Genomic DNA, 47,534 nt, shown 5'->3' on the forward strand with positions numbered 1-47,534 from the left:
GTGAGGTCCAGGACCGTCAGGGACTCCTCCGCGCCCTCGGGACCCACCGGCACCAGAGCCTTGGGCAGGGTGTCGGTGTAGGGGCGCAGACGGCGTCCGGCGCCGGCCGCCAGCACGAGGCCGATCATGCGGTTTCTCCTTCGTCGTGTACGGCGGGCGCCCCGGCGGACACCCAGAAGCGGATGCTCTCGGCGAGCACCACCAGGGCGACGGCCACGGCGAGGACGGTGAGCGCGACAGTGAACTGCGCACCGGTGAGTACCGCGGCCAGAACGGTGACGAGCAGGGTCCGCCCGTCGTGCCCCCCGATGGAGCGCACCAGCCAGGCCGGGGGCGCTCCGGCGTTGCCGCGGATGCGGTACACCGTGTCGTAGTGATGGTAGGCGACGGCCGCCACCAGGCCGAAAGCCGCCGGAAGGGCCCCGTTCACGTGCGCTTCACCGGCCAGGGCGAGGACGGTTCCGTACTCGGCGGCCCGGAAGAAGGGCGGGACGAGCCAGTCGAGGGCGCCCTTGAGGGGGCGGGCGACGGCGAGGGCCGAGGTGAGGACGTACACGACGGCGCCGGCGACGGGCAGCGGCCCGCCGAAGTCCGTGAGGGCCGAGCAGGCCACGACCACGGCGCCGCCGAGCAGGGCGACGGCGGGCACGGCGAACCCGGGCAGGCCCTTGCCGGCCACGCGCCGCACCACCCCGGCGAGCGGGCCCGGGTCGGCGAGGTCGGCGAGGGCCTGCGCCGCCCGGTCAGTGCGCCGCGCCTTGCGGGTCACCGAGCGCAGCACCCGGCCCGCCGTGGTGTACGCCGCCGCGAAGGCGCAGCCGGCGAGCAGGACGTAGAAGGTGATCCGGGGGGTGGTGACCGCGGTGAGGACCGCGATCATCGCCCAGCGCTCGCCGATCGGCAGCACGATCATCCGGCGCAGCCACACGGTCCAGCCGACGCTGTCGAGCTTGTCGGAGAGGGCGGCGGTGGGGCTGGTGTTGGCGGTGGCGTCGTGGTTGGCCTCGTTGAAGGAGAAGTCGACCACGTGCCGGCAGGTCTGGAGGATCATCGCGCCGAGGGCGAGGGCCCACACGTCGTCGCCGCCGCGGGCCGCCCCGAGGGCGAGGCCGGCGTAGTAGGCGTACTCCTTGGCCCGGTCGAAGGTGGCGTCCAGCCAGGCGCCGAGGGTGGAGTACTTCAGGGCGTAGCGGGCGAGCTGGCCGTCGGTGCAGTCCAGGACGAAGGAGGCGATCAGCAGCACCCCGGCCGCCACGAAGCCGCCCCGGGTGCCGGTCGCCGCACAGCCGGCCGCTATCAGGGCGGTGAGCAGCGAGGCCGTGGTGACCTGGTTGGGGGTCAGGCCGCGACGGGCGCACCAGCGGGCGAGGTAGCGCGAGTAGGGGCTGATGAAGAACGTGGTGAAGAAGCCGTCCCGGGACTTCACGGCCGACTTCAGGCGGACGGCCTCGTCGTCGACGGCGGAGACGGCCTGCCGGGCCTCGTTGCGGGCCTGCGGGTCGGCGGGCACGGCGGCGACCAGGCTGCCCAGCTCGGGCCGGTGCACCGCGCCGCCGTCGGCGTCCAGGGTGCCGGCGACGCGGTCGGCGAGGCTGTCCAGGGCGAGCGCGGGGGCGCCGCCCCCGGCCGCGTGCGCGGTGGCCGTACCGACGGGCGCGGCGGCCTCGCGGGCCACGGCCCGGGCGAGCGCCTGCCGGGCGGCCGGCTGGGCGGTGACGGCACCGGGCACGGCGGCGAGCGGGAAGCGCGGGTCGGTCAGGCCGAGGCGCAGCGCGTGGAGGTGGCCGACGAAACGGGCGTCGACCAGGGCCACCCGCCGGTCGGCCGGCACGGCCGCGAGCAGGGACTCCGTCTCGGCGGCGCCGGCGGCCACGCGCACGTCGAAGCCGAGGGACCGCAGATCGCTCTCCAGTGACGATCCGGGGACCGGCTGACCGGTGACGATGGCGGTCGGCAACCGAAACTCACTCCCTGGGTGCCGGCGCGCGGGCGCCGGTCTCTCGCATCGTGGGGCGCCCTGCCTGCGGCACCCGGGCGGCATGTCGGCAGAGGGTATCGGATGGTCCGGAGCCGGTGTTCACCGGCCGTTCACGGTCCGGCCCACGGGGGCTGCCCCGGCCTTCGCCGCGATCATCATCGGGGATGCGGGGGCCGGCCCACAAACCCGTGGGGCAGACCCGGGCAACCGGGACACCGGGGCGTTCGGCATAGGGTGGACGACCATGACGTGGCTGATCACCGGCGGAGCCGGATACATCGGAGCACATGTGGCCCGGGCCCTGGCGGGTGCCGGGGAGAGCGTCGTGGCGCTGGACGACCTGTCGGCCGCCGTGCCCGCGCGGCTCCCGGCCGAGGTGCCGCTGGTCCAGGGATCGACGCTGGACGGGGCGCTGCTGAAGCGGGTCTTCGCGGAGCACGGCGTGACGGGTGTCGTCCATCTCGCGGCGCGCAAGCAGGTCGCGGAGTCGGTGGCCCAGCCGACCCGCTACTACCGGGAGAACGTGGGAGGGCTGGCCACGCTCCTGGACGCGGTGGCCGAGGCGGGCATCGGCCGGCTGCTGTTCTCGTCGTCGGCGGCGGTGTACGGCAACCCGGACGTGGACCTGATCACCGAGGACACCCCGTGCGTCCCGGTGAACCCGTACGGCGAGACCAAGCTGGCCGGTGAGTGGCTGGTGCGGGCGGCGGGGCGGGCGCACGGGATCTCCACCGTGTGCCTGCGCTATTTCAACGTGGCCGGCGCCGCGGCGCCGGAGCTGGCGGACACGGGCGTCTTCAACATCGTGCCGATGGTCTTCGACCGGCTCACCCGGGGCGAGGCCCCGCGCATCTTCGGCGACGACTACCCGACGCCGGACGGCACCTGCGTCAGGGACTACATCCACGTCGCCGACCTGGCGGACGCGCACCTTGCGGCGGCCCGCAGGCTGGCCGCCGGGGACCTCACCGGTGATCTGACGCTGAACATCGGCCGGGGCGAGGGCGTCTCGGTGCGCGAGCTGATCACGGTCATCGGGGAGGTCAGCGGGGACCGCCGGGCGCCCGTGGTGGAGGAGCGCCGCCCCGGTGACGCCCCGCGCGCGGTGGCCTCGGCGGAGCGGGCCGCCGAGGCACTGGGCTGGCGGGCCCGGCGCGGAGTGCGGGAGACGATCGAGTCGGCGTGGGCGGGCTGGCGGCTGCACCACGGCGGCTGACGCGGCCCCCGGCGCCCTGACCTGCGGAACGTTTCCGCAGGTCACAGCACATGACAACGGTGTTCAGTGCCGCGTTGCCCCATACCCCCTCCCCGTAGTTCACTGGGCCCTCCGGGCAGCCCTACGGAAGGTGGTAGTCATGGGGGCAGGGCACGACCACGGGCACGCGCACTCCCACGCGCCGGCCACGGGTACGGCCACGGCCGCGTACCGGGGCCGGCTGAGGATCGCGCTGGGCATCACGCTCCTGGTGATGGTCGTCGAGATCGCCGGCGGCCTGATCGCGGACTCGCTCGCGCTGATCGCGGACGCGGCGCACATGGCCACCGACGCGGTGGGCCTCGGCATGGCCCTGCTCGCCGTGCACTTCGCGAACCGTCCGGCGAGCACCAACCGCACCTACGGCTACGCCCGCGCCGAGATCCTCGCGGCCCTGGCCAACTGTCTGCTGCTGCTCGGGGTGGGCGGATACGTCCTCTACGAGGCGGTCCAGCGGTTCATGGAGCCCGCGCAGACCCGGGGCGGCCTGATGGTCGTGTTCGGCCTGATCGGCCTGGTGGCGAACTCCGTCTCGCTGGTGCTGCTGATGCGCGGGCAGAAGGAGAGCCTGAACGTGCGCGGCGCCTTCCTGGAGGTGGCCGCGGACGCGCTGGGCTCGGTCGCGGTGCTGATCTCGGCCGCGGTGATCCTGACCACCGGCTGGCAGGCGGCGGACCCGGTCGCCTCGCTGGTCATCGGGCTGATGATCGTGCCGCGGACGCTGAAGCTGCTGCGCGAGACGCTGGACGTGCTGCTGGAGGCGGCTCCCAAGGGCGTCGACATGGCGGACGTGCGGACGCACATCCTGGCCCTCGACGGCGTGGAGGACGTCCACGACCTGCACGCCTGGACGATCACCTCGGGCATGCCGGTGCTGTCGGCGCACGTGGTGGTCAGCTCCGAGGTGCTGAACGCCACCGGGCACGAGAAGATCCTGCACGAACTCCAGGGGTGCCTGGGCGACCACTTCGACGTGGAGCACTGCACCTTCCAGCTGGAGCCGGGCGGGCACGCGGAGCACGAAGCGCGGCTGTGCCACTGACCGCACGCACTGCCGTTCGGCGCACCCCCGGACGGTTCCCCGCGGCCGGCTCCGGGCACGATGATCTACCGGGTCCGGCTCCCGGTGCCGCGCCGCGCGCGGACGTGCGGGACGTGCCGGGAGTGCCGGATTCGTACGGCAGACTTGGGGTGCGAAGACCGAGGCGAAGGATGGGTATGCCGATCACACCTGCCACCGCGACGCAGAGCTCGTCGGAGGGCACCGCAGAGGCGATTTTGCTGGAACTGGTCGACGAGAAGGGTGTGACGATCGGTACGGCGGAGAAGCTCGCCGCCCACCAGCCGCCGGGGCGGCTGCACCGGGCGTTCTCGGTGTTCCTCTTCGACGAGCAGGGCCGGCTGCTGCTCCAGCAGCGGGCGCTCGGCAAGTACCACTCCCCCGGTGTGTGGTCCAACACCTGCTGCGGTCACCCGTACCCGGGCGAGGCGCCGTTCGCGGCGGCGGCCCGGCGCACGTTCGAGGAGCTGGGCGTGTCGCCGTCGCTGCTCGGGGAGGCCGGCACGGTCCGTTACAACCACCCGGACCCCGCCTCCGGCCTGGTGGAGCAGGAGTTCAACCACCTCTTCGTCGGCCTGGTGCAGGCGCCGCTCGGACCGGACCCGGAGGAGGTCGCCGAGGTCGCCTTCGTGACGGCGGCCGAGCTGGCCAAGCGGCACGCCCGGGAGCCGTTCTCGGCCTGGTTCATGACCGTCCTGGACGCCGCCCGCCCGGCGATCAGGGAGCTGACGGGCCCGTCCGCCGGCTGGTGACCGCCACGGCGGTGCGGCGGTCCCGTGGCCGGCAGGGGGCGGCCGGCGGGCGCTACGGCAGGGAGGGGGGCTTCAGCGGGAGCGCGGCCCAGATCACCTTGCCGCCGCTCGCGGTGTGCTCCACGTCGACCACCCCGCCGGCCTCCCGCGCCACCTCGCGGACCAGGAGGAGCCCCCGGCCGCCGGTCCGGCCGTGGTCGGCCTCCAGGGCCGTCGGCCGGTAGGGGTGGTTGTCCTCCACGGACACCCGCACCCACTCGGCTCCGACGGCCACCTCCACGGCCAGCACGGGCGACAGCAGCGCCGCGTGCCGGACCGCGTTGGTGACCAGCTCGGAGACGATCAGCAGCAGCCCGTGCACCAGGTCGTCGGAGACCGGCACCCCCTGGCGCAGCAGCAGGTCCCGCACCGCGTGCCGGGCCTGCGGGACCGAGGCGTCCACCGCGGCCGCGGTGAATCGCCAGACGCCTTCGTACGGCAGTGGATCCGGCGGGCTGTCGCCGCCGCCCCCCGCTGGGCGCGGACCGTCCTCGCGCCCGTGGTTGTCCATCGTCCGGTCGCCACCCTCGCGCTCGATTGTCACCACACGTCGAGTGTTGGTAACGATCCGCTCCGGTCCGGATGCCTGAACAGAAGTCGGCAGGTATCGAACGGTTTTTGACCGACTTCGCATGACCTGGTCGTGGTCCGGACTGTTCCTGCCCCCCATGCGCCGGTTCCCGAACTAGTCGGGTTGTACGAGGCCGACGCTACGATCCCCGCATGGAGCCCCAGCTGTCCCACCAGGTCACCGACTCCGTCGCCACCGTGGTGATCCGCCATCCCGCCAAGCGCAACGCCATGACGACCGCGATGTGGCGGGCCCTCCCCCCGCTGCTGGACGCGCTGGCCCGTGACCCCGGGGTGCGGGCGCTGGTCCTGACCGGTGAGGGCGGGACCTTCTGCGCGGGCGCCGACATCTCCACGCTCCGGGACGCACCGCAGGAGGCACCGGCCCTCGCCGTGGCCGCCGAGGAAGCCCTGGCCGCGTTCCCCAAGCCGACCGTCGCCGCGGTGCGCGGCCACTGCGTGGGCGGTGGGGCACAGCTCGCGGCGGCCTGTGACCTGCGGCTGGCGGAGGAGGGAGCGCTGTTCGGGGTGACGCCGGCGCGGCTCGGTGTCGTCTATCCGGCCTCCTCGACCCGCCGGCTGGTGTCCCTGGTCGGGCCGGCCACGGCCAAGTACCTGCTGTTCACGGCCGAGTTGATCGACACCGGGCGGGCGCTGCGCACCGGCCTGGTGGACGAGGTGCTGCCCGAGGGCGAACTGGACAAGCGGGTCGCGGAGCTGACCCGGGTCCTGGTGTCCCGTTCGCAGCTCACCCAGGCCGCCGCCAAGGAGTTCGCCGCCGGCCGCACCGACCGTGACGCCCACTGGGCCGCCGAGGCGCGCGGCAGCGGCGACGTCGCGGAGGGGGTCGCCGCGTTCCTGGAGCGCCGGCAGCCGCGCTTCACCTGGAGCGTGTCCGCGCCGGGGTGAAGCGGCTCGCGGCACGCCACTTCTCGACGAGGTGCGCGGGCGCCTTCTCCGGCGAACCGGCGTCGTACGGCGGCTGGGGGTCGTACTCGGTCAGCAGCTGGACGGACTGGGCGTGTTCGTCGCCGGCGATGGCGCCGAGGAGGGTCAGGCCCATGTCGATGCCGGACGACACGCCGGCCGCCGTGACGTACTTGCCGTCCACGACCACCCGCTCCCCCGTCGGCTCGGCCCCGAAGCCGCGCAGCAGGTCCAGCGCCAGCCAGTGCGAGGTGGCGCGGCGGCCGCGCAGCAGCCCGGCGGCGGCCAGCAGCAGCGAGCCCGTGCACACCGAGGTGGTCCAGGTGCTGGTGGCGTCCGCCGCGCGCAGCCAGTCCAGCAGGGCGGTGTTCTCCATCTGCTCGCTCTGCCCGGGACCGCCCGGCACGATCACCAGGTCCGGGGACGGCACCTCGGCGAGGGTGCGGTCGGCGGTGAGCGCCAGGTTCCCGGTGTCGGTGCGCACGGGCCCGGTCCGCTCGGCGATGAACACGGTCTCGGAGCCGGGGAGCCGGCCGAGGGTCTCGTAGGGTCCGACGGCGTCGAGGGCGGTGAAGCGGTCGTAGAGCACGATGGCGATCTGCATGGCGTTCCCTTGTCTCGCATGTCCCGTAGGGAGGTCGAGGGGCCGTCAGACGACGGGGGCGGGGCGGAAGCGGCGGCGGTACTCGGCCGGGGAGGCCCCGAGGGTGCGCAGGAAGGCGCGGCGCATCGCCTCCGGTGTGCCGTAGCCGCTGGCGCGGGAGATCCGTTCGATGCCGTCGGTGGTGTCCTCCAGCAGGCGGCGCGCGTGTTCGAGGCGGACCCGGTCGACGTACCGGCCCGGTGTCATGCCGGTCTCCGCCCGGAAGGCGCGGGCGAAGTGGCGCGGGGAGAGGGCGGCGCGGGCGGCCAGCGCCTCGACGCCGAGGTCGCCGTCCGGGTGTTCGGTGATCCACTGCTGGACGTCCCGGAGGGGCTCCCGGCGGGCCGTCTGGACGGCCAGCTGGGCGCTGAACTGGGCCTGGTTGCCCGGTCTGCGCAGGAACACCACGAGATGGCGGGCGACGGTCAGCGCCACCTGCCGGCCCAGGTCCTCCTCCACCAGCGCCAGGGCGAGGTCGATGCCCGCGGTGACCCCGGCGGAGGTGGCCACGTGCCCGTCCCGGACGAAGACCGGGTCGGGGTCGACCCGGACGGCGGGGTGGTCCCGGGCGAGTTCGCCGCAGTACGCCCAGTGCGTCGTGACGCGCCGGCCGTCCAGGAGTCCGGCCCGCGCCAGCGGGATCGCGCCGGTGCAGACGGAGACCAGGCGCCGGGCCCGCGGGCCGTGTGCGCGCAACCACTCCACCAGCCGCGGATCGGGGTCGCGGGTGCCCTCCCCGCCGGGGACCAGCAGGGTGTGCGGACCGGCCGCGTCCGCAAGGGACCCGTCCGGTACGACGGTCAGCCCGCTCGAGGTGCGCACCGGCCCGCCGTCCACGGAGGCCGTGCGGATCCGGTACGAGCCCGGGGTGTGCCTCTCCGCGCCGATGAACACCTCCACGGGGCCGGTGACGTCGAGGCTCTGCACGCCGTCGAAGACGGTGACGAGGACGGTTCGCTGCGTCATGGCCTCGATTCTGGGTGGCCCCGCGCGCGGCAGCAACGACGGAATTCCCACCTTTTCTGCCACGGCGTTCGGGGTGCCGGGCGCCGGCCCGGTTTCCCGCGCCGTCCGCAGGCACCCGGGGGGGACGAGGGCCCGGCGCCTCGCCGGGAACCGCCCTGATCCCCGGTCGCCGGTGTCACCTGCCACAATTGCCGCGCAACCTCAGTGGAGAAGGCGGTACGGGATCGTGACGACACCCGGGTCCCTCGGAGCAGGGTCCATCGAAGGCAGGATCGCCGAGGAGCTAGGCGTACGGGAGCGGCAGGTGAGGGCCGCGGTGGAACTGCTCGACGGCGGTTCGACCGTGCCCTTCATCGCTCGCTACCGCAAGGAAGCGACCGAGATGCTCGACGACGCGCAGCTGCGCACCATCGAGGAGCGGCTGCGCTACCTGCGGGAGCTGGAGGAGCGGCGGACCGCGATCCTCGACTCGGTGCGGGAGCAGGGCAAGCTCACCGAGGAGCTGGAGGCGCGGATCCGGGGCGCCGAGACGAAGGCGCGGCTGGAGGACGTCTACCTGCCCTACAAGCCCAAGCGGCGCACCAAGGCGCAGATCGCGCGTGAGGCGGGCCTGGAGCCGCTCGCGGAGGGGCTGCTGAGCGACCCGGCCGTCGAACCGCTGGCGGCCGCCGCCGCGTTCGTGGACGCCGGCAAGGGCGTCGCCGACCCGCAGGCCGCGCTGGAGGGCGCGCGGGCGATCCTCACGGAGCGGTTCTCCGAGGACGCCGACCTGATCGGCGAGCTGCGCGAACGCATGTGGGTGCGCGGGCGGCTGGCCGCGAAGGTGCGGGAGGGCAAGGAGGAGGCGGGCGCCAAGTTCGCCGACTACTTCGACTTCGCCGAGCCGTTCACCGAGCTGCCCTCGCACCGGATCCTGGCGATGCTGCGCGGGGAGAAGGAGGAGGTCCTGGACCTCGTCCTGGAGCCGGAGGAGGCCACCGAGGGCCCGTCCTCGTACGAGGGGATCATCGCGTCGAGGTTCGGGATCGCCGACCGGGGCCGCCCGGCCGACAAGTGGCTGACGGACACGGTCCGCTGGGCCTGGCGCACCCGCGTCCTGGTCCACCTGGGGATCGACCTGCGCCTGCGGCTGCGGACGGCGGCCGAGGACGAGGCGGTCAACGTGTTCGCGGCAAACCTGCGGGACCTGCTGCTGGCCGCCCCGGCGGGCACCCGTGCGACGCTCGGCCTGGACCCCGGTTTCCGCACGGGCGTGAAGGTCGCCGTGGTCGACGCGACCGGCAAGGTCGTCGCCACGGACGTGATCTACCCGCACGTCCCGGCCAACAAGTGGGACGAGGCGCTCGCCAAGCTCGCGCGGCTGGCCAAGGAGCACGCGGTCGAGCTGGTCGCGATCGGCAACGGCACGGCGTCCCGCGAGACCGACAAGCTCGCCGGTGAACTCATCGCCGGGCACCCGGAGCTGAAGCTCACCAAGGTGATGGTGTCCGAGGCGGGCGCGTCGGTGTACTCCGCGTCGAGCTACGCCTCGCAGGAGCTGCCGGACATGGACGTGTCGCTGCGCGGCGCGGTCTCCATCGCCCGCCGGCTCCAGGACCCGCTGGCCGAGCTGGTGAAGATCGACCCGAAGTCGATCGGTGTCGGCCAGTACCAGCACGACCTGTCCGAGGTGAAGCTGTCCCGGTCGCTGGACGCGGTCGTGGAGGACTGTGTGAACGGCGTCGGCGTGGACGTCAACACCGCGTCCGTGCCGCTGCTGGCACGGGTGTCGGGCATCTCCGCCGGACTCGCCGAGAACATCGTCGCGCACCGCGACCAGAACGGCCCCTTCACGTCCCGTTCCGAGCTGAAGAAGGTGGCGCGGCTCGGCCCCAAGGCGTACGAGCAGTGCGCGGGCTTCCTGCGCATCCGCGGCGGCGCCGACCCGCTGGACTCCTCCAGCGTGCACCCCGAGGCGTACCCGGTGGTGCGCCGCATGGTGAAGACCACGGGCCAGCAGGTGGCGTCCCTCATCGGCAACACGGGCGTGCTGCGCTCGCTGCGGCCGGCCGACTTCGTGGACGACACCTTCGGGCTGCCCACGGTCACGGACATCCTCAAGGAGCTGGAGAAGCCGGGCCGCGACCCGCGTCCCGCGTTCCGGACGGCCACCTTCAAGGAAGGCGTGGAGAAGCTCGCCGACCTGTCCGCCGGGATGGTCCTGGAGGGCGTGGTCACCAACGTGGCCGCCTTCGGCGCGTTCGTGGACGTCGGTGTCCACCAGGACGGTCTGGTGCACGTGTCGGCGATGTCGAAGTCGTTCGTCAAGGACCCGCGCGATGTCGTGAAGCCCGGAGACATCGTCAAGGTGAAGGTCCTGGACGTCGACATCCCGCGCAAGCGGATCGCGCTGACGCTGCGCCTGGACGACGAGGCCGCCCCGCAGGGCCAGGGCGGCGGCCGGCAGCAGCGCGGCGCCGCCCGTCCGCCGCAGCAGCGTCAGGGCGGCGGCGGCCAGCGGCAGGGCCGGGGCGGCGGTGACCGCGGCGGCCGGCAGGCGCCGGCACCGGCCAACGGCGCGATGGCCGACGCGCTGCGCCGCGCGGGCCTGCTGGACCCGAAGAAGCGCTGACGGGCGGGGCCGGGCCGGGCGGGACGCGTCTCGCCCGGCCCCTCGCCACCCGTGAAACCCGGTGGACAGGGATCACCTGATCGTCAGACTCGTCCCATGACCACATCGGATCCCAAGGCCGACCTCCAGGTGTACCTCCAGGACGCCCGGGACACGCTGCTCTGGAAACTCGACGGCCTGCCGGAGTACGACATCAGGCGCCCCCTGACGCCCACCGGCACCAATCTGCTGGGCCTGGTGAAGCATCTGACGGGCGCCGAGGCGCTGTACTTCGGCGCGGCCTTCGGCCGGCCCTTCCCGGGTACGCCCCTGTGGATCACCGGCGACGCCGAGCCGGACGCCGACCTGTGGGCGCGGGCCGACGAGACCCGCGAGGACATCACCGACGGGTACCGGCGGGCGTACGCCCGGGCCGACGAGACCATCGCGGCGCTCCCGCTGGACGCGGTCGGCCGGGTGCCCGGTGCGCCGGCCGGGACGACGCTGCACCGGGTCCTGACGCACATGGTCGCCGAGACCCAGCGGCACGCCGGGCACGCGGACGTCGTGCGCGAGCTGATCGACGGGGACGTGGGGCAGCGCCGTGACGGCCGCAACGTGGCGCCCCGCGACCCGGCACATCTCGGACGGGTCGAGCGGGCGGCGCAAGAGGCCGCGGCGCTCGGGGACCACGGCCTTTCGTTCGGTCCCTAGCGTTCCGTCACCTTGCCGTCGGCGACCTCCAGGCGGCGGGTCACCCGGACCGCGTCCAGCATGCGGCGGTCGTGCGTCACCAGCAGCAGGGTGCCCGGGTAGCCGTCGAGGGCCGACTCCAGCTGCTCGATCGCCGGCAGGTCGAGGTGGTTCGTCGGCTCGTCGAGGACGAGGAGGTTGACGCCCCGGCCCTGGAGCAGGGCGAGCGCGGCGCGGGTGCGTTCGCCCGGGGAGAGGGTCGCGGCCGGGCGCAGCACGTGCGCGGACTTCAGACCGAACTTGGCCAGGAGGGTGCGGACCTCCCCCGGTTCGGTGTCGGGTACGGCGGCGCAGAACGCCTCCAGCAGGGTCTCGGGGCCATGGAACAGCCCCCGGGCCTGGTCGACCTCGCCGACCAGGACCCCGGGGCCGAGGGCCGTGTGCCCGGAGTCGAGCGGGACGCGGCCCAGCAGCGCGCCGAGCAGCGTGGACTTCCCGGATCCGTTGGCCCCCGTCACGGCGATCCGGTCCGCCCAGTCGATCTGCAACGAGACCGGGCCGAAGGTGAAGTCGCCGCGCCGGACCTCGGCGTCCCGCAGCGTCGCCACGACCGCGCCCGAGCGGGGCGCGGACGCGATCTCCATCCGCAGTTCCCACTCCTTGCGCGGCTCCTCCACCACGTCCAGGCGCTCGATCATGCGCTGGGTCTGCCGGGCCTTGGCCGCCTGCTTCTCGCTGGCCTCGCTGCGGAACTTGCGGCCGATCTTGTCGTTGTCGCCGCCGGCCTTGCGGCGGGCGTTCTTCACGCCCTTGTCCATCCAGGCGCGCTGCATCTGGGCACGGTCCTGCAGCGCCGCCTTCTTGTCGGCGTACTCCTCGTAGCCCTCGCGGGCGTGCCGGCGGGCCACCTCGCGCTCCTCCAGGTATCCGGCGTAACCGCCGCCGTAGAGATTGATCCGCCCCTGAGCGAGGTCGAGTTCGAGCACCTTGGTGACCGTGCGGGTGAGGAACTCGCGGTCGTGGCTGACGACGACCGTGCCCGCGCGCAGTCCGGTGACGAACCGCTCCAGACGCTCCAGGCCGTCGAGGTCCAGGTCGTTGGTGGGCTCGTCCAGGAGGAAGACGTCGTAGCGGGACAGCAACAGGGAGGCGAGGCCGGCGCGGGCCGCCTGGCCGCCGGAGAGGGCGGTCATCGGCTGGTCCAGGTCCACCGCCAGGCCGAGGGAGTCGGCGACCTCCTCCGCGCGCTCCTCCAGGTCGGCGCCGCCGAGGCCGAGCCAGCGCTCCAGGGCGGCGGCGTAGGCGTCGTCGGCGCCGGGAGCGCCGTCGACCAGCGCCTGGGTGGCCTCGTCCATCACCCGCTGGGCCTCGGCGACCCCGGTGCGGCGGGCCAGGAACTCCCGGACGGTCTCCCCCGGCCGGCGTTCCGGCTCCTGCGGCAGGTGGCCGACGGTCGCGGCCGGCGGGGACAGCCGCAGTTCGCCCTGCTCGGGCGGGGTGAGTCCGGCGAGCATCCGCAGCAGGGTCGACTTCCCCGCGCCGTTGGCACCGACCAGCCCGATCACGTCGCCGGGCGCGACGACCAGGTCGAGCCCGGCGAACAGGGAGCGGTCGCCATGTCCGGCGGCGAGGTTCTTGGCAACGAGGGTGGCAGTCATCAGGACGCCGATCCTAGTGGCGGCACGCGCCCGTCTCCGCCACGTTCTGCGGCGGTCACCGGCGGCTCGCGTCCCGGGCTGACGCGGCCGGCCGCACAGGATCTATCGTCCTGGCGTGGACAGTGAGCCGAGTGACGAAGTGATCGTGGTCGGGAGCGGGATCGCCGGGCTGACGACGGCCGTGCTGCTGGCCGAGTCCGGTCGGCGGGTGCGGGTGTGGGCGCGGGAGCCGGCCGAGCGGACGACCTCGGCGGTCGCCGGCGGCCTGTGGTGGCCGTACCGCATCGAACCGGAGCCGCTGGTGGGCGCGTGGGCGCTGGAGTCCCTGGCGGTGTACGAGGAGCTGGCGGACCGGCCGCGGGAGACGGGGGTGCGGCTGGTCGACGGGGTGCACCAGGGGGCCCGGCTGGACGAGCTGGGCACGTGGGCGGGCCGGGTGCCGGGGCTGCGGGCGGTGGCCGGAGGGCTGGCGGCGCGGCTGCCGGTGATCGACATGCCGGTGCATCTCGCCTGGCTGCGGCAGCGCCTGGAGAAGGCGGGGGGCACGGTGGAGGTCCGCGAGGTGACCGGCCTGGCCGCCGTGCCCGCCCCGGTGGTGATCAACTGCACGGGCCTCGGGGCCCGCTCCCTGGTGCCGGACCCGGCGGTGCGGCCGGTGCGCGGGCAGCTGGTCGTGGTGGAGAACCCGGGCGTCACCGGCTGGTTCACCTCCGTCGACCACGTCTCGGCCGCGTCCACCTACTTCATCCCGCAGCCGGGCGGGCTGCTCCTGGGCGGCACGGCCGAGGAGGACGAGTGGTCCCTGGAGCCGGAACCGGCCACGGCCGAGGCGATCGTCGCCCGCTGCGCGGCCGTCCGGCCGGAGATCGCCGGCGCGCGCGTCCTCGCGCACCGGGTGGGACTGCGGCCGGCCCGGGAGTCGGTACGGCTGGAGCGCCGGCTCCTCCCGGACGGCCGCGTCCTGGTGCACGACTACGGCCACGGCGGCGCGGGCGTCACGGTGGCGTGGGGCTGCGCGAGGGAGGCGGCCGCCCTGGCCTTCCCGCCCCCCTGAACCGCCGCCCGGTCACCCGCAGCCGAACTCACCGGCCAGCCACCCTCAGGGGCGCGGGGAACTGCGCGACCAGCCCCCGCCACCCCGCAGCCGAACCGGAAGGCCGGCCACCCACGACCGGCGCGCCGCGGTGGGCCGCGATCGCGGAACCGTCAGCCCACCGGAACGTGCCGCACCGTACGCGGTGCCCCGACACCGTCCAGCACCCTCGGCGCGGGCGCCCCCGCGCTGCCTGACGCGGCCCGGGCGAACGCTCCCGCGCCGCCCACCACCGGCACCCTCACCGTCGTACGGGACAGGTCCACGGTGAGCGTCGGCCGGCTGGACGGAGGGTCGATGAGATCCTTGTCCGTACCGGCGATGATCAGCGCCAGCCGGTGCCCCGCGGGGACGACGTGGTCGGTGGCCGCGAGGTCCAGGGTGATGGTGTACGCCCTGCCCGGCGTGAGCGGGACGCCCGGGGCCGGCCAGGCGTAGTGGCCGAGGTCGGCCCAGCCCCGGCTGACCACGGTGTGGTCGACGGCGGCCGTCTTCGCCGCGGTCTCCCTGAAGCAGGCGCTGTCCCCGGCCGTGCTCCCGCCCCAGCAGCTGCGCTCGGTGCGGGTGGTGATGCCCTCGGCGGGGTCGGCGTAGTCGCGGATGGTGTCCGGGCCGACGTCGACCAGCACGGCGGACAGATGGGCGGAGCCGGTGGTCGGGGTCGCGGTGACCGTGACGGTGGAGGAGCCGGACAGGCGCAGGTCCCGGGTGAGGGGCGCCGTGAGGAAGCCGGCCTTCTCCGGTGTGGCCGTGGTGAGGTGCGCGGCCCAGTCGGTCTCGCTCAGCGCCGGGTCGTCCGTGAAGCTCTCGGTGCCGGTGCCCCGGTGCCGGCCGAGGGTGCCGACGCCGGTCCGGCTGCCGGCGGCCGGGTGCAGGACGGCGGCGCGGGTGCCGCGCGGGGGCCAGGCGGCGGAGGTGACCCACTGGTCGGGGTGGCGTTCGATGTCGGCCATCGGCTCGCGGTCGACGCCGTTGTCGTAACCGAGGAGTTCGTGGTCGAACCAGCGGTGCAGGGTGTCGACCCAGGCGCCGCGCCGGTAGTCGAAGGGGTCGACGTGCCCGGTCTGGGAGAGCCAGATCTTGCGCCGCACGCCGTTCCGGGCGAGGGCGTCCCACCACGGGCCGACGTGCTGGGTGCGGACGTTGAGGTCCTGCATGCCGTGCACCAGGAACACGCTGGCGCGCACCTTCGCCGCGTCCTTGACGTAGTCCCGCCCGGTCCACAGCGGGGTCCAGTCGCCGCTGCGCGGGCTGCCGTCGGCGAGCTTCTTGAGCACGGCGGCGCAGTGGGCCTGCGCGTCGTCGCTCTGGACGTAGCCGGCCAGGTCGTCGGGGCCGCCGTCGTAGAGCGGGGCGCCCTGCGCGAAGTAGTAGTCGTACCAGGAGGAGATCGCGCTGATCGGGACGATCGTCCTCAGGCCCTTGACGCCGGTGGCGGCGACGCCGTTGGCGATGGTGCCGTCCCAGCTCTTGCCGATCATGCCGGTCCGGCCGTTGGTCCAGCCGGCCGTCACGCGGGTGCCGCCGGTGCGGCTGGTGTAAGCCCGGGCGCGGCCGTTCAGCCAGTCGACCACGGCCTTCGCGGAGAGGATGTCGGACCGGCCGCCGACGTCGACGCAGCCGTCGGAGCGGTTGGTGCCGGCGAGGTCGACGCCGACGAAGGCGTAGCCGCGGGGCACGAAGTAGTTGTCGTAGAACAGCGGCATCTGGACGACGTGCCCCTGGGCGTCGTACGTCTTGCGCTGGCTCTCGTTGCCGCGTCCGCAGCAGGAGTAGTAGGGGCTGGCGTCCATGATGACGGGCACCTTGCGGCCCTCGCGGGCGGGTTCGGCGGGCCGGACGATGTCGGCGGCGACGCGGTCGGTCCGTCCGTCGCCGTCCTCGTCGAGGCCGGTGTCCACCCACACGGACTCGCGCACGGCGTCGGCGTAGGAGTAGACGGGTCTGCTCTCCCGGGGCGCGGCGGCCCCGGCGGCGGCGACCGGGGTGAGGAAGGCGGCCGTCAGGGCGGTGACGGCGGCGGTGACGAGCGTTCTCCGGATCGTGGAGCGCGTGCGTTTCGGCATGCGCGGACGGTACTGCGGTCAACGCCCGTACAGAAGAAGGCTTTCCGGTGCGCGTGACGGCCGAATGGCGATCGTGTGACAGTAGGGGCCATGGACAGGCCAGTGGCCACAGGGACTGAATAGGCTCCGGACAGATCTCCGAACGGACGCACCGTCCCTACGACTTGGAGCTGACGTGCACCGCAGAATCATCGCACCGGGCGCGCTCGCGGCGGCCTCCCTCCTGCTGGCGATCCCGGCATCGGCCGCGAGTTACTCCCCCGGCGCACCGGGCATCGGCGACCCCTACTACCCGTACTACGGCAACGGCGGCTACGACGTCTCGCACTACGACCTGAGGCTGCAGTACCAGCCGAAGACGGACGAGTTGCAGGGCACGGCGACGATCCTGGCGAAGACCACCCAGGACCTGTCCAGTTTCGACCTGGACTTCCTGCTGGACGTGAGCGAGGTGCGGGTCAACGGCGCCAAGGCGTCCTTCGCGACGTCCGGCCAGCACGAGCTGGTCGTCACCCCGAAGAGCCCGCTGGCCAAGGGCACCGCGATCACGGTGGTGGTCCGCTACAGCGGGGTGCCGTCGACGAAGAGCGCCTACGGCTTCTCCACCTGGCACCGCACGCCGGACGGCGCGGTGGCCGCCGACGAGCCCGAGGCCGCCTGGTGGTGGTTCCCGAGCAACGACCACCCGAGCGACAAGGCCACCTACGACGTGTCGGTGGCGGTGCCGGACGGCACCCAGGCCATCTCCAACGGCACGCTCCAGTCGACCAGTTCGAAGCTGGGCTGGACCCGCTACAACTGGCGGCAGAACAAGCCGCAGGCGACCTATCTGGCCACGCTCGCGCTCGGCAGGTTCGACATCACCACCAGCACCTCCGACGGCGGGGTGCCCGTCGTCAACGCCTACAGCAAGGACCTCGGCGACAACGACGGGGCCGCCCGGGCCAGCGTGGAGCGCACCGGTGAGATCGTGGACTGGCTGAGCGGTTACTTCGGGCCGTATCCGTTCGCTTCGGCCGGCGGCTACGTGCCGAACACCACCACCGGCTACGCGCTGGAGACGCAGACCCGCGTCTACTACAGCCCGCGTCAGTTCGCGAACGGCTCCAACACCTCGGTGGTCGTGCACGAGCTGGCCCACCAGTGGTACGGCGACGATGTGTCGGTCAAGGGCTGGAAGGACATCTGGATCAACGAGGGCTTCGCCCGGTACGCGCAGTGGCTGTGGTCCGAGCACGAGGGCGAGGGCACCACGCAGGAACTCGCCGACTACGTGTACGCCTCGCACCCGGCCGACGACGCCTTCTGGACGGTGAAGCCCGGCGACCCGGGCCCGGACGAGCAGTTCGGCGCCGCCGTGTACGACCGGGGAGCCGTCGCCATCCAGGCGCTGCGCAACGAGATCGGTGACGACGCGTTCTTCGCGATCCTGAAGGGCTGGCCGAAGGAGCACGCCTACGGCAACGCCTCGGTCGCCGACTTCGAGAAGTACGCCGAGCGGGTGTCCGGCAAGCCGCTGGCCGCGCTGTTCGACACCTGGCTGTTCCAGCCGGAGAAGCCGGCGTCGCCGGCGGTCCGGGGCCTGGCGAAGTCGGGTACGGCGGTGGAGCGGCCGAAGTCCTGGAAGAAGATCGAGGCGACGAACGCCGTCCACGGGCACTGACCCGGGCCCGGGGGCCCGGCGTCCCCGGCGCCTCAGCGGCTCGGTTCCGCCGCCCGGCGCAGCAGCTCGTCCCGGCCTATCGCGTCCGCGCGGGTGGCCGGGACGGTGCACGCGTAGGCGCCCGCGACCGCGCCGTACCGGGCGCACCGCTCGGGCGGCTCGCCGCTGAGCCGGCCGTAGAGGAACGCGGCGGCGAAGGCGTCGCCCGCGCCGTTGGAGTCCACGACGGGCGCGGGCGGGGCCGCCGCCGGTACCCGGGTCAGCTCGCCGTCGGCCAGCAGGAGGGCGCCCTTGGCACCGGCGGTGGCGACGACGGTCCCGGCCCGCCCGCGCTCGGCGATGCGCCGCATGGTCCGCTCGGGGTCGGTCAGGGCGGCGGCCGACAGGAAGACGACGTCGGCCGTGAACGCGAACGGCTCGTGGTACGGGTTCTCGCCGTCCCAGTCGTGCAGGTCGGTGGAGAGCGGCACACCCGTCTCCCGCAGGACCGGCAGGGCGTGCGCGCAGGGCTGGGTGATGGTCACGTGCACATGCCGGCTGGCGCCGGCCAGCGCGCGCAGGCGGGCCTCGGGGAAGCGGTCGTCCGGGTGGACACGGCTGGTGTCGTACAGGGACAGCCGACGGCCGTCCGGGCCGACGAGATTGACCGCGCGCTTGGTGCCGGCCGGCTGGGGCAGTGCGGTGAGGGCGATGCCGTGCTCGCGGTGCAGGGCGCGCACGAGGCCGCCCTCGGGGTCGTCGCCGAGCAGGTCGAGGTGGTGGGTGCGCAGCCCCAGTGCGGCCAGTCCGAGCGCGACGAAGTCGCCGGTCTGGCCGGCGCGGGTGCGGATCCCCGAGTCGATCATGTAACTGTCGGCGTACGGCAGGGGCAGCTCGGGGACCGGGATCACCGTGTCCACACCGGCCCCGCCCAGCACCAGCACGTCGGTCGTGTCCGTTCGCCCGGTCATCCCGCGCCCTCCCCCTCCGCGCCTCCCGGCGGCACGGGCGGCGTCCTGCCGGAGCCGAGTGATCTCCGGTGTGACGCCACCGTACGCGATGCCACCGACAGGGGCGCCGGACCGCTACCGCGGCGGCTCGGCCGGCTGCCGGCCGCTGTGGTGCGCCACCCGGCGGCGGACGCCGAACCAGCCTGCGATCAGCATCACGGCGATCACCGGGATGAGCAGCAGGGTCTTGCGGCCGACCTCGGCGTCGTTCCCCATCATGCCGAGGCAGACCAGCAGGAACACCACGGTGGCGATCTCCGTGACCGGGCTGAACTTCAGCTGGAAGTGCGGCCGGGTCACCAGGCCCGCGCGGGCACGGCGGACGAAGACCAGGTGGCAGACCATGATGATCACCCAGGTGCTGATGATGCCGAGCGAGGCGACGTTCAGCACGATCTCGAAGGCCTGGCTGGGGACCAGGTAGTTCAGGCCGACACCGAGGACACAGACCGCGCAGGTCAGCAGGATGCCCCCGTAGGGCACCTGGCTGCGGTTCATGCGGGCGGTGAACTTCGGCGCCGAGCCGGCCGTGGCCATGGAGCGCAGGATGCGGCCGGTGGAGTACAGGCCGGAGTTCAGCGAGGACATGGCGGCGGTCAGCACGACCAGGTTCATCACGTCACCGGCCGCCGGCACGCCGATCTTGGACAGCACGGTCACGAACGGGCTCTCGTCGGCGGAGTACACCGAGCCGGGCAGCAGCAGGGCGAGGAGCACGACCGAGCCGACGTAGAACAGGCCCACGCGCCACATGATCGAGTTCACCGCGCGCGGGACGACCTTCTCCGGCGCGGCGGTCTCGCCGGCGGCCACGCCGACCAGCTCCAGGGCGGCGTACGCGAAGATCACGCCCTGCATCACCAGGACGACCGGCATCAGGCCGTGCGGGAAGACACCGCCGTTGCCGGTGATGACATCGAGGCCCGGTTTGCTGCCGCCCACGTCGTGCTGGGTCGCCAGCAGGAAGATGCCGATCAGCATGAAGCTCACGAGGGTGGCGACCTTGATGATCGCGAACCAGAACTCCATCTCGCCGAAGATCTTCACCGAGATCAGGTTCACGGCGAGGACGACCGCGAGGGCGATCAGCGCCAGCACCCACTGCGGGATGGACGTGAACATGCTCCAGTAGTGCGTGTAGAGCGCGATCGCGGTGATGTCGGCGATGCCGGTGGTCGACCAGTTCAGGAAGTACATCCAGCCGGCGACGTAGGCGCCCTTCTCGCCGAGGAACTCGCGCGCGTACGACACGAAGGAGCCGGAGGACGGCCGGTACAGGACCAGCTCGCCCAGCGCCCGGACGACGAAGAAGGCGAAGACACCGCAGACCAGGTAGGCCAGGGCGAGCGCCGGGCCCGCGTTGTGCAGGCGTCCGCCGGCGCCCAGGAAGAGGCCGGTGCCGATGGCGCCGCCGATGGCGATCATGTTGACGTGGCGGGCCTTGAGGTCCTTGCTGTAACCGGCGTCGCCCGCGTCCGCGGGCGTCGGGGCCACCTCGGGGTGGGTGGTGGCCTGTGCCGGTTCCACGGCTTCCTTGCTCACGGGTGGTTTCCACTTCCTGGTGCGCCCGGACCTCATGGGCCCGGGGTTCGTGCGGGTCTCGGCCCGCACCACCCTCGTGTCGTCGCGGTACAGACCAAGGCAGCAGCTTCCCAGGGAGCGGGTCCTGCATGCGATGGCCCAGGTCACAGAGCGGTTCTTCTCACACGGTCCACACGGCACCGCCCCGGGTTTCACACCCTTGGTGAGACAGCGATACTGCTGCGCATGACGACCGACGGCGGCGAGCCCACCCTGACGATCGACGAGCTGGCCGCGCGGGCGGGCGTCACGGTGCGCACGGTCCGCTTCTACGGCACCAGGGGACTGCTGCCGCCGCCGGTGATCGGCCCGCGCCGGGTGGGCCGCTACGGCCGGGAGCACCTGGCCCGGCTGGAGCTGATCGAGGAGATGCAGCACCAGGGCATGACCCTCGCGGCGATCGAACGGCATCTGCGGCAGCTGCCGGCCGGCCTCGGCCCGCACGATCTGGCGATCCACCGGGCGGTGGTCGCCTCCTGGGCGCCGGACACCGTCGAGACCGTCTCCCGCGCGGAGCTGGAGCGGCGGGCGGGGCGCCGGCTGGCCGAGGAGGACGTGGAACGGCTGGCCGCGATGAGCGTGGTGACGCGGGAGGGGGACTCCTTCCGCGTGGACTGCGGTCTGCTGCGGCTCGCGGCGCGGCTCCTCGACGTACCGCTGTCGCAGGAGACCATCCTGGCCGCCCGGACCGTCCTGACCGGCCACGCGCGCGCGGCGGCGCACGAGCTGTCGGACCTGCTGCGGGACGCCGTCGCCGAGCGCGACGCGCGGGACGTGAAGTCGCTGTCGGCGCATATGCACCCGCTCGTGGTGCAGGCGCTGCTCACCACCTTCCAGCGGTCGCTGAAGGAGGAGCTGCGCCAGTGGCTGGACGCGGCGGCGGACCCGGAGACCCCGCCCGGGGGCACGGCGGCCCCGGGAGCGGGGTCCCGGGGCACGCCGTCCGGCTGAGGCGCGTCAGCGGGCGTCGGTGAACGTCTCCCCGTTCCCGGCCTTGGTCACGAGCAGCGCGGGCGGGGCGAACCGCTCGCCGTACCGCTCGGCCAGCTCGCGCGCGCGGGCGACGAATCCGGGCAGGCCCCCGTCGTAACCGTTGATGTACTGGAGCACCCCGCCGGTCCAGCCGGGGAAGCCGATGCCGAGGACCGAGCCGATGTTGGCGTCGGCGACGGAGGTCAGGACGCCCTCTTCGAGGAGGCGTACGGTGTCGAGCGCCTCGGCGAAGAGCATGCGCTCCTGCATGTCCCGGAACGGGATCTCGTACCCGGGCCTGGTGAAGTGCTCGCGCAGGCCCGGCCAGAGCCCCGCCCGCTTGCCGTCCTCGGTGTAGTCGTAGAAGCCGGCGCCGCCGCTGCGGCCGGTGCGGCCGAACTCGTCGACCATGCGGTCGATGACCGCCTCCGCCGGGTGCGCCGTCCAGGTGCCGCCGGCCTCCTCCACGGCCCGCTTCGTCTCGCTGCGGATCTTGCGCGGGAGGGTGAGGGTCAGCTCGTCCATGAGGGACAGCACCTTGGCCGGGTAGCCGGCCTGGGCGGCGGCCTGCTCCACGGAGGCGGGCTCGACGCCCTCGCCGACCATGGCGACGCCCTCGTTGATGAAGTGGCCGATCACCCGGGAGGTGAAGAAGCCCCGGGAGTCGTTCACGACGATCGGCGTCTTGTTGATCTGCCGGACCAGGTCGAAGGCGCGCGCGAGGGCCTCCTCGCCGGTGCGCTCGCCCTTGATGATCTCGACCAGCGGCATCTTGTCGACCGGCGAGAAGAAGTGCAGTCCGATGAAGTCGGCCTGGCGCTGCACGCCCTCGGCGAGGGTGGTGATGGGCAGCGTGGAGGTGTTGGAGCACAGCAGCGCGTCGGGGGCGACGACGGCCTCGATCTCCTGGAACACCTTGTGCTTGAGGGCGGTGTCCTCGAACACGGCCTCGATGACCGCGTCACAGCCGGCGAGGTCGGCGGCCTCGGCGGTGGGCGTGATCCGGGCGAGCAGCGCGTCCGCCTTCTCCTGGCTGGTACGGCCCCGGGCGACGGCCTTGGCGCACAGCTTCTCGGAGTAGCCCCTGCCCTTGACGGCCGCTTCCAGGGAGACGTCCTTGAGGACGACGTCGATGCCCGCGCGGGCGCACGCGTAGGCGATGCCGGCGCCCATCATGCCGGCGCCGAGGACGGCCACCTTGCGGACCTGGCGGGGCTCGACGCCCTGGGGGCGGTTGGCGCCGGAGTTGACCGCCTGGAGGTCGAAGAAGAAGGCCTGGATCATGTTCTTCGAGGTCTGCCCGGCGGCCAGTTCCACGAAGTAGCGGGCCTCGATGACCTGGGCGGTCTCGAAGTCGACCTGGGAGCCCTCGACGGCGGCGGCGAGGATGTTGCGCGGCGCCGGGTAGGGGGCGCCGCCCGTCTGCTTGCGCAGGCTGGCCGGGAAGGCGGGCAGGTTGGCGGCGAACTTCGGGTTGGCCGGGGTGCCGCCGGGGATCCGGTACCCCGGCTTGTCCCAGGGCTGCTGGGACTCGGGGTTCGCGTCGATGAAGGCCCGGGCCTTGGCGAGCAGTTCCTCGGGGGTGGCGGCGACCTCGTGGACGAGGCCGTTCTCCTGGGCGCGCCGCGCGTTGTACTGCTGTCCCTGGAGGAGCACCTTCAGCAGGGCGTCCGTGATGCCGAGCAGCCGCACGGTGCGCACGACTCCGCCGCCGCCGGGGAGCAGGCCGAGGGTGACCTCGGGACAGCCGATCCTGGTGCCGGGGGTGTCGAGGGCGACCCGGTGGTGGCAGGCGAGGGCCAGTTCGTATCCGCCGCCGAGGGCCGCGCCGTTGATGGCGGCGACGATCGGCTTGCCGAGGGTCTCGATGCGGCGCAGGTTCCGCTTGATGGCGAGGCCGCCGTCGAACAGGTCCCGGGCGGTCTCGGGCGTGACCCGGATGAGGTCGCGCAGGTCGCCGCCCGCGAAGAAGGTCTTCTTCGCGGAGGTGAGGATGATGCCGCGGATGTTCTCCCGCTCCGCCTCCAGGCGGTCGGCGATCACGGCGAGGGAGTCGCGGAACGCCTGGTTCATGGTGTTCGCGGACTGGTTGGGGTCGTCCAGGACGAGGGTGACGACACCGGTGTCGTCCTGCTCCCAGCGGATGGTGGTGCTCTCGGTCATGACAGTCGTCTCCGTAGCAGTCTTCGGGGCGCTTGGTTCCGCGGGGAGTTCAGAGGCGCTCGACGATGGTGGCGATGCCCATGCCGCCGCCGACGCAGAGGGTGGCGAGGCCGTAGCGCTTGTCCTGGCGCTCCAGTTCGTCGATGAGCGAGCCCAGGATCATGGCGCCGGTGGCGCCGAGCGGGTGGCCGAGGGCGATGGCTCCGCCGTTGACGTTGACCTTGTCCAGGGACAGGCCCATGTCCTTCACGAAGCGCAGCACGACGGCGGCGAACGCCTCGTTGATCTCGACCAGGTCGATGTCGTCGATGGTGAGGCCGGCCTTCGCCAGGGCCTTGCGGGTGGCGGGGGCGGGGCCGGTGAGCATGATGGTCGGCTCGGAGCCGGAGACGGCCGCGGCGACGATCCGCGCGCGGGGGGTGAGGCCGTGGCGCTCGCCGGCCTCCCGGGAGCCGATCGCGACGAGTGAGGCGCCGTCCACGATGCCGGAGGAGTTGCCGGCGTGGTGGACGTGGTCGATCTTCTCCACCCAGTGGTACTTCTGCAGGGCGACGGCGTCGAAGCCGCCCAGGTCGCCGATGTCCGCGAAGGACGGCTTCAGCTTGGCGAGCGAGTCGGCGGTGGTGCCGGGGCGCAGGTGCTCGTCGTGGTCGAGGACGACCAGGCCGTTGCGGTCCCTGACGGGGACCACCGACTTGTCGAAGCGGCCCTCCTTCCAGGCGGTGGCGGCGCGCTCCTGGGACAGGGCCGCGTACTCGTCGACGTCCCGGCGGGAGAAGCCCTCGATGGTGGCGATGAGGTCGGCGCCGATGCCCTGCGGCACGAAGTTGACGGCGAGGTTGGTCATCGGGTCGTTGAACCAGGCGCCGCCGTCCGAGGCCATCGGGACCCGGGACATGGACTCGACGCCGCCCGCGAGGACCAGGTCCTCCCAGCCCGCGCGGACCTTCGCGGCGGCCAGGTTGACGGCCTCCAGACCGGAGGCACAGAAGCGGTTCTCCTGCACGCCCGCGACCGTGTCGGGCAGTCCGGCGGCGAGGGCGGCGATGCGGGCGATGTCCGAGCCCTGGTCGCCGACGGGGCCGACGACGCCGAGCACGATGTCGTCGATCGCGGCCGGGTCCAGGCCGGGGAAGCGGGCGCGGATCTCGTGGATGAGGCCGACGACCAGGTCGATGGGCTTCGTGCCGTGCAGGGAGCCGTTCGCCTTGCCGCGGCCGCGCGGGGTGCGGATCGCGTCGTACACGTACGCTTCGGTGCTCACTGGTGTGCCTTTCGGGAGGGTGGGCCGAGCGGGGTGGGCGGGGCCGGCCGGCGTCGGTGACCAGGTCGTCGGGGCCGGCCGTGGGAGCCGGTCGTCAGACCCGGCCGCCGGGGTCGTCGGGGTCGTCGGTCGGGGGTGCCGGTATGCCCCAGTCCCGGGCGACCGCGGCGGTGTCCGCGCCGGGCCGTGCGGGGCCGGTGCGGACGGCGGTGGGGGTCGCGGAGAAGCGGGGGGCGGGGGCGGGCTGGGTGATGCCGCCGTGGTCGGTGAAGGTGCCGCGGGCGGCCAGGTGCGGGTGGGCCGGGGCCTCGCGCAGGCTCAGCACCGGCGCCACGCAGGCGTCGGAGTCCGCGAAGACGGCCGTCCACTCCGCCCGGGTGCGGGACGTGAAGGCGGCGGCGATCCGTTCGCGCAGCTCGCCCCAGCGGGTCCAGTCCTCGCGGGCGTGCGCCAGGTCCTCCAGGCCGAGCAGGCGCAGGAACTCGGCGTAGAACCTGCCCTCCAGGGCGCCCACCGCCATGTACCCGCCGTCGGCGGTCTCGTAGGTGCCGTAGTAGGGGCAGCCGCCGTCCAGGAGGTTGGCGGCGCGGCGGTCCTGCCAGCCGCCGGCGGCGAGCATGCCGTGGATCATCGCCGACAGGTGGGCCGTGCCGTCCACGATGGCCGCGTCGACCACCTGGCCGGTGCCGGTCGCGCGCGCGTGGTGCAGGGCGGCGAGGACGCCGACGACCAGGTAGAGGGAGCCTCCCGCGTAGTCCCCGAGGAGGTTGGCGGGCACCGCCGGGGGTTCGTCCGGGCGGCCGATCATGCCGAGGGTGCCGGTGAGCGCGATGTAGGCGATGTCGTGGCCGGCGCGCTGGGCGAGCGGGCCGTCCTGGCCCCAGCCGGTCATGCGGCCGTACACCAGGCGCGGGTTGCGGGCGTGGCAGTCCTCGGGGCCGATGCCGAGGCGTTCGGCGACGCCGGGGCGGTAGCCCTCGATGAGGACGTCGGCCCGCTCGGCGAGGTCCAGGACGCGCGCGGGGCCGCCCGGTGCCTTCAGGTCGACCACGGTCGAGCGCTTGTTGCGGTTGGTGACGTCGAACGCCGGGTCGATGGCGAGGCCCGGGCCGCCGGGACGGTCCACCCGGACCACGTCGGCGCCCAGGTCGGCCAGCAGCATGGCGGCGAACGGGCCCGGCCCGATGCCGGCCAGTTCGACGACGCGCACGCCGGACAGCGGGCCGTCGCCCGGCCTCGGCGTCCCTGCCGTTGTCATCCGTGCAGCCCCCAGGCGTGTGTGACACAACTGATGTAACACCGGTGATGCTAGGAACGCGTTCCACCGGACACAAGACCTGAACGAGCAAGCGCTTAGCCAAGTGCCCGACCGGCCGACGATCACCCGGGAGAGTGAACGGCGCCCTGCCGGGACCCTGCGGCGACGGGCGCCGCGGACCGTCGCGTGCTCCGCGCGCCCGGCTCCCGCACCCGGGGCCGGGGCGGTTTCTCCCGCTTCTTCACGGCATTCCTGGCTATGGCCACCGCTGCCTCCGGGCTGGTCGTCGGGCTCCGCACTCCTCACGCTAGCCTCGGCCACCGACAGCGGCGCGGGCTGCGCGACGGGCCGCACGGACCAAGGGGTGTCATGAGCAGGATAAGCAGGGCGGACCGGCCGTACGACCTCGTGCTCTTCGGGGCCACGGGCTTCGTCGGCGCGCTCACGGCCCACTACCTCGCCGCGCACGCGCCGGGGGACCTGCGCTGGGCGGTCGCCGGGCGCGACGAGGGGCGGCTGGAGCGGCTGCGCGAGGAGCTGCCCGGTGGCGCGGACGTCGGCATGCTGCGGGCCGACGTGGCCGAACCGGCCACCCTGCGCGCCCTCGCCGGGCACGCGCGCGTGGTCGCCACGACCGTCGGGCCGTACGTCCTGCACGGCGAGGAGCTCGTCGCCGCCTGCGCCGACACCGGCACCGACTACCTGGACCTCACCGGCGAGCCCGAGTTCGTGGACCTGGTGTACGTCCGGCACGACGCACGCGCGCGGGAGACGGGCGCGCGCCTGGTGCACGCCTGCGGTTTCGACTCCGTGCCGCACGATCTGGGCGCGTACTTCACGGTCCGGCAGCTCCCCGAGGGCGTGCCGCTGACCGTGGACGGCTATGTGACCGCCGACGCTGCCTTCTCCGGCGGCACCCTCGCCTCGGCGCTGAACCAGATGGCCCGCGGCCGGCGGATGCTGGCCGCCGCGCGGGAACGGGCCCGGCACGAGCCGCGGCTGCCGGGCCGCCGGGTGACGACGCCGGCGGGCGCGCCGGGGTACGCGGCGCAGGTCGGCGCGTGGGTGCTGCCGCTGCCCACCATCGACCCGCAGATCGTGCGCCGTTCGGCACGGGCGCTGGAACGGTACGGCCCGGACTTCCGCTACCGGCACTACGCGGCGGTGCGGCGCCTGCCGGTCGCCCTCGGCGGGGTCGCGGCCGTCGGCGCGGTGGCGGCCGCCGCCCAGCTCCCGCCCGCCCGGCGCTGGCTGTCGGACCGGCTCAAGCCGGGTGACGGACCGAGCGCCGAGAAGCGGGCGAAGAGCTGGTTCTCGGTGCGGTTCGTCGGCGAGGGCGGTGGCCGGCGCGTGTTCACCGAGGTCGCGGGCGGCGACCCCGGGTACGACGAGACGGCGAAGATGTTCGCCGAGGCGGCCCTGTGCCTGGCGTTCGACGACCTGCCGGCGACGGCGGGCCAGGTCACCACGGCCCAGGCGATGGGCGACGCCCTGACCGAGCGGCTGCGGGCGGCGGGGATCACCTTCCGGGTGGCGGCGGAACGCTAGCGGCGGGCCACGCGTCACCGCCGCCATGAGCCGGGGCGACGGGCGGGCGTGCCGGGGCCAGGCCAAGAAGGCCGGACGGTCGTGGAGTTGGTGCCCGGCCCGCAGGGACAGGAGGCCGCTGCCCCGCGCGACGCCGAGCCCCGGCCCCGGCCGCCGGTCAGCCCTGCGCCGCCTCGCGCAGCGCGCGCCGGCACAGGGCGTCCGCCCGGCGGGTGGTCTCCGGCAACCGGTACCGGGGTCGTGGAGTTGGCGCCCGGCCCGCAGGGGCACGAGGCCGGTGCCCCGCGCGACGCCGAGCCCCGGCCCCGGCCGCCGGTCAGCCCTGCGCCGCCTCGCGCAGCGCGCGCCGGCACAGAGCGTCCGCCCGGCGGGTGGTCTCCGGCAACCGGTACCGGGGGCATGGAGTTGGTGCCCGGCCCGCAGGGTCAGGAGGCCGGTGCCCCGCGCGACGCCGAGCCCCGGCCCCGGCCGCCCGTCAGCCCTGCGCCGCCTCGCGCAGCGCGCGCCGGCACAGGGCGTCCGCCCGGCGGGTGGTCTCCGGCAACCGATACCGGGGTCGTGGAGTTGGCGCCCGGCCCGCAGGGACACGAGGCCGCTGCCCCGCGCGACGCCGAGCCCCGGCCCCGGCCGCCGGTCAGCCCTGCGCCGCCTCGCGCAACGCGCGCCGGCACAGGGCGTCCGCCCGGCGGGTGGTCTCCGGCAACCGGTACCGCGGGGTCAGCGCCAGGGTGTGCGCCACGGCGTTGTCGAGGCCGACCCGGTGGCCGACCGAGACGAACACCGGCTTGACGCCGTCGCGGGTGCGCAGGGCGCGTCCGACCTCCTCGGTCCCAGCGAGCAGCGGTGCCCAGCCGCCCCGGCCCGGCTCCGGGTCGTCGTACGCGAAGGTGAACGGGTTCTTGGCGACCCCGACGGTCGGCAGGTCCGTGAGCACGCCCAGGTGGCTCGCCAGGCCGAAGCGGCGCGGGTGGGCCAGGCCGTAGCCGTCGCAGACGACGAGCCCCGGCGGGCACGGCAGCCGGTCCAGGGCGGCGCGGACGGTGGGGAGCTCACGGAAGGCGAGGAGGCCGGGCACGTAGGGGAAGGAGACCCGGCCGACGGCCGTCGCCTCCGCCACGACCTCCAGCGTGGCGGCGTCCAGCACGACGGCCGCCGCCGCGACCAGGTCCAGATCGTCGTCGTAGGCGACGTCGACCCCCGTGACGCGGCCCGTCCCGGGCGGCGGTCCGGGCTCGTCCAGCACCACCCGCCCGCGCAGCTCGTCCTGTACGGCGCGGGCCTCGTCCTCGCTCGCGGGCCAGCCCGCGGGTACGCCAACGATCGTCATGCCGGGTGACTGTACGGTCCCGCCGCGGGCCGCCGGGCGGGCGGGGTAGGCTCGCGATCATGTTCGTCCTGGAGCTGACCTACACCGCGCCGCTCGAAGCCGTGGACGCCGTTCTGCCGGACCATGTGGCCTGGCTGGAGGAGCAGTACGACAAGGGCCACTTCCTGGCCTCGGGACGCAAGAACCCCCGCGACGGCGGGGTGATCCTGGCCGTCGCGGGGGACCGTGCCCGCATCGACGAGATCATCGCGGGCGACCCGTTCACCGTCGCCGGTGTGTGCGCCTACCGCGTCACGGAGTTCATCGCCACGAAGACGGCCTCGGAGCTGGCGCGCCACCGGCAGACACTGGGCTGACGCCGGCCCGCCGCGCTCCTCGGGCGCCGGGCCGGGCGGGCCGTCAGCCCTTCTTGGTGTCCAGCGCGCGCTGAAGTTCTTCCTTGTTCATGTGCGAACGGCCCTCGATGCCGCGCTGCTTCGCCTCGTTGTACAGCTGGTCACGGGTCGGGCCGTGCGAGCCGACCCGGTTGCCCGACCGCTGACCGCCGCGCTTGCCGGACGACATGTCCTGCGTCGAGCTGCGGCTGGCGGTCTTGGACTCGCCGGAGCGGGCGCGTTCCTTGTTCACCGTCCGCGCGGCGATCTCCTTGGCGCGCCCGGTGCTCTCGCCCCGGTCCTGCGCGCTCTTCTTGATGTGCTCGTACTGACGCTCACGCTTGGGGCTGGAACCGGCTGGCATGATCGCTCCCTTCCTTTGCGACGGGGAACGAGTACCCGCGTTCGGCCGCGTTTACCTCACCGGTCCGGCCGCGCCTCACCGTTCGAGCCGTGCCACCCGTCCCTGTTCGCCCGCCGCCCAGCAGCTCAGGTCGGGCGTGCACGCGACGGTGTCGTAGGAGCCGGTGTCGATCGTGCGCCAGCTGCGGCCGCCGTCGGTGGTCAGATCGGTGCCGGTCGGGCCGACGGCCAGCGCGGCGGTGCGGCTGTGCGGGAGCCAGGCGGCGCCGGAGCGGTACGCGGGTGGCGGGGTGGTGGCGGGCTGCCAGGTGCGGCCGCCGTCGGCGGTGACCGCGGCGGCCTGGGGGGAGGGCTGACCGGGGCGGTAGTCGCCGCCGACCGCGATGCCGTGGGTGCGGTCGCGGAAGGCCAGCGCGAAGACGCCCTTGGCCGGATCGCCCGCGGGGACCGGCGTGTCGGCGGCCGTCCAGGTGAGCCCGCGGTCGGCGGAGTGCAGCACGCGCGCGCGGGCACCGCCGCCGGTGGCCAGCCAGACGTCCTTCGGGCCGGCGGTGACGAGGCACTGGCCGCTCGCGGCGAAGCCCGCCTCGCCGTCCAGCGCGGGCGGCATGCCGTCCGCGGGCAGCACGCGCCAGGAGCGTCCGCCGTCGTCGGTGGACAGCACGCGGAACCTGCCGTCCACGGGGTCGCCCAGGGCGAGGCCGTGGCGGCGGTCGAAGAAGGCGAGGCAGTCGTAGAAGGCTCTGGGGTCGGTGTTGCGGAAGGACTCCGTCCAGGTCGTACCGCCGTCGTCGGTGCGGTAGACGCGGGAGGCCTCGCCCTCGCCGATGGCGAGCACCACCGCGCGGCGGGCGTCGAACGCCGTCACGTCCCGGAACTGGAGCCCGGACGCCCCCGGCGGGGAGACGTTCCGCCAGCTCGCGCCGCCGTCCGTGGTGCGCAGCACCGTGCCTTCGGTGCCGGCCAGCCAGGCGGTGCGCCGGTCGACGGCCGCGAGGCCCCGGAAACGGACGCTCGGCGTGCCGGGGTCCTTCGCCGCCCAGTGCGCGCTCGCGGTGCCCGAGCCCCCGGCCGCCCGGGTCGCCTCGTGCGTGCGGGGGCTCCCCGCCGCCGGGTTCGCGTTCCGCGTACGGGAGTTCCCGGCGGTCCGGCTCCCGGTCCCCGTACCGGGGCCCGGCTGCCCCGCGCTCGCCACGCCGGTGGTGGTGTGGGCCAGCGGACGGGCCTCGGCCGCCGGCACCGTCAGGGCGGCGAGCGCCGCCCCGCATGCCACTCCCGCCGCCACCAGCCGGCTCGCCCGTCCCCTGCGTCGCATGCTCCCCAAGCGCCTCATGGCGGGCGAAGCTAGCCCCACTCCCCCGGCCCCGTCCAGAGGGCCGGCCGCGCTCGGTGCCGCCGACGAGCGGGAACGGCCGTACGCACCCTGTGCATGAACGCGGTGACCGAGGTCACTCGTTCCCCGTGTGCACGCATCGGCCGTTTCCGTCGTCTCTTCCAGTGCCGGGTGCCGCACATCCGGGCGCAGTCCATCCGTCACGAGGGAGCAAGGCGTTGTCCACCGTCATCGAGCAGCCCGTAGAGGCCCGTCTCGTCGCCGCCGCACCGCGCATGCCGAGCATTCCCGCCACGCTGTGCTACGACCGGCGCGACCCGTTCGCCGTTCGCATGACGTTCCCGGCCCCGGCCACGCTGGAGGGCGTCGACGTGTGCTGGACCTTCTCCCGCGAGCTGCTCACGGCCGGTCTCCAGGACGCCGAGGGCCACGGTGACGTCCGCGTGCGGCCGTACGGGTACGACCGCACGGTGCTGGAGTTCCACGCCCCGGAGGGCACCGCGGTCGTGCACGTGCGCTCGGGTGAGATCCGGCGGTTCCTGGCGGCGACCAACGACCTGGTCCCCGTCGGTCTGGAGCACCTCCAGCTGGACTTGGACCACGGCCTGGCCGAGCTGATGCGGGACGCCTGCTGAGCGCCGGCCGGTGAACGCCACGCGCGCGTGGGGCGGCGCGGCGCGTAATCCCGTTGACGGCCCTTCCCGTCCTTCCTACGGTGTACAGCGGTTCTGTTGCCGTCGATTGGAGAAGGACGTTGCTCGTCTGAGGTCCTGAGACACCGCGTCGCACCGGTCAGGTGTGCGTGGCGTACGACCTCGGCGTCCGAGCCGTCCTCCGGCACAGGCCACTCTCCCCGGCCCCTTCCGTGCCCCAGACCTTTCGGTTTCCGCCTCGCGGTGTCTCGACACGCGTCCACCCGAACGCACCCGTCCCTCGCGAGGCGCCCATGTCTGCTTCCCTCACCTGCACGTCCCTGTCCTTCACCTGGCCCGACGGCACCGCCGTCTTCGACGGCCTGGACATCGCCTTCGGCCCCGGCAGGACCGGGCTCGTCGGCGTCAACGGATCGGGCAAGTCCACCCTGCTCAAGCTGATGGCCGGGGAACTCGCCCCGGCCGACGGCACCCTCAAGGCGGCCGGCGAGATCGGCTACCTCCCGCAGAACGTCACGCTCGACACCGCGCTCCGCGTCGACCAGGCCCTCGGCATCGCCGCCCGGCGGGCCGCCCTGCACGCCATCGAGGCGGGCGACGCCGCCGAGGGGCACTTCGAGACCGTCGGCGACGACTGGGACGTCGAGGAGCGCGCCCTGGCCACCCTCGGCGAACTCGGTCTCGGCCACATCGGCCTGGACCGGACCGTCGGCGAGGTGTCCGGGGGCGAGTCGGTGCTGCTGCGGCTCGCCGCGCTGCTGCTGCGCCGCCCCGACATCCTGCTGCTGGACGAGCCCACCAACAACCTGGACCTGTACGCGCGCCGGCGGCTGTACCAGACGGTGGCCTCCTGGCCGGGCGTGCTGGTCGTGGTGAGCCACGACCGGGTACTGCTCGACCTGGTCGACCAGATCGCCGAGCTGCACTCCGGGGAGGTCGCCTGGTTCGGCGGCAACTTCTCGGCCTACGAGGAGGCGCTGGCCGTCGAGCAGGAGGCGGCCGAGCGGATGCTGCGCGTCGCCGAGGCCGATGTGCGCAAGCAGAAGCGCGAACTGGCCGACGCCCAGGTCAAACTGGCCCGCCGCAAGCGCTACGGGCAGAAGATGTACGAACAGAAGCGCGAGCCGAAGATCGTCATGGGGGCGCGCAAGCGGGCCGCACAGGAGTCGGCGGGCAAGCACCGCATCATGCACGAGGAGCGGCTCGCCGAGGCCAGGGAACGGCTGGACGAGGCGGTGGAGGCCGTACGGGACGACGACGAGATCCGGGTCGACCTGCCGTACACGGCCGTGCCGCCCGGCCGGCAGGTGCTCACCCTGGAGAAGCTGGAGACGGCCTGCCACGCGCGCGTGCCGGGCATCCTGGACCTGCGGGGCCCGGAACGGATCGCGCTCGTCGGCCGCAACGGCGCCGGCAAGACGACGCTGCTGCGGACCGTCGCCGGGGAACTGGCACCGGTGTCGGGCACGGCGACGGCCCATGTGCCGCTGCGGTTCCTGCCCCAGCGGCTGGACGTGCTGGACGACGACCGGTCGGTGGCCGAGAACGTCGCCCGGTTCGCGCCGGGCGCCACCAACAACCGGATCCGGGCCCGGCTCGCCCGCTTCCTGTTCCGGGGCGCGCGGGCCGACCGGAAGACGGCCACCCTGTCGGGCGGTGAGCGCTTCCGGGCGGCCCTGGCCGCGCTGATGCTCGCCGAGCCCGCGCCGCAACTGCTGCTGCTGGACGAGCCCACCAACAACCTCGACATGGCCAGCGTCCGGCAGCTGACCACGGCCCTGGAGTCGTACGAGGGCGCGCTGATCGTCGCCAGCCACGACCTGCCGTTCCTGGAGTCCATCGGGATCACCCGGTGGCTGCTGATGGAGGGAGGGGAGCTGACGGAGACCGCACCCGAGGCGCTCAGGGACCCGGCCTGACCGGCGTGGGCCCTCCCGGCCGGACGGCGGGGTCCCGGCAGGGACGCGCCGGGCACCCTGGGGGTTTGGGTCCCGGCGGGAGCGCGCTGCATGATGACGGACCGGCGCCGTGCGAGCGGCGCCGGACCGCACCACCGCACCGACCGATTCGAAAGGCCCCTCGTGCCCAGCAAGAAGGCCCTCGTCCGCCGCCCCAGCCCCCTCCTCGCCGACGGCCTGGTGACGCACATCCAGCGGGAGAAGGTCGACGCGGGGCTCGCCGTCGAGCAGTGGGAGGCGTACGTCGAGGCCCTGCGCGCGCACGGCTGGGAGACCATCGAGGTCGAACCGGCCGACGACTGCCCGGACTCGGTGTTCGTCGAGGACACCGTCGTCATGTACCGGAACGTGGCGTTGATCACCCGGCCCGGCGCCGAGTCGCGGCGCGCGGAGACCGCCGGCGTCGAGGAGGCGGTGGCCCGGCTCGGCTGCTCGGTGAACTGGATATGGGAGCCGGGCACGCTGGACGGCGGTGACGTCCTCAAGGTCGGCGACACCGTGTACGTCGGCCGCGGCGGGCGGACCAACGCGGCCGGTGTGCAGCAGCTGCGGGCGGCCTTCGAACCGCTGGGCGCCCGCGTGGTCGCGGTACCCGTCAGCAAGGTGCTGCACCTGAAGTCGGCGGTGACCGCGCTGCCCGACGGCACGGTGATCGGGCACATCCCGAAGATCGACCGGCCGTCGCTGTTCCCGGGATTCCTGTCGGTGCCGGAGGAGTCCGGCGCGCACGTGGTGCTGCTCGGCGGCGGCAAGCTGCTGATGGCGGCGAGCGCCCCGAAGACCGCGGAGCTGCTGGCCGATCTCGGCCACGACGTGGTGACGGTCGACATCAGCGAGTTCGAGAAGCTGGAGGGGTGTGTGACCTGCCTCTCGGTGCGCCTGCGGGAGCTGTACGCCTGACCGGGTGATTCCCTCGCCCCGGCAGCTTCCGGACCTGCGGGTCCCGGGGCTGCCGGGCACGGCCGGGCACGGCCGTCGCGGCGGGCTGATCAGCGGGTTGTTTACAGCACTCTTAACCTACGGCTTCGTAACCTACGGATTCGTAGCCTACGATCAAAGTCTCCGGCACCGCTCGCCGGACCGTCCCCCTTCCTCCCCCCTTTGTTCGCCGTCCCCCTGGAGTTCCTATGACGATCACCTCCCCCCACCTCGGCAGCCCGTCCGTCTGGACCGACGCGCGGCTGCTGTACGCACTGGAGGAAGTGGTCGAGAAGGAGCTGAACCGGCACCTGAACGTCGCCAAGGACTGGATGCCGCACGAGTACGTGCCGTGGAGCGACGGCCGCAACTTCCCGGGCCTGTTCGAGGACGGAGAGGCCTGGGACAAGGAGCAGTCCCCGGTGACGGAGATCGGCCGGATCGCCCTCGTGGTGAACCTGCTGACCGAGGACAACCTGCCGAGCTACCACCACGAGATCGCCTCGCTCTTCGGCCGCGACGGCGCCTGGGGCACCTGGGTGCACCGCTGGACGGCCGAGGAGGGCCGGCACGGCATCGTGATGCGGGACTACCTGCTGACCTCGCGCGCGGTGGACCCGGACAAGCTGGAACGTTTCCGTATGTCGCACATGAGCGAGGGCTTCGAGTCCGACAACCGGCACTCGATGCTGCACTCGGTGGCCTACGTCGCCTTCCAGGAGCTGGCCACGCGGATCTCGCACCGCAACACCGGCCACCAGTCGGGTGACCCGGTCTGCGATCGCATGCTGGCCCGCATCGCGACCGACGAGAACCTGCACATGGTGTTCTACCGCAACCTGCTGAAGGCCGCGTTCGAGCTGGCGCCCGACCTGACCATGCAGGCGGTCCGGGACGTCGTCGTGAACTTCCGGATGCCCGGACACGGCATCCCCGGCTTCGAGCGGGCCGCCGCGCAGATGGCGATCGGCGAGGTGTACAACCTGCGCATCCACCACGACGACGTGCTGCAGCCGGTGCTGCGCTTCCTGAAGGTCCTGGAGATCGACGGCCTCGGCCCCGAGGGACGCCAGGCGCAGGAGGAACTCGGCCTGTTCATGGGCGGGCTGGACGCCGAGGCCGCGAAGTTCGACGAGAAGCTGGCCGCGCGGAAGGCCCGGATGGCGACGCGCGCCGGGGGCTGACGCCCCCGCACACCGCCCCCTCCCGGCGCCGGGCCGACGGGCGGCCCACGGCCTCACGGGGTGTCAGCGGGCGGTGCGGCGCAGGGCGAGACGCTCCTTCTCGGACAGGCCGCCCCAGACGCCGAACCGCTCGTCGTTGGCCAGCGCGTAGTCCAGACAGGCCGGGCGCAGCTCGCACAGGGCGCAGATGCGCTTCGCCTCGCGCACCGAGCTGCCCGGCTCGGGGAAGAAGAAGTCCGGCCCGGTCTGCGCGCACAGCGCCTGCGCCTGCCAGGTGTCGTCGGCCGGCGTGATGGTTTCGTAGTGCATGGCCAGGAGCCTGCCCCACGGCGAAAAACGTTCGATCAACGCCGGCGAAACGGCACGCTCGGGCACGTCCGGCCGCCCCGATGATGCTCCCCGCGGCCGGGCGCGCGCACGGCGGCGCGCCCGGCCGCCGGAAAACCGGGAGGACGCGTGCCGTCACGCTCGGTGAGGGTGGGCCGTCCCGGCGCGTCCCGGTGCTCCGGCAGCGATTGTCGGTGGGCGGTGCCAGACTCGGCAGTGCACAGGACGGAGCCCCTTGCGAGGAGGGCGAGATGCTCACCACCCGTTTCGTCGACGGCGCGCCCAACTGGATCGACGTCGGCAGTCCCGACATCGACGGCGCCGCCGCTTTCTACGGCGGTCTGTTCGGCTGGCAGTTCCGGTCGGCGGGGCCGGACGCCGGCGGTTACGGCTTCTTCCAGCTGGACGGCAGGACCGTCGCCGGCGGCATGCAGACCGGTCCCGGCCAGGGGGCTGCGGCCTGGACGGTGTACTTCCGCAGCGGGGACGCGCGGGCCACCGCCGAGGCGGCCGAACAGGCCCACGGCAGAGTGCTGTTCCAGCCCCTGGACGTGATGGGCCAGGGTCACATGGCGGTCCTCGCCGACCGGGCGGGCGTGCCGTTCGGGATCTGGCAGCCGGGCCGGACCGAGGGCGTGGAACTCGCGGGCGCGCCGGGCTCCCTGCGCTGGGTGGAGCTGTACACGCCGGACATCGCGGCGGCCGCCGCCTTCTACCGCCGGGTGCTGGGCCTGGAGACCTCCGCGCCGTTCCCGGGCGGGACGTACACATGTTTCAACCCCGAAGGCGCCGGTGAGGACGCGATGTTCGGCGGGATGGTGCCGCTGGCCGACGATCCCACCGAGACCGCAGCGGGCCCGTACTGGCTGCCGTACTTCGAGGTGGAGGACACCGACGCCGTGGTGGAACAGGCGCAGCGCCTGGGCGGTACGGTGCGGGTGCCCGCGACGACCCTGGAGGGCGTGGGCCGCACGGCCCGGCTCGCCGACCCGTACGGGGCCCGCTTCGCGGTGATCAGAAGCGAACGGCCCGAGGGCTGACGCTCCGGCGTGCGCCCCGGCAGCCGGCGGCGCTCCGGGGGGTTCAGGCCGAGGCGCGGTGTATCAGGGTGGTCGGCAGGATCACTTCCGACGGCGGTGCCCGGTGGGCGCCGGCCGTCCCGTCCGTCCCCTCGCGCGCGCCGGACAGGCCGCGCAGCAGCAGGCGGGCCATCAGCCGGCCCATGCCCTCGATGTCCTGACGGACCGTCGTCAGCGGGGGGTCGGCCTGTTCGGTGACCGGCACCATGTCGTCGAAGCCGACCACGGCCACGTCATCGGGCACGCGCCGGCCGCTCGCGCGCAGCACCCTGAGGGCGCCGAGCGCGGTGAGGTCGTTGGCGGCGAACACGGCGTCGACGTCCGGGCAGCGGTCGAGGAGTTCCCGCATGGCGCGTTCGCCGCCGGACGGGGTGAAGTCGCTCTCCTCGACCAGCCGGGGATCGTGTCCGCCCAGGACGTCGGTCATGACGTCGCGGTAGCCGTCGAGCCGGTCCACCGCCGAGGTCTGGTCCAGCGCCCCGGTGATGTGGGCGACGCGCCGGCGGCCGAGGTCCAGCAGGTGCCGGACGGCCGCGCGGGCCCCGCCCCGGTTGTCGCAGTCGACGTAGACCACGCCCGGGCCGGAGGCGCGCGCGTCCGCGCCCCAGCCGGGGCGCCCGCCGAACACGGTGGGCACGCCGGCGTCGTGGATGAGGCCGGGCAGCGGGTCGTCCAGGTGCAGCGAGAAGACGAGCGCGCCGTCGACGTGGCCACCGGCGAGATAGCGGGCCACGCGCGCGTGGTCGGCACGGCCCTCGGTGAGCAGCAGCACCAGCTGGTTGTCGTGGGCGGTCAGTTCCTTGCTGATGCCGCGCAGCTGGAGGGCGAAGAAGGGGTCGGCGAAGACGCGGGTCTCGGGCTCGGCGATGACGACCGCGACGGCGTCGTGCCGCCGGGTGACGAGACTGCGCGCAGCCTGGTTGGGGACGTAGCCCAGTTCCTCCACGGCCCGCCGGACCCGCTCGGCCAGGGGCTCGCGCACCCCGTCGCCGCCGTTGACCACCCGGGACACGGTGGCCCGGGACACCCCGGCCCGCGCGGCCACGGCCTCCAGCGTGGGGCGCGACACTGCCTCGGTCACTTCGGGACTCCTCATCGGCGGCTGCCGATCAGGATAGCCGCGGGACACGGGACCGGCCGGTGCCGGACGGGACGCGGAACCGGACGGGCCTTCAGGGCGAGGACTCCCGGCGGGCGCGGCTCGGCTGCACCCGTTTCGGTTCGCCGGGCATCTTCGGGTACTCCGGCGGATACGGCAGGTCGCCCAGGCCGTGGTCGTGTTCGTCCTGGCGGGCCAGTTCCAGCAGCGCGTCCAGGGAGTAGGCGTGGTCGTCCATGTCGGCGTGCACGTCGCCGAGTTCGGCGAACCGGGCCGGCATGGTGGCGAGGTCGAAGTCGCGGGGCTCGGCGACCCCGACCTCCTCCCAGCGCAGCGGCGCCGAGACGGGGGCGTACGGGCGGGGACGCACCGAATAGGCGGAGGCGATGGTGCGGTCCCTCGCCGTCTGATTGTAATCGAGGAAGATACGGCTCCCGCGCTCCTCCTTCCACCACTTGATGGTCACCCGGTCCGGCATCCGGCGCTCCATCTCCCGGCCGACCGCGATCGCCGCGCGGCGCACCTGGGTGAAGGTCCAGCGCGGTTCGATGGGGACGAAGACGTGCAGGCCCCGGCCGCCGGAGGTCTTCGGCCAGCCGCGCAGCCCGCCGAACTCCTCCAGCACGGCCCGTAGTTCCCCGGCGGCCCGGGCCGCGTCGGCGTAGTCGGTGCCGGGCTGCGGGTCGAGGTCGATGCGGAGTTCGTCGGGATGGTCGACGTCGGTGGCGCGTACCGGCCAGGGGTGGAAGGTGAGGGTGCCGTACTGGGCGGCCCACACCACGGCGGCCTCCTCGGTGGGGCACATCTCGTCGGCGCTGCGCCCGCTGGGGAAGGTGATGTGGGCGGTCGGGATCCAGTCCGGCATGCCCTTCGGCGCCCGCTTCTGGTAGAACCACTCGCCGCCTACGCCGTCCGGGTAGCGCTCCAGGGTGGTGGGGCGGTTGCGCAGGGCGCGCAGGATGCCGGGGCCGACGGCGGCGTAGTACCGGGCGAGGTCCAGCTTGGTGAAGCCCCGCTCCGGGAAGAACACCTTGTCCGGGCTGGACAGCCGTACGCTCCGGCCGGCCACCTCCAGTTCCACCGCATCACCCATGCGGCCACGGTAGGCGTACCCCGCGCCACTCGCATACCGGGCACAGCCGTACATATCTGAGCGGAAACGAATGTATGCGAGCAGAATCGGAGGCATGGATCTGCCCGTCATGCCGCCCGTGAAGCCGATGCTCGCCAAGTCGGTGGCGAGGATCCCGCCGGGGATGCACTACGAGGCCAAGTGGGACGGCTTCCGGTCGATCGTGTTCCGGGACGGGGCCGAGGTCGAGCTGGGCAGCCGGACCGGAAAGCCGCTGACCAGGTACTTCCCCGAGCTGGTCGCGGCGCTGCGGGAGCGGCTGCCCGAGCGGTGCGTGCTGGACGGGGAGATCGTCATCGCGCGGGGCGGCCGGCTGGACTTCGACGCGCTGACCGAGCGCATCCACCCGGCGGCCTCCCGGGTGCGGATGCTGGCGGAGAAGACCCCCGCGTCCTTCGTCGCCTTCGACCTGCTCGCCCTGGACGACCACGCCCTGCTCGACGTGCCGCTCACCGACCGCCGCGCCCTGCTGGACCAGGCGCTGGCCGGGGCGGGCCCGCCGGTGCACGTGGCGCCGTCGACGACCGACATCGAGGTGGCCCGGCAGTGGTTCGAGCAGTTCGAGGGCGCCGGCCTCGACGGGGTCGTCGCCAAGCCGCTCACCCTGCGCTACCTCCAGGACGAGCGGGCCATGTTCAAGATCAAGCACGAGCGCACGGCGGACGTCGTCGTCGCCGGGTACCGCTTCCACAAGAGCGGCCCGGTGGTGGGCTCGCTGCTGCTGGGGCTGTACGACGAGCAGGGCCGGCTCCAGCACGTGGGCGTGTCGGCCGCGTTCTCCATGAAGAAGCGCGCCGAGCTGGTCGAGGAGCTCCAGCCGCTGCGCATGGAGGACGTCTCCGGGCACCCGTGGGCCGCCTGGACGGACGAGACCGCGCACGAGACGGCCCGGCTGCCGGGTGCGCCGAGCCGCTGGTCGGGCAAGAAGGACCTGTCCTGGGTGCCGCTGCGGCCGGAACGGGTGGCCGAGGTGGCGTACGACCACATGGAGAACGGCCAGCGGTTCCGGCACACGGCCCGCTTCCGCCGCTGGCGCCCGGACCGCACACCGGAGAGCTGCACGTACGGCCAGCTGGAGGAGCCGGTCCGGTACGACCTCGCGGAGATCCTCGGCGGGAAGGGCGGCGGCTGAGCGGGCCGGAGCGCGGGCCGGCCACGGGCGCCCGAGCCACGGCGCCGACGACGGCCACCGTCACGGCTACGGCTACGGCTACGGCTACGGCTGCATGAGGATCCCGGCGGACGGCGGCGCGCCGGACTTCGCCGCGGGGCAGGTGTGGGTGGTGTACGTGCCGGCACCGTGAGGCGGCCGGTGGCGTGCGGGCCGGTGGGGCCGGCGTCAGCTCTGCGCGGCCGGCGGGCCGGCCGGGTGGCGCAGCTCCTCGGCCGCGTCCGCGACCCGGCGGATCAGGTCGAAGAACACGGTCTGTTCCTCGGCGGACAGCGGGGCGAGGAAGAGCTGGTTCATCCGGGCGGTCCGCACGGTCAGTCTGCGGTGGGTGCGCAGGCCGTCGTCGGTGAGGCGGAGCAGGAAGCGCCGGCCGTCCTGCGGGTCGCGCACCCTGTGCAGCAGTCCCCGGCGGTCGAGCCGGCTGATGACCTCGGCGATGGTGGAGCGGTCGAGGCCCACCCGCTCCCCCACGGTCCGCTGGTCGAGCCCGGGTTCGGCGACGAGGGCGTTCATGACCGCGAACTGCGGCGAGGTGATCTCCTCCGAGACCATCGTGTTCCACAGCAGGTAGTGCGCCTGCTGGAGCCGCCGGGCCAGATGCCCGGGATGGGTGGCGAGGTCCACCGCGGCCATGTGCGCTCCCCTGGTCGATTCGTTTGTGCACTGAACGATACCCGACACCTGGTCGTCGTGTCTCGTTCCCGCGACGCACAGTTGCCAGCTCTTGACGGTCACCGTATCCGGTGGCAGCGTGAGCAGCACCTCACCGAGACAGTCAGTGCGCTGACTACTTGCCCTGACTATCCACTCCCGACGAACCGGAGAGCCTTCCTCCTCGAACGCCAAGGAAGCGTCAGGTATCCCATGCCTCTCACCCAAGCCGACATCGACCGGGAAATCGCCGCGGCGCACACCGCCTACGAGAAGCGCGTCGCCGACGGCGCCCCCGTCGAACACCACCCCCGCCGCGACTACGCGCCGTACCGTTCCTCCGTGCTGCGCCACCCGAAGCGGCCCCTGGTGGCGATCGACACCAGCCAGGACCCCGAACTGGTGGAACTGCACTCCCCCGCCTTCGGCGAGCGCGACCTGGCCGAGGTCGACAACGACCTCACCCGGCAGCACACCGGCGAGCCCATCGGCGAGCGGATCACCGTCTCCGGACGGCTGCTGGACCGGCACGGGCGCCCGGTCCGCGGCCAGCTGATCGAGATCTGGCAGGCCAACTCGGCCGGCCGCTACGCCCACCGGCGCGAGCAGCACGACGCCCCGCTGGACCCGAACTTCACCGGTGTCGGCCGCGCCCTCACCGACGCCGAGGGCCGCTACCACTTCACCACCATCCAGCCGGGCCCCTACCCGTGGCGCAACCACGTGGGCGCCTGGCGCCCCGCGCACATCCACTTCTCGGTGTTCGGCTCGGCGTTCACGCAGCGGCTGGTGACGCAGATGTACTTCCCGAACGACCCGCTGTTCCCGTACGACCCGATCCTGCAGTCCGTGACGGACGACGCGGCCCGGCAGCGGCTGGTCGCCACCTACGACCACAGCCTGTCGGTGCCGGAGTTCTCCCTCGGCTACCACTGGGACATCGTGCTGGACGGCCCGGCCGCCACCTGGACGGAAGAAGGACGCTGACCGCCATGACGATCACCGACCCGAGCGGCCCCGACCGGGTGCTGCCCACCCCGTCCCACACCGTCGGCCCGTTCTACGGCTACGCCCTGCCGTTCCGCGGCGGCGAGGAGATCGCGCCGCTCGACCACCCGGACACGGTCACCGTGCACGGGTACGTCCTCGACGGCGAGGGCGCCCCGCTACCCGACGCGCTGATCGAGCTGTGGGGTCCGCGTCCCGACGGCACCGTCCCGCACGTGGACGGCTCCCAGCGGCGCGACCCGGCGACCGGCGGGCACCTGGGCCGCAACGGCGTGGAGTTCACCGGCTGGGGCCGCGTCCAGACCGACGCGGACGGCCACTGGTACGCCCGTACCCTCCGGCCCGGCGCACGCGGGCGGAACGCGCCGTACCTCAGCGTCTGCGTCTTCGCGCGTGGTCTGCTCGTGCACCTGTTCACCCGGATCTACCTGCCGGGCGACGAGGCCGCGCTGGCCGCCGACCCGCTGCTCACCCGGGTGGGCGAGCGGCGCGACACGCTGATCGCGACCGAGGAGGCGGGCGGCGCCTACCGTTTCGACATCCGTCTTCAGGGCGAAGGCGAGACGGTCTTCCTGGAGTTCGAGTGACATCCGCTTCCCCTCCCTGTGCCGACACCGGCCTGCTCGCCCCGGGCTGGGCGCTGACGGGCGCCGCGTCCGAGACGAGCGACCACGCGTACCTGCGGGCCCTGCTCGACGCGGAGGCCGCGCTGACCCGGGCGCAGGCCGCGCTGGGCCTCGCCCCGGCCGGGGCCGCGACGGCGGTGACCGAGGCGGCCGTCCCGGAGCGGTTCGGTATCCGCTCCCTGGCGGCGCGGACCGCGGACGGCGGCAACCCGGTGATTCCGCTGGTCGCCGACCTGACGGCGGCGGTCGGCGCGGAGTACGGCCCCTACGTCCACCGCGGCGCCACCAGCCAGGACATCATGGACACCGCGACGATGCTGGTCGCCGCGCGCACCCTCGCCCCGGTCCTGGCCGACCTCGGCCGCACCGAACGGGCGCTGGCCCGCCTCGCCGCCGAGCACCGGGACACGGTGCTGCCCGGGCGGACGCTCACCCAGCACGCCGTCCCGACGACGTTCGGGCTGAAGGCGGCGGGCTGGCGCTCGCTGGTCCTGGACGCGCGCGACCGCGTCACCCGGGTCCGGGACGCGCTCCCCGCCCAACTCGGCGGCGCCGCCGGGACCCTGGCGGCCTTCCGGGCGTACGGCACCGAGGACGCGGCCGCTCTGACGCGGGCCTACGCCCGCGAAGCCGGCCTCGCCGCCCCGGCGTTGCCCTGGCACACCCTGCGCACCCCGGTGGCCGACCTCGCGGGGTGCCTGGCGTTCACGGCGGGGGCGCTGGGCAAGCTCGCCGTGGACGTCCTGACGCTGTCGCGCACCGAGACCGGCGAGGTGAGCGAGGGCAGCGGCGGCGGCTCGTCGGCCATGCCGCACAAGGCGAACCCGGTGCGCGCCACGCTCCTGGCAGCCGCTGCCCGGCGCGCCCCGCAGCTCGCGGCCACGCTGTACGGCTGCCTCGCCGCCGAGGACGAGCGGCCGGCCGGCGCCTGGCACGCCGAGTGGGAGCCGCTGCGCGACCTGCTCCGGCTGGTGGGCGGCGCGGCCTCCCACGCGGCGGAGCTGGCCGAGGGGCTGCGGGCGCACCCGGCCGCGATGCGCCGCAACCTCGGCATCACCCGGGGTCTGATCGTCTCCGAGCGGCTGTCGGCCGCCCTCGCGCCCGTCCTGGGCCGGGCGCGTGCCAAGGAGCTGCTGACCGAACTGGCCCGCCGCGCCCACACCGAGGACCGTCCGCTGTCCGAACTGCTGGCGGAGACCGGCGAGCTGGAGGGTGTCGACCTCGACGAGCTGCTCGACCCCGCCCACTACACCGGCTTCGCCGGACCCCTCACCGACCGCGCCCTGGAGCGACCTTGACCGTGCACCTGCTCAACCACCGTGCGGAAGGCCCGGCTTCCGCTCCCCCGCTGCTGCTCGGCCCCTCGCTCGGCACCTCCCTCGCCCTGTGGGACCGCATCGCGCCCGAGCTGTCCGCCGCCCACCGGGTCGTCCGCTGGGACCTGCCCGGGCACGGGGGCTCGGCGGCGGACCTGATCGGGCCGGGCGCGACCGTCGGCGACCTCGCCGCGCTGGTGCTCGAGCTGGCCGACGCCCTCGGCATCGACCGGTTCGCGTACGCGGGCGTGTCCCTGGGCGGCGCCGTCGGCCTGCACCTGGCCGTCCACCACCCCGGGCGGCTGTCCTCGCTGGCGGTGCTGTGCTCCTCCGCCCACTTCGGCGGGGAGGCCCCCTGGCGGGAGCGGGCGGAGCGGGTGCGCCGCGAGGGCCTGGACGGGCTGGCGGACAGCGCCGGGGCGCGCTGGTTCACGCCCGGGTTCAGCGTGCCGGGGCTGGTCCGCGACCACCGGGAGGCCGATCCGGGAGCGTACGCCGCCTGCTGCGACGCGCTCGCCGCGTTCGACCTGCGCGACCGGCTCGGCGACATCACCGTGCCGACGCTTCTGGTGGCGGGCCGGCAGGATCCCGCGACCCCGCCCGCCCATCTGCGGGAGATCGCCGACGCGGTGCCGGCGGCGACGCTGGTGGAACTGCCCGGGGCCTCCCACCTGGCGCCGGCGCAGTGCCCGCGGGCCGTGCTGGGCGCGCTGCGCACCCACCTCGGCGGGCCGCCGGCCGGTGGCATGGCGGTGCGCCGGGAGGTGCTGGGTGACGCCCACGTGGATCGCGCGCAGGCCCGGCAGACCCCGTTCACGGCCCGCTTCCAGGACTTCATCTCCCGCTACGCCTGGGGGGAGATCTGGACCGACCCGACGCTGTCCCGCCGCGAGCGCAGCATGATCACGCTGACCGCGCTGGTCGCGCACGGCCACCTCGACGAGCTGGCGATGCACGTCCGGGCGGCGCGGCGCAACGGGCTGACGCCGCAGGAGATCGGCGCGGTGCTGCTCCAGACCGCCGTGTACTGCGGGGTGCCGGCCGCCAACGCGGCGTTCGCGACGGCCCAGCGGGTCCTCGCCGAGGAGGAGGCGGGCTGAACGGCGGGGGTGACCGGAGCCGGCCGTACTCCCGGCAAAGGCTCGTTACCGGCGCCCCGGCCTGCGTAGGCTGACGGCATGTCCACTGTTCTGATCACCGGTGCCACCTCCGGGCTCGGCCGGTACGTCGCCTTCGAACTGGTCCGCTCCGGTCATCTGGTCCTGGCGCACGGCCGTGACCGGGCACGCACCGAGCGGCTGGTCGCGGAGCTGCGCACGGAGGGCGCGGCCGAGGGCTTCGTCGCCGATCTGGCCCGGCTGGCCGAGGTGCGGGAGCTGGGCGCGCGGGTGGCCGAGGCGCATCCCGGCCTCGACGTGCTGGTCAACAACGCGGGCGTGGGCGCCGGGACACCCGGCTCCGGGCGCGAGCTGAGCGCCGACGGGCACGAGCTGCGGCTCGCCGTGAACTACCTCGCGCCCGTGGTGCTGACCCGCGCCCTGCTGCCGGTGCTGCGGGCGAATCCGCCGGCCCGGATCGTCAACGTCGGCTCGGGCGGCCAGGAGCCCGTCGACTACGCCGACCCCGGGTTCACCCGCGGCTACAACGGCCTGGCGGCCTACTGCCGCAGCAAGTTCGCGCTCGCCGCGTACACGTTCACCCTGGCCGAGGAGCTGGCGGGCAGCGGCGTGTCGGTGAACGTGCTGCACCCCGCGACCTACATGGACACGGCGATGGTCCGCGAGGGCGGCATCACCCCGTGGAACTCCGTCGCCGACGGGGCGCCGGGCGTGCTCGCGCTGGCCACCCGGGAGACGGGCAGCGGCGGGTACTACGACGGGACACGGCCGGCGCGGGCCCACGAGGCGGCGTACGACGCAGACGTCCGCGAGCGGCTGACGGCGCTGACGGAGCAGCTGCTGGGCAGGTGACAGCGCGAGCCCCGCGCCGCCTCCGGGGGGCTCAGCGCGGCCGCCGCCCCGTCTCCAGCGCCTCCCGTGCCCGGGCCACCAGGTGCTCCGCGCCGCACGCCCGCGCCAAGTCCAGGCCCCGGCCCAGTTCCGCGGCCGAGCGGGCGGCGATGCCGTACTCGACGCGGGCCGCCGCGTGCTCGTACTGGCAGGGTGAGGCCTCCAGGTAGGTGACGGCCCGGGCGGCGAGCCGGACCGCCCGCTCTCCCGTCGCCAGGGCGGCGGCGCAGCGCAGGGCCTCGCCGATGGCGGTGTCCGTGCCGAACCGCTCGGCCTGCCGGCGGGCGTCGGCCGCGAGCTGGGCGGCGCGGTCCGGGTCCTGCCCGGCGAGCGCCTTGGCGAGGTCGATGGACCAGGGCGCGAGGACCGGGTTGTGGCCGCCGCGGGAGGCGGCGGTCTTCTCCGCTGCCTCCAGTTCGTTGATGCCGTCCTCGGTGCGGCCGACGGCGAGCAGCAGCCGGCCGCGCACGGAGCGGATGTCGGGCAGCACGATGGTGGACGGGTACGGCGGCGCGAAACCGTACCGTTCGGCGACCGACCAGGCCTCCTCGATCCGGCCCCGGGCCAGCAGGGTGTCGACCAGACCGCAGGTGGCGGACCAGTACAGCGGCAGTCGGCGGCCGACGCGCTCGGCGAGGACCAGGGCCTCGCGCAGGGCGGACTCGGCCTCGCGCAGCCGGCCCTGCCTGCGGTAGGCGAGCCCGAGGAAGGCGTTGGCCAGGGAGAGGTGGCCGCCGTGCCAGCCGGCCGTGGTGTAGACGCGCCGGGCCTCGGCGAACAGGCTCTCGGCGCGGTCGAGCCGGTCGGCGTAGGTGTAGGCGCTGCCGAGCATCATCAGCAGCTCCATGCCCCACTCGGTGTCGGTCCAGCCGAGGCCGGGCGCGAGGCGGCCGTTGACGAGGGCGCGGTCGCACAGGCCGATGACCTCGTCGGCGCTCTCGCCGTGGGTCATCGCGTCGAAGCCGCGCAGGATCAGCAGGGCGCGTTCGGCGTTGTCGCGGCCGGTGCAGGTGCCGGCCAGCTCGGCCAGGCGCCGGGAGCGGGCCGGGGAGACGGTCTCGCCGTGGATGCCCTCCCACATGAACTGGAAGGCCTGCAGCCGCATCCGGACGGGGCCCGCCTCGTGCCGGGCGGCCTCGGCCTCGACCGTGCGGACGGCCTCCTCCAGCTGGTCGTTGTGGAGCAGCGCCTGGGAGAGGCGGACGACGGCGTCGACCCGGTCGTCGCCTCCGAGGCCGGACATGCCGAGGGCGCTCTGGAGATGGCCGATGGTGACCG

General features: G+C 73.9%; 42 protein-coding genes and 1 pseudogene. 22 read left to right on the forward strand and 21 right to left on the reverse strand.

Annotation, left to right across the window (positions count from 1 at the left end):
* Positions 1–128 (reverse strand): sugar phosphate nucleotidyltransferase (locus AB0947_RS23790; protein ID WP_366750616.1); only part of this gene is annotated, 128 nt, incomplete at its 3' end.
* On the reverse strand, positions 125–1,957 hold the full coding sequence (locus tag AB0947_RS23795; protein ID WP_366752354.1) for a DUF5941 domain-containing protein: 1,833 nt from the start codon (positions 1,955–1,957) through the stop codon (positions 125–127). The genes AB0947_RS23795 and AB0947_RS23790, both read right to left, overlap by 4 nt.
* Positions 1,958–2,222: 265 nt before the next feature.
* Between AB0947_RS23795 and galE the strand changes: the two genes are divergently transcribed.
* The 3 genes from galE to idi all read left to right on the forward strand — a co-directional run bounded on the left by galE (position 2,223) and on the right by idi (position 5,045).
* Positions 2,223–3,194 (forward strand): UDP-glucose 4-epimerase GalE, encoded by a 972-nt coding sequence (galE, locus tag AB0947_RS23800; protein ID WP_366752355.1) that lies wholly within the window; start codon positions 2,223–2,225, stop codon positions 3,192–3,194.
* A 139-nt stretch (positions 3,195–3,333) separates the two neighbouring features.
* Positions 3,334–4,275, forward strand: a complete 942-nt coding sequence (locus AB0947_RS23805) for a cation diffusion facilitator family transporter (protein ID WP_366752356.1) — start codon at positions 3,334–3,336, stop codon at positions 4,273–4,275.
* A gap of 176 nt (positions 4,276–4,451) precedes the next feature.
* A complete protein-coding gene (gene idi, locus AB0947_RS23810; RefSeq protein ID WP_366752357.1) occupies positions 4,452–5,045 on the forward strand; it encodes an isopentenyl-diphosphate Delta-isomerase in 594 nt (197 codons plus the stop codon).
* A 52-nt stretch (positions 5,046–5,097) separates the two neighbouring features.
* Here the strand turns inward: idi and AB0947_RS23815 are convergent, their stop codons facing one another.
* Positions 5,098–5,595: an ATP-binding protein gene (locus AB0947_RS23815; protein ID WP_366752606.1), complete on the reverse strand. Its 498-nt coding sequence runs from the start codon at positions 5,593–5,595 to the stop codon at positions 5,098–5,100.
* Positions 5,596–5,807: 212 nt separating this feature from the next.
* Here AB0947_RS23815 and AB0947_RS23820 point away from each other — a divergent pair, with 212 nt between their 5' ends.
* Positions 5,808–6,563 (forward strand): enoyl-CoA hydratase/isomerase family protein, encoded by a 756-nt coding sequence (locus AB0947_RS23820; RefSeq protein ID WP_366752358.1) that lies wholly within the window; start codon positions 5,808–5,810, stop codon positions 6,561–6,563.
* On the opposite strand, the gene AB0947_RS23825 is transcribed toward AB0947_RS23820, so the two are convergent.
* Positions 6,535–7,185 carry a DJ-1/PfpI family protein gene (locus AB0947_RS23825; protein ID WP_366752359.1) on the reverse strand — a complete coding sequence of 217 codons (651 nt, stop codon included), beginning with the start codon at positions 7,183–7,185 and terminating at the stop codon, positions 6,535–6,537. The two genes, AB0947_RS23820 and AB0947_RS23825, sit on opposite strands and share 29 nt — an antisense overlap.
* Before the next feature lie 45 nt (positions 7,186–7,230).
* A complete protein-coding gene (locus AB0947_RS23830) occupies positions 7,231–8,190 on the reverse strand; it encodes a GlxA family transcriptional regulator (RefSeq protein ID WP_366752360.1) in 960 nt (319 codons plus the stop codon).
* Between the two features lie 226 nt (positions 8,191–8,416).
* On the opposite strand from AB0947_RS23830, the gene AB0947_RS23835 reads away from it, so the two are divergent.
* Both AB0947_RS23835 and AB0947_RS23840 read left to right on the forward strand, forming a co-directional pair.
* Complete coding sequence (locus AB0947_RS23835; protein WP_366752361.1) at positions 8,417–10,801, forward strand: Tex family protein; 2,385 nt, start codon at positions 8,417–8,419, stop codon at positions 10,799–10,801.
* A gap of 96 nt (positions 10,802–10,897) precedes the next feature.
* Positions 10,898–11,494 carry a DinB family protein gene (locus tag AB0947_RS23840; protein WP_366752362.1) on the forward strand — a complete coding sequence of 199 codons (597 nt, stop codon included), beginning with the start codon at positions 10,898–10,900 and terminating at the stop codon, positions 11,492–11,494.
* Here AB0947_RS23840 and AB0947_RS23845 read toward each other — a convergent pair.
* Entirely contained in the window at positions 11,491–13,131 is a 1,641-nt protein-coding gene (locus tag AB0947_RS23845) for an ABC-F family ATP-binding cassette domain-containing protein (RefSeq protein ID WP_366752363.1), read from the reverse strand. The genes AB0947_RS23840 and AB0947_RS23845 overlap by 4 nt on opposite strands.
* A 139-nt stretch (positions 13,132–13,270) precedes the next feature.
* Between AB0947_RS23845 and AB0947_RS23850 the strand changes: the two genes are divergently transcribed.
* Positions 13,271–14,185 carry an FAD-dependent oxidoreductase gene (locus tag AB0947_RS23850; protein WP_366752607.1) on the forward strand — a complete coding sequence of 305 codons (915 nt, stop codon included), beginning with the start codon at positions 13,271–13,273 and terminating at the stop codon, positions 14,183–14,185.
* Between the two features lie 152 nt (positions 14,186–14,337).
* On the opposite strand, the gene AB0947_RS23855 is transcribed toward AB0947_RS23850, so the two are convergent.
* Positions 14,338–16,290: a Xaa-Pro dipeptidyl-peptidase gene (locus AB0947_RS23855; RefSeq protein WP_366752364.1), complete on the reverse strand. Its 1,953-nt coding sequence runs from the start codon at positions 16,288–16,290 to the stop codon at positions 14,338–14,340.
* A 175-nt stretch (positions 16,291–16,465) separates the two neighbouring features.
* Between AB0947_RS23855 and AB0947_RS23860 the strand changes: the two genes are divergently transcribed.
* A complete protein-coding gene (locus AB0947_RS23860) occupies positions 16,466–17,953 on the forward strand; it encodes a M1 family metallopeptidase (protein ID WP_366752365.1) in 1,488 nt (495 codons plus the stop codon).
* A 32-nt stretch (positions 17,954–17,985) separates the two neighbouring features.
* Here the strand turns inward: AB0947_RS23860 and AB0947_RS23865 are convergent, their stop codons facing one another.
* Both AB0947_RS23865 and AB0947_RS23870 read right to left on the reverse strand, forming a co-directional pair.
* Positions 17,986–18,903, reverse strand: a complete 918-nt coding sequence (locus AB0947_RS23865) for a PfkB family carbohydrate kinase (protein ID WP_366752366.1) — start codon at positions 18,901–18,903, stop codon at positions 17,986–17,988.
* 114 nt (positions 18,904–19,017) lie between these two features.
* Positions 19,018–20,484, reverse strand: coding sequence for an amino acid permease (locus AB0947_RS23870; RefSeq protein ID WP_366752367.1), 1,467 nt, complete (start codon positions 20,482–20,484; stop codon positions 19,018–19,020).
* 225 nt (positions 20,485–20,709) lie between these two features.
* Between AB0947_RS23870 and AB0947_RS23875 the strand changes: the two genes are divergently transcribed.
* On the forward strand, positions 20,710–21,474 hold the full coding sequence (locus tag AB0947_RS23875) for a MerR family transcriptional regulator (RefSeq protein WP_366752368.1): 765 nt from the start codon (positions 20,710–20,712) through the stop codon (positions 21,472–21,474).
* Positions 21,475–21,480: 6 nt separating this feature from the next.
* Here the strand turns inward: AB0947_RS23875 and AB0947_RS23880 are convergent, their stop codons facing one another.
* From AB0947_RS23880 to AB0947_RS23890, 3 genes are all read right to left on the reverse strand, one after another.
* Positions 21,481–23,658 carry a 3-hydroxyacyl-CoA dehydrogenase NAD-binding domain-containing protein gene (locus AB0947_RS23880; RefSeq protein WP_366752369.1) on the reverse strand — a complete coding sequence of 726 codons (2,178 nt, stop codon included), beginning with the start codon at positions 23,656–23,658 and terminating at the stop codon, positions 21,481–21,483.
* Between the two features lie 49 nt (positions 23,659–23,707).
* On the reverse strand, positions 23,708–24,922 hold the full coding sequence (locus AB0947_RS23885; RefSeq protein WP_366752370.1) for an acetyl-CoA C-acetyltransferase: 1,215 nt from the start codon (positions 24,920–24,922) through the stop codon (positions 23,708–23,710).
* Positions 24,923–25,016: 94 nt separating this feature from the next.
* Positions 25,017–26,180 carry a CaiB/BaiF CoA-transferase family protein gene (locus AB0947_RS23890; protein ID WP_366752371.1) on the reverse strand — a complete coding sequence of 388 codons (1,164 nt, stop codon included), beginning with the start codon at positions 26,178–26,180 and terminating at the stop codon, positions 25,017–25,019.
* Positions 26,181–26,549: 369 nt separating this feature from the next.
* Here AB0947_RS23890 and AB0947_RS23895 point away from each other — a divergent pair, with 369 nt between their 5' ends.
* Positions 26,550–27,728 carry a saccharopine dehydrogenase NADP-binding domain-containing protein gene (locus AB0947_RS23895; RefSeq protein ID WP_366752372.1) on the forward strand — a complete coding sequence of 393 codons (1,179 nt, stop codon included), beginning with the start codon at positions 26,550–26,552 and terminating at the stop codon, positions 27,726–27,728.
* A gap of 328 nt (positions 27,729–28,056) precedes the next feature.
* On the opposite strand, the pseudogene AB0947_RS23900 reads toward AB0947_RS23895, so the two are convergent.
* Positions 28,057–28,125, reverse strand: a pseudogene (locus AB0947_RS23900) (endonuclease V); the annotation flags it as partial.
* A 237-nt stretch (positions 28,126–28,362) separates the two neighbouring features.
* On the reverse strand, positions 28,363–29,055 hold the full coding sequence (locus tag AB0947_RS23905) for an endonuclease V (protein WP_366752373.1): 693 nt from the start codon (positions 29,053–29,055) through the stop codon (positions 28,363–28,365).
* 59 nt (positions 29,056–29,114) lie between these two features.
* Between AB0947_RS23905 and AB0947_RS23910 the strand changes: the two genes are divergently transcribed.
* Positions 29,115–29,411: a YciI family protein gene (locus AB0947_RS23910; RefSeq protein ID WP_366752374.1), complete on the forward strand. Its 297-nt coding sequence runs from the start codon at positions 29,115–29,117 to the stop codon at positions 29,409–29,411.
* A gap of 43 nt (positions 29,412–29,454) precedes the next feature.
* On the opposite strand, the gene AB0947_RS23915 is transcribed toward AB0947_RS23910, so the two are convergent.
* Together AB0947_RS23915 and AB0947_RS23920 are read right to left on the reverse strand one after the other, a co-directional pair.
* Positions 29,455–29,793: a plasmid stabilization protein gene (locus tag AB0947_RS23915; RefSeq protein WP_366752375.1), complete on the reverse strand. Its 339-nt coding sequence runs from the start codon at positions 29,791–29,793 to the stop codon at positions 29,455–29,457.
* Between the two features lie 75 nt (positions 29,794–29,868).
* Positions 29,869–31,107, reverse strand: coding sequence for an oxidoreductase (locus tag AB0947_RS23920; RefSeq protein ID WP_366752376.1), 1,239 nt, complete (start codon positions 31,105–31,107; stop codon positions 29,869–29,871).
* A 236-nt stretch (positions 31,108–31,343) separates the two neighbouring features.
* Between AB0947_RS23920 and AB0947_RS23925 the strand changes: the two genes are divergently transcribed.
* From AB0947_RS23925 to AB0947_RS23940, 4 genes are all read left to right on the forward strand, one after another.
* Positions 31,344–31,760, forward strand: coding sequence for an SsgA family sporulation/cell division regulator (locus AB0947_RS23925; RefSeq protein WP_366752377.1), 417 nt, complete (start codon positions 31,344–31,346; stop codon positions 31,758–31,760).
* A 311-nt stretch (positions 31,761–32,071) separates the two neighbouring features.
* Positions 32,072–33,697: an ABC-F family ATP-binding cassette domain-containing protein gene (locus tag AB0947_RS23930; RefSeq protein WP_366752378.1), complete on the forward strand. Its 1,626-nt coding sequence runs from the start codon at positions 32,072–32,074 to the stop codon at positions 33,695–33,697.
* A gap of 162 nt (positions 33,698–33,859) precedes the next feature.
* Positions 33,860–34,636 (forward strand): dimethylargininase, encoded by a 777-nt coding sequence (ddaH, locus tag AB0947_RS23935; protein ID WP_366752379.1) that lies wholly within the window; start codon positions 33,860–33,862, stop codon positions 34,634–34,636.
* Between the two features lie 227 nt (positions 34,637–34,863).
* A complete protein-coding gene (locus AB0947_RS23940; RefSeq protein ID WP_366752380.1) occupies positions 34,864–35,838 on the forward strand; it encodes an acyl-ACP desaturase in 975 nt (324 codons plus the stop codon).
* Between the two features lie 63 nt (positions 35,839–35,901).
* On the opposite strand, the gene AB0947_RS23945 is transcribed toward AB0947_RS23940, so the two are convergent.
* Positions 35,902–36,147, reverse strand: a complete 246-nt coding sequence (locus AB0947_RS23945; RefSeq protein WP_366752381.1) for a WhiB family transcriptional regulator — start codon at positions 36,145–36,147, stop codon at positions 35,902–35,904.
* 269 nt (positions 36,148–36,416) lie between these two features.
* Between AB0947_RS23945 and AB0947_RS23950 the strand changes: the two genes are divergently transcribed.
* Complete coding sequence (locus AB0947_RS23950; protein WP_366752382.1) at positions 36,417–37,205, forward strand: VOC family protein; 789 nt, start codon at positions 36,417–36,419, stop codon at positions 37,203–37,205.
* Between the two features lie 43 nt (positions 37,206–37,248).
* Here the strand turns inward: AB0947_RS23950 and AB0947_RS23955 are convergent, their stop codons facing one another.
* Both AB0947_RS23955 and ligD read right to left on the reverse strand, forming a co-directional pair.
* Positions 37,249–38,325: a LacI family DNA-binding transcriptional regulator gene (locus AB0947_RS23955; protein WP_366752383.1), complete on the reverse strand. Its 1,077-nt coding sequence runs from the start codon at positions 38,323–38,325 to the stop codon at positions 37,249–37,251.
* 91 nt (positions 38,326–38,416) lie between these two features.
* Positions 38,417–39,436 (reverse strand): non-homologous end-joining DNA ligase, encoded by a 1,020-nt coding sequence (ligD, locus tag AB0947_RS23960; RefSeq protein WP_366752384.1) that lies wholly within the window; start codon positions 39,434–39,436, stop codon positions 38,417–38,419.
* Between the two features lie 94 nt (positions 39,437–39,530).
* Between ligD and AB0947_RS23965 the strand changes: the two genes are divergently transcribed.
* On the forward strand, positions 39,531–40,607 hold the full coding sequence (locus AB0947_RS23965) for an ATP-dependent DNA ligase (protein WP_366752385.1): 1,077 nt from the start codon (positions 39,531–39,533) through the stop codon (positions 40,605–40,607).
* Between the two features lie 207 nt (positions 40,608–40,814).
* Here AB0947_RS23965 and AB0947_RS23970 read toward each other — a convergent pair whose 3' ends face one another.
* Entirely contained in the window at positions 40,815–41,279 is a 465-nt protein-coding gene (locus tag AB0947_RS23970) for a MarR family transcriptional regulator (protein ID WP_366752386.1), read from the reverse strand.
* Positions 41,280–41,510: 231 nt separating this feature from the next.
* Here AB0947_RS23970 and pcaH point away from each other — a divergent pair, with 231 nt between their 5' ends.
* The 5 genes from pcaH (at position 41,511) to AB0947_RS23995 (ending at position 46,217) form a co-directional block, all read left to right on the forward strand.
* Positions 41,511–42,284 (forward strand): protocatechuate 3,4-dioxygenase subunit beta, encoded by a 774-nt coding sequence (gene pcaH / locus AB0947_RS23975; protein WP_366752387.1) that lies wholly within the window; start codon positions 41,511–41,513, stop codon positions 42,282–42,284.
* Between the two features lie 5 nt (positions 42,285–42,289).
* A complete protein-coding gene (pcaG, locus tag AB0947_RS23980; RefSeq protein ID WP_366752388.1) occupies positions 42,290–42,892 on the forward strand; it encodes a protocatechuate 3,4-dioxygenase subunit alpha in 603 nt (200 codons plus the stop codon).
* Positions 42,889–44,229: a 3-carboxy-cis,cis-muconate cycloisomerase gene (gene pcaB / locus AB0947_RS23985; protein WP_366752389.1), complete on the forward strand. Its 1,341-nt coding sequence runs from the start codon at positions 42,889–42,891 to the stop codon at positions 44,227–44,229. Before pcaG ends, pcaB begins: the two co-directional genes overlap by 4 nt.
* Positions 44,226–45,347, forward strand: coding sequence for a 3-oxoadipate enol-lactonase (gene pcaD / locus AB0947_RS23990; RefSeq protein ID WP_366752390.1), 1,122 nt, complete (start codon positions 44,226–44,228; stop codon positions 45,345–45,347). Before pcaB ends, pcaD begins: the two co-directional genes overlap by 4 nt.
* A gap of 78 nt (positions 45,348–45,425) precedes the next feature.
* Positions 45,426–46,217: an SDR family NAD(P)-dependent oxidoreductase gene (locus tag AB0947_RS23995; protein ID WP_366752391.1), complete on the forward strand. Its 792-nt coding sequence runs from the start codon at positions 45,426–45,428 to the stop codon at positions 46,215–46,217.
* Between the two features lie 31 nt (positions 46,218–46,248).
* Here the strand turns inward: AB0947_RS23995 and AB0947_RS24000 are convergent.
* On the reverse strand, positions 46,249–47,534 hold a 1,286-nt coding region (locus tag AB0947_RS24000), incomplete at its 5' end, for a tetratricopeptide repeat protein (protein ID WP_366752392.1).

The organism is Streptomyces sp. NPDC047841, assembly GCF_040704085.1.
Lineage (GTDB): Bacteria > Actinomycetota > Actinomycetes > Streptomycetales > Streptomycetaceae > Streptomyces > Streptomyces argyrophylli.

Coding starts and splice junctions, on each gene's coding strand:
- AB0947_RS23920 (WP_366752376.1), bottom strand. CDS start 31,107: ATGCGACGCAGGGGACGGGCGAGCCGGCTGGTGGCGGCGGGAGTGGCA.
- pcaG (WP_366752388.1), top strand. CDS start 42,290: ATGACGATCACCGACCCGAGCGGCCCCGACCGGGTGCTGCCCACCCCG.
- AB0947_RS23915 (WP_366752375.1), bottom strand. CDS start 29,793: ATGCCAGCCGGTTCCAGCCCCAAGCGTGAGCGTCAGTACGAGCACATC.
- AB0947_RS23940 (WP_366752380.1), top strand. CDS start 34,864: ATGACGATCACCTCCCCCCACCTCGGCAGCCCGTCCGTCTGGACCGAC.
- AB0947_RS23890 (WP_366752371.1), bottom strand. CDS start 26,180: ATGACAACGGCAGGGACGCCGAGGCCGGGCGACGGCCCGCTGTCCGGC.
- AB0947_RS23950 (WP_366752382.1), top strand. CDS start 36,417: ATGCTCACCACCCGTTTCGTCGACGGCGCGCCCAACTGGATCGACGTC.
- AB0947_RS23840 (WP_366752362.1), top strand. CDS start 10,898: ATGACCACATCGGATCCCAAGGCCGACCTCCAGGTGTACCTCCAGGAC.
- AB0947_RS23855 (WP_366752364.1), bottom strand. CDS start 16,290: ATGCCGAAACGCACGCGCTCCACGATCCGGAGAACGCTCGTCACCGCC.
- idi (WP_366752357.1), top strand. CDS start 4,452: ATGCCGATCACACCTGCCACCGCGACGCAGAGCTCGTCGGAGGGCACC.
- AB0947_RS23970 (WP_366752386.1), bottom strand. CDS start 41,279: ATGGCCGCGGTGGACCTCGCCACCCATCCCGGGCATCTGGCCCGGCGG.
- AB0947_RS23910 (WP_366752374.1), top strand. CDS start 29,115: ATGTTCGTCCTGGAGCTGACCTACACCGCGCCGCTCGAAGCCGTGGAC.
- AB0947_RS23825 (WP_366752359.1), bottom strand. CDS start 7,185: ATGCAGATCGCCATCGTGCTCTACGACCGCTTCACCGCCCTCGACGCC.
- AB0947_RS23820 (WP_366752358.1), top strand. CDS start 5,808: ATGGAGCCCCAGCTGTCCCACCAGGTCACCGACTCCGTCGCCACCGTG.
- AB0947_RS23875 (WP_366752368.1), top strand. CDS start 20,710: ATGACGACCGACGGCGGCGAGCCCACCCTGACGATCGACGAGCTGGCC.
- AB0947_RS23805 (WP_366752356.1), top strand. CDS start 3,334: ATGGGGGCAGGGCACGACCACGGGCACGCGCACTCCCACGCGCCGGCC.
- AB0947_RS23845 (WP_366752363.1), bottom strand. CDS start 13,131: ATGACTGCCACCCTCGTTGCCAAGAACCTCGCCGCCGGACATGGCGAC.
- AB0947_RS23930 (WP_366752378.1), top strand. CDS start 32,072: ATGTCTGCTTCCCTCACCTGCACGTCCCTGTCCTTCACCTGGCCCGAC.
- ligD (WP_366752384.1), bottom strand. CDS start 39,436: ATGGGTGATGCGGTGGAACTGGAGGTGGCCGGCCGGAGCGTACGGCTG.
- AB0947_RS23965 (WP_366752385.1), top strand. CDS start 39,531: ATGGATCTGCCCGTCATGCCGCCCGTGAAGCCGATGCTCGCCAAGTCG.
- AB0947_RS23865 (WP_366752366.1), bottom strand. CDS start 18,903: ATGACCGGGCGAACGGACACGACCGACGTGCTGGTGCTGGGCGGGGCC.
- AB0947_RS23830 (WP_366752360.1), bottom strand. CDS start 8,190: ATGACGCAGCGAACCGTCCTCGTCACCGTCTTCGACGGCGTGCAGAGC.
- galE (WP_366752355.1), top strand. CDS start 2,223: ATGACGTGGCTGATCACCGGCGGAGCCGGATACATCGGAGCACATGTG.
- AB0947_RS23945 (WP_366752381.1), bottom strand. CDS start 36,147: ATGCACTACGAAACCATCACGCCGGCCGACGACACCTGGCAGGCGCAG.
- AB0947_RS23880 (WP_366752369.1), bottom strand. CDS start 23,658: ATGACCGAGAGCACCACCATCCGCTGGGAGCAGGACGACACCGGTGTC.
- AB0947_RS23895 (WP_366752372.1), top strand. CDS start 26,550: ATGAGCAGGATAAGCAGGGCGGACCGGCCGTACGACCTCGTGCTCTTC.
- AB0947_RS23995 (WP_366752391.1), top strand. CDS start 45,426: ATGTCCACTGTTCTGATCACCGGTGCCACCTCCGGGCTCGGCCGGTAC.
- AB0947_RS23905 (WP_366752373.1), bottom strand. CDS start 29,055: ATGACGATCGTTGGCGTACCCGCGGGCTGGCCCGCGAGCGAGGACGAG.
- AB0947_RS23815 (WP_366752606.1), bottom strand. CDS start 5,595: ATGGACAACCACGGGCGCGAGGACGGTCCGCGCCCAGCGGGGGGCGGC.
- pcaH (WP_366752387.1), top strand. CDS start 41,511: ATGCCTCTCACCCAAGCCGACATCGACCGGGAAATCGCCGCGGCGCAC.